This is a genomic window from Actinospineispora spinosispora DSM 44797, assembly GCF_000429025.1.
Classification (GTDB): Bacteria; Actinomycetota; Actinomycetes; order Mycobacteriales; family Pseudonocardiaceae; genus Pseudonocardia; species Pseudonocardia spinosispora.
Genome location: NZ_KE386833.1, coordinates 649110 through 705947 on the forward strand (window position 1 = coordinate 649110; position 56838 = coordinate 705947).

The 56838-nt window shown below is 70.3% G+C and carries 55 protein-coding genes (2 of these 55 running past the window's edge); 33 read left to right on the forward strand and 22 right to left on the reverse strand.

Translation table 11 applies throughout. The features are described from left to right. The 3 genes in view from G406_RS50155 to G406_RS0126670 are tightly spaced (each overlapping or abutting the next) and all read left to right on the forward strand, a layout consistent with a single transcriptional unit that may run on beyond the window. On the forward strand, nt 1-1048 hold the 3' portion of the coding sequence (locus tag G406_RS50155) for a cation:dicarboxylate symporter family transporter (RefSeq protein ID WP_084216396.1). Its footprint begins 290 nt before the window's first position; the window shows 1048 of its 1338 coding nt (coding positions 291-1338); the start codon falls outside the window, past its left edge; the stop codon is at nt 1046-1048. Beyond that, complete coding sequence (locus tag G406_RS0126665) at nt 1045-1941, forward strand: LysR family transcriptional regulator (RefSeq protein WP_028936118.1); 897 nt, start codon at nt 1045-1047, stop codon at nt 1939-1941. The genes G406_RS50155 and G406_RS0126665 overlap by 4 nt, the downstream gene beginning before the upstream one ends. After that, nucleotides 1938-3158 carry an alkaline phosphatase family protein gene (locus G406_RS0126670; RefSeq protein ID WP_028936119.1) on the forward strand — a complete coding sequence of 407 codons (1221 nt, stop codon included), beginning with the start codon at nt 1938-1940 and terminating at the stop codon, nt 3156-3158. Before G406_RS0126665 ends, G406_RS0126670 begins: the two co-directional genes overlap by 4 nt. Nucleotides 3159-3172: 14 nt before the next feature. Here G406_RS0126670 and G406_RS0126675 read toward each other — a convergent pair whose 3' ends face one another. Then, a complete protein-coding gene (locus G406_RS0126675; protein WP_084216398.1) occupies nt 3173-3802 on the reverse strand; it encodes a TetR/AcrR family transcriptional regulator in 630 nt (209 codons plus the stop codon). Nucleotides 3803-3888: 86 nt separating this feature from the next. Between G406_RS0126675 and G406_RS50160 the strand changes: the two genes are divergently transcribed. Together G406_RS50160 and G406_RS0126685 are read left to right on the forward strand one after the other, a co-directional pair. Continuing rightward, nucleotides 3889-4332 (forward strand): hypothetical protein, encoded by a 444-nt coding sequence (locus G406_RS50160; RefSeq protein ID WP_051342721.1) that lies wholly within the window; start codon nt 3889-3891, stop codon nt 4330-4332. Then, a complete protein-coding gene (locus G406_RS0126685; RefSeq protein ID WP_028936121.1) occupies nt 4325-5245 on the forward strand; it encodes an alpha/beta hydrolase in 921 nt (306 codons plus the stop codon). The genes G406_RS50160 and G406_RS0126685 overlap by 8 nt, the downstream gene beginning before the upstream one ends. Nucleotides 5246-5458: 213 nt before the next feature. On the opposite strand, the gene pqqE is transcribed toward G406_RS0126685, so the two are convergent. The 9 genes from pqqE to G406_RS0126730 form a co-directional block, all read right to left on the reverse strand. Continuing rightward, the gene (pqqE, locus tag G406_RS0126690; RefSeq protein WP_028936122.1) at nt 5459-6571 is read right to left on the reverse strand and encodes a pyrroloquinoline quinone biosynthesis protein PqqE; all 1113 of its coding nucleotides are present in this window, start codon (nt 6569-6571) and stop codon (nt 5459-5461) included. Beyond that, on the reverse strand, nt 6564-6869 hold the full coding sequence (pqqD, locus tag G406_RS0126695) for a pyrroloquinoline quinone biosynthesis peptide chaperone PqqD (protein ID WP_028936123.1): 306 nt from the start codon (nt 6867-6869) through the stop codon (nt 6564-6566). Before pqqD ends, pqqE begins: the two co-directional genes overlap by 8 nt. After that, nucleotides 6866-7549, reverse strand: a complete 684-nt coding sequence (gene pqqC, locus G406_RS0126700) for a pyrroloquinoline-quinone synthase PqqC (RefSeq protein ID WP_028936124.1) — start codon at nt 7547-7549, stop codon at nt 6866-6868. Before pqqC ends, pqqD begins: the two co-directional genes overlap by 4 nt. Nucleotides 7550-7551: 2 nt before the next feature. Next, complete coding sequence (gene pqqB / locus G406_RS0126705; RefSeq protein ID WP_028936125.1) at nt 7552-8439, reverse strand: pyrroloquinoline quinone biosynthesis protein PqqB; 888 nt, start codon at nt 8437-8439, stop codon at nt 7552-7554. Nucleotides 8440-8534: 95 nt separating this feature from the next. Beyond that, nucleotides 8535-8630: a pyrroloquinoline quinone precursor peptide PqqA gene (gene pqqA, locus G406_RS0126710; protein ID WP_028936126.1), complete on the reverse strand. Its 96-nt coding sequence runs from the start codon at nt 8628-8630 to the stop codon at nt 8535-8537. Between the two features lie 210 nt (nt 8631-8840). Continuing rightward, on the reverse strand, nt 8841-10526 hold the full coding sequence (locus G406_RS0126715; RefSeq protein WP_028936127.1) for a PQQ-dependent dehydrogenase, methanol/ethanol family: 1686 nt from the start codon (nt 10524-10526) through the stop codon (nt 8841-8843). Nucleotides 10527-10539: 13 nt separating this feature from the next. Continuing rightward, nucleotides 10540-11001, reverse strand: a complete 462-nt coding sequence (locus G406_RS0126720) for an MSMEG_3727 family PQQ-associated protein (protein WP_028936128.1) — start codon at nt 10999-11001, stop codon at nt 10540-10542. 333 nt (nt 11002-11334) lie between these two features. Then, the gene (gene katG, locus G406_RS50165; RefSeq protein WP_245607252.1) at nt 11335-13548 is read right to left on the reverse strand and encodes a catalase/peroxidase HPI; all 2214 of its coding nucleotides are present in this window, start codon (nt 13546-13548) and stop codon (nt 11335-11337) included. 128 nt (nt 13549-13676) lie between these two features. After that, the gene (locus tag G406_RS0126730; RefSeq protein WP_028936129.1) at nt 13677-15071 is read right to left on the reverse strand and encodes a DNA-binding protein; all 1395 of its coding nucleotides are present in this window, start codon (nt 15069-15071) and stop codon (nt 13677-13679) included. 456 nt (nt 15072-15527) lie between these two features. Between G406_RS0126730 and G406_RS0126740 the strand changes: the two genes are divergently transcribed. The 3 genes from G406_RS0126740 (at nt 15528) to G406_RS0126750 (ending at nt 19507) form a co-directional block, all read left to right on the forward strand. Then, complete coding sequence (locus tag G406_RS0126740) at nt 15528-16628, forward strand: phosphotransferase (RefSeq protein ID WP_211241260.1); 1101 nt, start codon at nt 15528-15530, stop codon at nt 16626-16628. A gap of 21 nt (nt 16629-16649) precedes the next feature. Then, the gene (locus G406_RS0126745) at nt 16650-17762 is read left to right on the forward strand and encodes an Rv3169 family protein (protein WP_028936131.1); all 1113 of its coding nucleotides are present in this window, start codon (nt 16650-16652) and stop codon (nt 17760-17762) included. Between the two features lie 95 nt (nt 17763-17857). Beyond that, nucleotides 17858-19507 (forward strand): GMC family oxidoreductase, encoded by a 1650-nt coding sequence (locus tag G406_RS0126750; RefSeq protein WP_028936132.1) that lies wholly within the window; start codon nt 17858-17860, stop codon nt 19505-19507. A gap of 11 nt (nt 19508-19518) precedes the next feature. Here G406_RS0126750 and G406_RS0126755 read toward each other — a convergent pair whose 3' ends face one another. Beyond that, complete coding sequence (locus G406_RS0126755) at nt 19519-20106, reverse strand: TetR/AcrR family transcriptional regulator (protein ID WP_028936133.1); 588 nt, start codon at nt 20104-20106, stop codon at nt 19519-19521. A 165-nt stretch (nt 20107-20271) separates the two neighbouring features. Here G406_RS0126755 and G406_RS0126760 point away from each other — a divergent pair, with 165 nt between their 5' ends. Genes G406_RS0126760 through G406_RS0126770 form a run of 3 tightly spaced genes read left to right on the forward strand, consistent with a single transcriptional unit; the run spans nt 20272 to nt 23841 of the window. Continuing rightward, nucleotides 20272-20724, forward strand: a complete 453-nt coding sequence (locus tag G406_RS0126760) for a (2Fe-2S)-binding protein (RefSeq protein WP_028936134.1) — start codon at nt 20272-20274, stop codon at nt 20722-20724. Continuing rightward, a complete protein-coding gene (locus G406_RS0126765; protein WP_028936135.1) occupies nt 20711-21670 on the forward strand; it encodes an FAD binding domain-containing protein in 960 nt (319 codons plus the stop codon). The genes G406_RS0126760 and G406_RS0126765 overlap by 14 nt, the downstream gene beginning before the upstream one ends. Further along, nucleotides 21670-23841, forward strand: coding sequence for a xanthine dehydrogenase family protein molybdopterin-binding subunit (locus G406_RS0126770; RefSeq protein WP_028936136.1), 2172 nt, complete (start codon nt 21670-21672; stop codon nt 23839-23841). Before G406_RS0126765 ends, G406_RS0126770 begins: the two co-directional genes overlap by 1 nt. A gap of 69 nt (nt 23842-23910) precedes the next feature. Here the strand turns inward: G406_RS0126770 and G406_RS0126775 are convergent, their stop codons facing one another. Beyond that, nucleotides 23911-24345, reverse strand: coding sequence for a nitroreductase family deazaflavin-dependent oxidoreductase (locus G406_RS0126775; RefSeq protein WP_028936137.1), 435 nt, complete (start codon nt 24343-24345; stop codon nt 23911-23913). Nucleotides 24346-24410: 65 nt separating this feature from the next. Next, complete coding sequence (locus G406_RS0126780) at nt 24411-24818, reverse strand: RidA family protein (RefSeq protein WP_028936138.1); 408 nt, start codon at nt 24816-24818, stop codon at nt 24411-24413. Between the two features lie 73 nt (nt 24819-24891). Between G406_RS0126780 and G406_RS0126785 the strand changes: the two genes are divergently transcribed. Further along, on the forward strand, nt 24892-25503 hold the full coding sequence (locus G406_RS0126785; RefSeq protein ID WP_028936139.1) for a TetR/AcrR family transcriptional regulator: 612 nt from the start codon (nt 24892-24894) through the stop codon (nt 25501-25503). Here G406_RS0126785 and G406_RS0126790 read toward each other — a convergent pair. Together G406_RS0126790 and G406_RS0126795 are read right to left on the reverse strand one after the other, a co-directional pair. Continuing rightward, nucleotides 25500-26627, reverse strand: a complete 1128-nt coding sequence (locus tag G406_RS0126790) for a carboxylesterase family protein (RefSeq protein WP_028936140.1) — start codon at nt 26625-26627, stop codon at nt 25500-25502. The genes G406_RS0126785 and G406_RS0126790 overlap by 4 nt on opposite strands. Next, nucleotides 26618-27514 carry an MBL fold metallo-hydrolase gene (locus tag G406_RS0126795; protein ID WP_028936141.1) on the reverse strand — a complete coding sequence of 299 codons (897 nt, stop codon included), beginning with the start codon at nt 27512-27514 and terminating at the stop codon, nt 26618-26620. Before G406_RS0126795 ends, G406_RS0126790 begins: the two co-directional genes overlap by 10 nt. Before the next feature lie 79 nt (nt 27515-27593). Here G406_RS0126795 and G406_RS0126800 point away from each other — a divergent pair, with 79 nt between their 5' ends. The 5 genes from G406_RS0126800 (at nt 27594) to larC (ending at nt 34126) form a co-directional block, all read left to right on the forward strand. Beyond that, a complete protein-coding gene (locus G406_RS0126800; RefSeq protein WP_037078999.1) occupies nt 27594-30170 on the forward strand; it encodes a helix-turn-helix transcriptional regulator in 2577 nt (858 codons plus the stop codon). A gap of 124 nt (nt 30171-30294) precedes the next feature. Further along, nucleotides 30295-31311, forward strand: a complete 1017-nt coding sequence (locus G406_RS0126805; RefSeq protein ID WP_028936143.1) for an LLM class flavin-dependent oxidoreductase — start codon at nt 30295-30297, stop codon at nt 31309-31311. A gap of 96 nt (nt 31312-31407) precedes the next feature. Further along, on the forward strand, nt 31408-32259 hold the full coding sequence (gene larE, locus G406_RS0126810; RefSeq protein ID WP_028936144.1) for an ATP-dependent sacrificial sulfur transferase LarE: 852 nt from the start codon (nt 31408-31410) through the stop codon (nt 32257-32259). After that, nucleotides 32256-32960 carry a nickel pincer cofactor biosynthesis protein LarB gene (gene larB, locus G406_RS0126815; protein ID WP_028936145.1) on the forward strand — a complete coding sequence of 235 codons (705 nt, stop codon included), beginning with the start codon at nt 32256-32258 and terminating at the stop codon, nt 32958-32960. Before larE ends, larB begins: the two co-directional genes overlap by 4 nt. Next, entirely contained in the window at nt 32957-34126 is a 1170-nt protein-coding gene (larC, locus tag G406_RS50170; protein WP_037078484.1) for a nickel pincer cofactor biosynthesis protein LarC, read from the forward strand. The genes larB and larC overlap by 4 nt, the downstream gene beginning before the upstream one ends. A gap of 141 nt (nt 34127-34267) precedes the next feature. On the opposite strand, the gene G406_RS54585 is transcribed toward larC, so the two are convergent. Next, nucleotides 34268-34666, reverse strand: a complete 399-nt coding sequence (locus G406_RS54585; protein ID WP_051342723.1) for an OsmC family protein — start codon at nt 34664-34666, stop codon at nt 34268-34270. A 113-nt stretch (nt 34667-34779) separates the two neighbouring features. On the opposite strand from G406_RS54585, the gene G406_RS0126830 reads away from it, so the two are divergent. The 11 genes from G406_RS0126830 (at nt 34780) to G406_RS54590 (ending at nt 44255) form a co-directional block, all read left to right on the forward strand. After that, nucleotides 34780-35166: a hypothetical protein gene (locus tag G406_RS0126830; RefSeq protein WP_156935184.1), complete on the forward strand. Its 387-nt coding sequence runs from the start codon at nt 34780-34782 to the stop codon at nt 35164-35166. An 11-nt stretch (nt 35167-35177) separates the two neighbouring features. Then, nucleotides 35178-35981, forward strand: coding sequence for a phosphosulfolactate synthase (locus G406_RS0126835; protein ID WP_028936147.1), 804 nt, complete (start codon nt 35178-35180; stop codon nt 35979-35981). Beyond that, complete coding sequence (locus G406_RS0126840) at nt 35978-36886, forward strand: XcbA family protein (protein ID WP_211241262.1); 909 nt, start codon at nt 35978-35980, stop codon at nt 36884-36886. Before G406_RS0126835 ends, G406_RS0126840 begins: the two co-directional genes overlap by 4 nt. Beyond that, nucleotides 36871-38226 carry a class-II fumarase/aspartase family protein gene (locus tag G406_RS0126845; RefSeq protein ID WP_028936149.1) on the forward strand — a complete coding sequence of 452 codons (1356 nt, stop codon included), beginning with the start codon at nt 36871-36873 and terminating at the stop codon, nt 38224-38226. Before G406_RS0126840 ends, G406_RS0126845 begins: the two co-directional genes overlap by 16 nt. After that, the gene (locus G406_RS0126850; RefSeq protein ID WP_028936150.1) at nt 38223-39194 is read left to right on the forward strand and encodes a 1-aminocyclopropane-1-carboxylate deaminase/D-cysteine desulfhydrase; all 972 of its coding nucleotides are present in this window, start codon (nt 38223-38225) and stop codon (nt 39192-39194) included. The genes G406_RS0126845 and G406_RS0126850 overlap by 4 nt, the downstream gene beginning before the upstream one ends. After that, nucleotides 39191-40723, forward strand: a complete 1533-nt coding sequence (gene argH / locus G406_RS50180; RefSeq protein ID WP_051342725.1) for an argininosuccinate lyase — start codon at nt 39191-39193, stop codon at nt 40721-40723. Before G406_RS0126850 ends, argH begins: the two co-directional genes overlap by 4 nt. 242 nt (nt 40724-40965) lie before the next feature. After that, nucleotides 40966-42306, forward strand: a complete 1341-nt coding sequence (locus tag G406_RS0126860; RefSeq protein ID WP_245607225.1) for an FAD-dependent oxidoreductase — start codon at nt 40966-40968, stop codon at nt 42304-42306. A gap of 3 nt (nt 42307-42309) precedes the next feature. Further along, nucleotides 42310-42573: a hypothetical protein gene (locus G406_RS0126865; RefSeq protein WP_028936152.1), complete on the forward strand. Its 264-nt coding sequence runs from the start codon at nt 42310-42312 to the stop codon at nt 42571-42573. A 36-nt stretch (nt 42574-42609) separates the two neighbouring features. Then, the gene (locus G406_RS0126870; protein WP_028936153.1) at nt 42610-43095 is read left to right on the forward strand and encodes an MSMEG_0572/Sll0783 family nitrogen starvation response protein; all 486 of its coding nucleotides are present in this window, start codon (nt 42610-42612) and stop codon (nt 43093-43095) included. A 12-nt stretch (nt 43096-43107) separates the two neighbouring features. Continuing rightward, nucleotides 43108-43737, forward strand: a complete 630-nt coding sequence (locus tag G406_RS0126875; protein WP_028936154.1) for a hypothetical protein — start codon at nt 43108-43110, stop codon at nt 43735-43737. Then, on the forward strand, nt 43734-44255 hold the full coding sequence (locus G406_RS54590; RefSeq protein ID WP_051342726.1) for an MSMEG_0567/Sll0786 family nitrogen starvation N-acetyltransferase: 522 nt from the start codon (nt 43734-43736) through the stop codon (nt 44253-44255). Before G406_RS0126875 ends, G406_RS54590 begins: the two co-directional genes overlap by 4 nt. A gap of 45 nt (nt 44256-44300) precedes the next feature. On the opposite strand, the gene G406_RS0126885 is transcribed toward G406_RS54590, so the two are convergent. Then, entirely contained in the window at nt 44301-47492 is a 3192-nt protein-coding gene (locus G406_RS0126885; RefSeq protein WP_028936155.1) for an ATP-binding protein, read from the reverse strand. 113 nt (nt 47493-47605) lie between these two features. On the opposite strand from G406_RS0126885, the gene G406_RS0126890 reads away from it, so the two are divergent. The 5 genes from G406_RS0126890 to G406_RS0126910 all read left to right on the forward strand — a co-directional run bounded on the left by G406_RS0126890 (nt 47606) and on the right by G406_RS0126910 (nt 53588). Continuing rightward, entirely contained in the window at nt 47606-48583 is a 978-nt protein-coding gene (locus G406_RS0126890; RefSeq protein ID WP_028936156.1) for a carbamate kinase, read from the forward strand. Next, entirely contained in the window at nt 48580-50172 is a 1593-nt protein-coding gene (locus G406_RS0126895; protein ID WP_245607226.1) for an AllF/FdrA family protein, read from the forward strand. Before G406_RS0126890 ends, G406_RS0126895 begins: the two co-directional genes overlap by 4 nt. After that, nucleotides 50169-51344, forward strand: a complete 1176-nt coding sequence (locus tag G406_RS50190; RefSeq protein ID WP_051342727.1) for an MSMEG_0565 family glycosyltransferase — start codon at nt 50169-50171, stop codon at nt 51342-51344. The genes G406_RS0126895 and G406_RS50190 overlap by 4 nt, the downstream gene beginning before the upstream one ends. 98 nt (nt 51345-51442) lie before the next feature. Then, nucleotides 51443-51862, forward strand: coding sequence for a DUF5709 domain-containing protein (locus G406_RS0126905; RefSeq protein WP_028936158.1), 420 nt, complete (start codon nt 51443-51445; stop codon nt 51860-51862). A gap of 838 nt (nt 51863-52700) precedes the next feature. Further along, the gene (locus tag G406_RS0126910; protein ID WP_211241263.1) at nt 52701-53588 is read left to right on the forward strand and encodes an amidohydrolase family protein; all 888 of its coding nucleotides are present in this window, start codon (nt 52701-52703) and stop codon (nt 53586-53588) included. Nucleotides 53589-53597: 9 nt separating this feature from the next. Here G406_RS0126910 and G406_RS0126915 read toward each other — a convergent pair whose 3' ends face one another. The 5 genes in view from G406_RS0126915 to G406_RS0126935 are tightly spaced (at most 19 nt apart) and all read right to left on the reverse strand, a layout consistent with a single transcriptional unit that may run on beyond the window. Continuing rightward, nucleotides 53598-53981 (reverse strand): nitrile hydratase accessory protein, encoded by a 384-nt coding sequence (locus tag G406_RS0126915; protein WP_051342728.1) that lies wholly within the window; start codon nt 53979-53981, stop codon nt 53598-53600. Further along, nucleotides 53978-54571: a nitrile hydratase subunit alpha gene (nthA, locus tag G406_RS0126920; protein WP_028936161.1), complete on the reverse strand. Its 594-nt coding sequence runs from the start codon at nt 54569-54571 to the stop codon at nt 53978-53980. The genes G406_RS0126915 and nthA overlap by 4 nt, the downstream gene beginning before the upstream one ends. Continuing rightward, nucleotides 54568-55236, reverse strand: coding sequence for a nitrile hydratase subunit beta (nthB, locus tag G406_RS0126925; protein ID WP_028936162.1), 669 nt, complete (start codon nt 55234-55236; stop codon nt 54568-54570). The genes nthA and nthB overlap by 4 nt, the downstream gene beginning before the upstream one ends. A 19-nt stretch (nt 55237-55255) precedes the next feature. Next, the gene (locus G406_RS54595; protein WP_028936163.1) at nt 55256-55951 is read right to left on the reverse strand and encodes an oxamate carbamoyltransferase subunit AllH family protein; all 696 of its coding nucleotides are present in this window, start codon (nt 55949-55951) and stop codon (nt 55256-55258) included. A gap of 9 nt (nt 55952-55960) precedes the next feature. Beyond that, nucleotides 55961-56838 carry the 3' portion of a YlbE family protein gene (locus G406_RS0126935; protein WP_028936164.1) on the reverse strand. It continues 529 nt past the right edge of the window, so 878 of the gene's 1407 nt are visible here — the last part of the coding sequence; its start codon lies off the right edge, out of view; it ends in the stop codon at nt 55961-55963.

Consider the following 56838-nt stretch of genomic DNA (forward strand, 5'->3'; position numbering starts at 1 on the left):
ACTCGGTCTCCTGGTCGTCAACGTGGTGCGGCCGGGCGAGGGAATGGGCGTGAACGCGGCCTCGCTGACCGTCAGCCACGAGGTCGCCGAGCGGACCGCGGCCGGTCAGTCGGTGAGGTGGACGCACTACTTCACGCAGCTCGTGCCGGCCAACATCGTCCACAGTTTCGCCGAGGGCGCCGTACTGCAGATCCTGTTCTTCGCCGTCCTGTTCGGGGTGGCGCTGGCGGTGATCGGTGAACCGGGACGCCCGATCACCCGGGGGATCGAACGGCTGTCGCACGTGCTGTTCACCATCGTCCGGTTCGTGACCTACGCCGCGCCGGTGGGTGTGTTCGGTGCGATGGCCTACACGACGGGCAACTTCGGCGCCGCGACGATCGGCGCCCTGCTGCGGCTCATCGGCACGTTCTACGCGACGTCCGCGGTGTTCGTGCTCGTGGTACTCGGATCGGTGCTGCTCCTGGTCGGTCTCAACCCGCTCAGGACCTTCCGCTACTTCCGCTCCGAGCTTCTCCTGGCCTTCGGTTCGTCCTCCTCCGAGGTCGCCGTTCCGGGCATCGTGCGCAAGCTGGAGAACCTGGGCGTGTCCAAGGGCACGGCCGGGATCAGCGTCAGCGCCGGGTACTCGTTCAATCTGGACGGGACGTGCATCTACCTCACGCTGTCGAGCATGTTCATCGCCCAGGCGTTGGGCATCGAGCTGTCGCTGGGCCAGCAGGTCCTGTTGCTGCTGGTCATGCTCCTGTCCTCGAAGGGGACGGCCGGTGTCACCGGTGGCGGTTTCGTGATGCTCACGACCACCGTGTCCTCGTTGTCGCTGATCCCGGTGTCCGGCGTGATGTTGGTGTTCGGCATCGACCGGTTCATGTCCGAGTGCCGAGCGGTGGTCAACACGCTGGGCAACGCGGTGGCCGGGCTGGTGATCGCCCGGTGGCAGCGAGAGACCACGGCCGACCAGATGACCGCGATCATGAGCGGACGTCGGGCGGGAGTGCTGGCCGAGCCCGACGCCGATCTCGCCGCGCCGGTCGCGGTTCGTTCGTGACCGGCCCGAGCCTGCGGCGGCTGCGGGTGTTCGTCACGGTCGTCGACACCGGTGGGATCACCGTCGCGGCCCGCTCACTGGACATGGCCCAGTCGACGGTGTCCGCGCACATCCGCCAGCTGGAGGCCGAGATGGGGGTGGGCCTGGTCAGCCGTGAGACGGGCGCACTGAAACCCACCGACGCGGGTGAGGTGCTGCTGGGCTACGCCCGCCGCGTGCTGTCGACCTACGCCGAAGCCGTGGACAGCCTGCACCGGCTGGGCAACGGGCCGGTGCGCGGCACGCTGTCGATCGGTGGTACCGCGACAGCGGGGGAAGGGGTCCTGCCTCGCCTGCTCGTGAGGTACTCCCGGCTCCACCCGCTGGTCGACCTGGACCTGCGCATCGACAACACCAGCGAGACACTCCGGCAGCTCGACGCGGGCGAGGTAGGCCTCGTGGTCGCCGCCGACGCCGGGGCGGCCCCGGCGTACGACAGCATTCTCATCGCCGAGGAACCCCAGGTCGTCATCGCCGCCGCGGACCATCCACTGGCCGGAGCCGCGGCCGACCCCGCGGTGTTGCGCGGCAGCACCGTCCTCGTCCGTGAACACGGCTCCACCACACGCTCCTACCAGCTCGAACTGCTCGAGCGCTGGGGGATACCCGGAGCGCGGGTGTGGACGATCAATAGCACCTCGGCGATCGTGCACGCCGTCGCGGAGGGCCTGGGCATCGCGTGCGTCACCAGGAGCGCCGCCGAGTCCGTCCTGCGGCTAGGCCGCGTCGCCGAGCTCGACCTGCGCCCGGCGCCCTCGACCCGTCCCGTTCACCTCATCCTCCGGCACGGCCGCTCGCTGAGCCGGTCCGAGGAGGAGTTCGTCGCGCTCGCCGGAGAGAGGACCGCCTCATGAACACGATCACGGTCAACGACCGGGAGTACCAGGTCCCGCGTGAGCCAACGGTGGTGTTCACCATCGACGGCGGCGACCCCGACTACCTCGACGATGCGCTGGCCCGGGGGATCATGCCGAGGTTGGCCGGGATGCTCGCGGGCGGCGGCCAGTATCGGATCGGCGCCTCGGAGATGCCGAGCCTGACCAATCCCAACAACCTGTCCATCGTCACCGGCGCCTCACCCGCGCTGCACGGCATCCCCGGCAACTACTGCCGGCTGGAGGACGGGACGCTCGAGCTGCTCAACGACCCCCGGTTCCTCCGCGCCCCCAGCATCCACGCCGTACTGGCCGAGCACGGCGTCCCGGCGCTCATGGTCACCACGAAGGAGAAGCTGCGCAGGCTCCTCGGCCGGGGCGGCGTGCCCAGTGTCAGCGTCGAGAAGGCCGCCGAGGCCGGTCTGCCCGAGTACGGCGTCCCGGACCTGGTGGAGCTCGTCGGCGAGGCGCCCGGCATCTACGACTGGAACGCCAGCCACTACGCGATGCGGCTCGGGCTCGCGGTCTACCGCGCCCATCGGGCCCTGCGTCTGCTCTACGTGTCGCTGACCGACCGTGTCCAGCATGCGGCCGGGCCGGGCGAGGAGCTGTCCGACCGGTTCTTCGTCGAGTTCGACGTGCTGCTCGGTGAGTACCTCGACGAGGGTTTCGTCGTGGGCATCACCGCTGATCACGGCATGAACGCCAAGCACACCGAGGATGGTGCGCCCAACGTCCACTACCTCACCGACCTGCTGGAGGAGGCCGGCGTCGAGGTCCACGACGTGGTTCTGCCGATCACCGACCCGTACGTCCGCCACCACGGCGCGCTCGGCTCCTTCGCCTGGCTCTACCTGCCCGAACGGGAGCGCGCCCGTGCCAGAGAGGTGCTCGGCGCGTTGCCCGGCATCGAGGAGGTGTGGGATCGCGCCGACGCGGCGACCATCTACGAGCACCCGATGGACCGCATCGGTGACCTGGCCGTCACCGCGTCCGCGCACGTCGCGCTCGGCGGTCGCGCCGCCGACCACGACCTGTCCGGTTTGCACGGTGCGCTCCGCTCACACGGCGGTCGTCACGAGCAGCCGGTGCCGCTGATCACCAGCCGACCGGTCGCGGGGCCACTCACGGCCCGCTTCCACGCGGGTGTCCTGCGCAGCCGTGACCTGCACGACCTGGTGCTGAACCACCTGTAGGCGGCGCCGGCCGGTCAGCGGAAGAGGCCGTGGCGCAGCAGGTCGCCCATCGCGTCGTCCCACCTGCGGAGCTGGTCCGGGGCCTGGAGGGGTTCGGGCAGGTGATGTTCCAACGGTTCACGCATCATCACCGTGCCGATCACCAGCACGAGGCTGTGCAGAGTCACCCAGGTCCGGTCGATCCCAGGCCGCAGGAGGTCCCGGTCGGCGAAGTCGGCCCATACCGAGTCGGTCAGGGCGACCAGCTGGTCGACGACGGTGACGGCGATCGGATCCCGGTCGATCACAGCCCGTCCGACGTAGCGCAGAACCTCGGGATGCGTCCCGAGCAGCGCGGTCACCCGGTGGCCGAACTCACGGAACGGGTCGGCGGGCGGTTTGGGCAGTGAGTCGGCGTCGATCGAGGTGCGGACGACCCGCAGCACGTGTTCGTCCACCGCGGCGCGCAGCCTGGCCTTGGTCGGGAAGTAGTGCTGGACCAGGCCGAGTGAGACACCGGCCTGCTCGGCGACGGCCCGCACCGAGGTGCCCGCGATGCCCTGGTCCGCGAACCCGTGCAGAGCGGCGGCTCGGATGCGCTCGAAGGTCGTGTCACCGGCGGGGTGATCCAGCGCGGATCCGGGGCTGGGACGGGGAGCGCTCACCCGGTGAAGATACCTCTTACCGACCTAGGCAATACAAATGTATGGTCACTCCAATACATCTGTATTCCTGATGGGTGGGAGGCACCATGGTGGAGACGAAGGAGATCACGTGGCGGAGATGGCGGCCGGGTCCGGCGGCTGTCGCCGACGCCGAGGTGGTGGTGAGCATGACCGACTACACCCCCTATCGATGGGGCGATCTGCCGCGCATCTTCTGGGACGCGACCATGCTGGCGCGTGGCTGGCCGTCGATGCCGGGCGCGGTGGGCGTCTGGCTGTGGAGCAAGCCGATGCAGCGACGGTCCGGCTCGGTGTCGGTGTGGCGTTCGCCGGAGGACCTGCGCGAGTTCGTCGGCAGCCCCCTGCACGTGGTGATCATGCGGCGCAACCGAGGGCGCGGGTTCCTGCGCTCGACGACCTGGACCGGGCCGTCGATGCCCGTCTCGGTCCTGTGGCGGCGAGCGGCGGACTGGCTGGCCGAAGCGGAGCGACCCGGTGACCGGGTCACCGGAGGTGCTCACCATGGCTGAGGTCGAGCGTGTGCAACGGGAGCAGGTGCGGTTCCGCAGCGGCGCGGACGAGTGCGCGGCATGGTTCTATCCCGGCTCCAACGGCGGGTGCGTGGTCATGGCCGGCGGGTTCGCCGTGCCGAAGGAGCCGGGCACGGACCTGTTCGCCGGCAGGTTCCACGAGGCGGGGTTCAGTGTGCTGGCCTTCGACTACCGAGGGCTCGGGGGCAGCGGGGGAACTCCGCACCTGGTGTTGCCCGTCCGGGACCAGCTCGCGGACTGGGACGCCGCGCTCGCGTTCGCCTCGGGTCTGCGCGGTGTCGATCCGGGCAAGCTGGCCGTGTGGGGGTTCTCCGCGAGCGCGGGCCACGTCTTGCGGGTCGCCACCGACCACCCCGAGCTCGCGGGCGCGATCGCACAGACCCCGCTGGTCGACGGGCCGACCGCGACCCTGCTCGCGGCGAAGCACCAGCGCCCCGGGGCGATGGCGCGGTTCACCGCGATGGGGATACTGGACGGACTCGCCGGGCTGGTCGGGCGGGAGCCGATCCTGCTGCCCCTGGCCGGCGAGCCCGGCGTCCCGGCGATGATCACCAGCCCGGACGGCCGGGACGCGGAGCGGGCACTCGATCCGGACGGCAGGCACGTGCACTGGCGCCGAGCCGCCGCCGCGCGCTCCTCGTTGGCGCTGGGCTTCTACCGTCCGGGCCGAGCAGCGGGTCGGGTGCGGTCACCGCTGCTGGTGCTGGTGTGTGACGACGATCAGGTGACCCCCGTCGGGTCCGCGCTGCGGGCCGCCGCGCGGGCCCCACGCGGGGAGCTGTTTCGCATCCCCGGTGGCCACTACGAGCCGTTCCTCGACGGCCACGACCGCGCGGTCGAGGCACAACTGTCCTTCCTCACCCGCCACCTACTGATCGACGGCCAACCTTGATCGCCGCCGAGCACTGACGTGTGGGCCGTGCTCGGGCTGGATAGTTCGCGCGGAGGCTTCGGGCACAAGCCACTCAACGTCAGTCTCACGAGCCCCTTCTGCTCTGCGAAGTCAGCTGCAGTTCAGCGCCATGGTCGACTGAGGAAGCACGGGGCTCCGGCCTCCCTGCGGCGTGCGCTCGGACTGCGAGAGCCGGTTTCTCACTCTCCGTGATCAGCCGGCGTGCGGGGAGGTTCCCGAGGCCAGTGCTCGGTGCGGGCGTGGGATCAGCGGCAGCTCGTCGGGACGGGTGTCCGCGTTGGCCGCGTCCACGACCTGGGTGACCAGGTCGTGGTCGGGGGACAGGTGACAGACCGGGTCGGTGCGGGCGGCGTCGCCGGTGAGCTGGAAGGCCTGGCAACGGCAGCCGCCGAAGTCCAGCTCCCGGCGATCGCAGCTCCGGCACGGGTCCGGCATCCAGTCCGTCCCCCGGAACGCGGTCATGACCGGCGAGTCGGTCCAGATCCGCTCCAGCGACGTGTCGCGCACGCTGGCTCTCGGCAGCGGCAACGACTGGGCCGCGGGACAGGGCAGGACGTCGCCGTTCGGTGTCACGGTCAGCTGGCGGGACGCCCACCCGCCCATGCACGGTTTCGGGTACTGGCTGTAGTAGTCGGGGATGACGTAGAGGACGTCCATGCGCTCGCGCAGCCGTTCCCGGGCTGCCCGGACGATGACCTCGGCCGCCTCCAGCTGCGCGCGGCTGGGCAGCAACGCGTCGCGGTTGCGCCAGGCCCAGCCGTAGTACTGGGTGTTGGCAAGCTCCACCCGGTCCGCGCCCACTTCCTCGGCCAGGGCCAGCACGTCGGCGACGCGGTCGATGTTCTGCCGGTGCAACACGACGTTCATGGTGAGCGGCCAGCCCAGCTCCTTGACCACGGCCATCGCCTCGATCTTGCGGCGGAAGGAGGGCGTGCCCGCGATCCGGTCGGACATGGCCGGGTCGTCGGCCTGGATGCTGACCTGCACGTGGTCGAGACCGGCGTCGCGCAGCTGTTCCGCCTTGCCGCGCGAGAGACCGATGGCGCTGGTCACGAGGTTGGTGTACAGGTCGAGCTCGTGCGCGCTCGCCACGATCTCGACCAGGTCGCGGCGCAGCAGCGGCTCCCCGCCGGACAGATGGCACTGCAGCACACCCAGGTCCCGGGCTCCGCCAAGTACACGCCGCCACTCCTCGGTGGTCAGCTCGTCGCGATAGTCGGCCATGTTGGTCGGGTTCGAGCAGTACGCGCAGGCCAGCGGGCAGCTGTAGGTGAGTTCGGCCAGCAGGCCGAAGGGGCTATCCATCGGAGATCTCCAGACAGCGACGGCCGGCAAGGCGGGTCAGGAACCGGTGCACCTCGTCGTCGACGACGGCCCGGTAGCGCGCGCTCAGCTCGTCCACGATCTCGCCAACGGTGTGCCGGCCGTCGCACAGGTCGAGGATGTCCGCCCCGGTGCCGTTCAGCACCACCACGGTCTCCGGGAGCATCAGGATGTGCCGCTTCCGGGTCCGGCAGAAGCTCATCCGGACGTGCCGGGCCAACCTGGGCCGGGCCGTGACGGCGAGGCGAGACCGGGTCGCGGCCGAATCCATCGCGGTCATTCCGGGTAGGCCTGGTCGATGGCGTCCATCATGCTCCACAGGACGTCGCACTTGAAGGAGAGCGCGTCCACCGCCTTGGCCTGGGACTCCACGGACAGGCAGTGTTCGGTCACCACCTCCAGCGCGTGTTCGCAGTCGCGCGGTGCCTGGTCCAGCCGTGCGCGGAAGTAGGCGAGCCCGTCCGCGTCGATCCACGGGTACCACCGCTCGAACGCCCCGATCCGCTCGGCCATCAGGTCGGGGGCGAACAGCTCGGTGAGCGACGACGCCACGGCCTCCACCCACGGGCGGGTGCGGGTGAAGTTGACGTACGCGTCGACGGCGAACCGGACCCCGGGCACGAGATGCCGGTGGTCGCGGATCTCCTCGCGGGTCAGCCCGGCGGCCTCACCGAGCCGCAGCCACGCCTCGATGCCGCCCTCGCCCCCGGCGGTGCCGTCGTGGTCGATGATGCGGCGGATCCAGCGCCTGCGGACCTCGAGGTCCGGGCAGTTGGCGAGGATTCCGGCGTCCTTGCGCGGGATGTTCTCCTGGTAGTAGAAGCGGTTCGCGATCCACCCCCGCAGCTGGTGCGGGCTCAGGCTGCCCGCGTTCATCCGCACGTGGAACGGGTGCTGGTCGTGGTAGCGCCGTGAGTGGGCGCGCAGGGTGTCGACGAAGCCGTCGGCGGTTGTCGTCATCTCTATACCTCCACCTCGAGGCCGTCCGCGGCCACTTCCATGCCGCTTCCCTCGACGATGCGCCGCTGCGGCGTGTCCGGGAGCAGGATCGGGTTGGTGTTGTTCATGTGGATGAAGATCGTTCGCCGGGCGCCGAGCTCCCGCAGCTGCGCCATGCTGCCGTCCGCGCCGTCGATCGGTATGTGCCCCATCTCCCGCGACGTCTTGCCGGCGAGCCCCAGCGTCACCAGCTCGTCGTCGCTCCAGCAGGTCCCGTCGATCAGCAGGCAGTCGCAGCCCGCGATCTGGGCGCGCAGCTCCGGCGTGAGCGCCTGCACCCCCGGCAGGTAGACGAGCGAGCGCCCGGTGAGTTCGTCGGTCATCCGGTAGCCGACGACCCGACCCTGGTCGGTCCCGGTGCCGAACCGGTCCCGCTTGGTGGTCGGTACGTCGAACGCCCGGCAGGACAGGCCGTCGGCCAGCGCGATGTCGGCGCCCGGGTCGACGGTCCGCCATTCGACCGGACAGTAACGCTCGAGCGTGCGCAGGACTCCCGAGCCGTCGCTCAGAACCTTGTGCATCGCGGAGGTCGCGTACAGGCGTATCTCGCGGGCTTCGCGCAGGAGTAACAGGCCGAGGGTGTGGTCCAGCTCGGCGTCGGTGAGCAGCACGGCCTCCACCGGGGTGGCCCTGCCCTCGCGGGTGTGCAGCCCGGGGAACGCCTCGATCTGGGCACGGATGTCGGGTGAGGCATTGATCAGGAACCACCGCAGGCCGTCGACGCTCACCGCCACCGAGGACTGGGTGCGCGGGGGCGCCTCACCTCGCCGGACAGCACCGCATACCGGGCAGCCGCAGTTCCACTGCGGCGAACCACCGCCCGCCGCCGAGCCGAGAACCCGCAGCCGCACCCTGGCACTCCATCCGTCGTAGTGGACGCACGTCGTCGTGGAAGGACATCGTCGGAGGGCGCCGGACCACGAAGGTCCGGCGCCTCCCCACGCTCCTAGTCCTCCAGCTGAGCGATGTACATGGTCACCTCAGGCGCGACTCCGATTTCCTCGAACTCGGGCGTCTCCCACACTGCGAGCTGAGACTCCATGGATCCACCTCCTCTCCGTTCTGCTGCACACCGGATGTGGCAGGGACTCTGTGCGGCGGCCACAAACGTTCACCGACCCTCGACGGCCCAGCTTCCCGCTGGCCGCACCGGCGACCGACCCGAGTACGCCCGGTACGAAGGTCGATCGCCGGCACGCCCAGCGGAAACCTGCATCCGCCGATGGTTCGGCGAACGTTCATGGCCACCGCACTATTCAGGGAGGGCGAACACGATCAGCGCACTTCCGTGCCCTGCTCCGAGCATGCCCGGCAGGAAGCCCTCGATCCAGCCACCCCACCCGACCGGCACAGCGACGTACTGCCTCCCGTCGACCATGTAGGTCACCGGGCTGCTGTGGTGGCCGCTGCCGCACTGGAACTGCCACAGCAGCTCGCCGTTGCGGGCGTCGATCGCGTTGAACTCACCGGACGGCTCGCCGGCGAACACCAGGTCACCCGCTGTGGTCAGCACCGACGCACACATCGGGTTCTTGGCCCGCCAGCGCCACTTCTCCTCACCGGTGGCGTCGAACGCGCTGATCGACCCGGTCATGTCCTCCGCGTCGACCTGCACACCGGCGCCCCAGTACGGGATGCCTTCCTTGAACTCGCGTCGCCGCCGGGTGGCGGTCGCGCCGACATCCTGAACGGGGACGTAGAACAGTCCGTGCTTCGGGCTGTACGCGGCGTGCGTCCACTCCTTGGCGCCGGCGGGGCCGGGGTAGAAGTGGACCGGGTCGCCTTCCTTGTCCGGGTACTTCTTCGGCGTGACCTTGCCGTCGCGGGTGATCGCACCCCAGTCGATGCGGTCCACGAAGGGCGTGACGCTGATCAGCGATCCGTCGGTGCGGTCGAGAATGAAGAAATAGCCGTTCTTGTCGAAGTGGCCGAGCAGCTTGCGCCCGTCCGACTCGAACAGGATGTTCTCCATCGTGCTGTCGTAGTCCCACACGTCGTGCGGGGTGCACTGGTAGTGCCAGCGAATCTGGCCGGCATCGACGTCCACCGCGACGACGCTGTCGGTGTAGAGGTTGTCGCCCTCGCGGACGGCGCCGTCGAAGTCGGGTGCCGGGTTGCCGGTGCCCACGTACAGCAGGTTGGTCTCCGGATCGAACGTGCTGGTGATCCACGGGTTCGCGCCACCGCGAGCCCAGGCGTCGCCGTCGGCGGGCCAGGTCTCGGAACCGGGCTCACCCGGCTTGGGCACCATGTAGCAGCGCCACTGGTGCTCGCCGCTCTCCAGGTCGAACGCGTCGAGGTGACCGCGCACCCCGAACTCGCCGCCCGCGCTGCCGACGATCAGCAGGTCCTTGACGACCAGCGGGGCGAGCGAGGCGCTCTCCCCGGCCCGCACGTCGCCGTAGGTCTTGTCCCAGATCTTCTTGCCGGTGGTGGCGTCGAGCGCGAGGACGTGCGCGTTCGGCGTGACCATGTAGACCTTGCCGTGCGCCACGGCGCAGCCCCGGTTGACGTTTCCGCAGCACAGCGAGACGTCGTAGGGGACGGCGTGCTTGTAGCGCCAGATCTCCTGACCGGTGACCGCGTCGAGTGCCCAGAGCCAGCCGTCCCAGCCGGTCAGGTACATGATCCCGTCGACGACGATCGGCGTAGCCTCGAAGGCGTAGGTCGACGCGCCCGCGATCATGCCGCTCGTCCCCGCCTGGAACATCCAGACCGGTCCGATGCGCTTGACGTTCTCCGTGTTGATCTGGTCCAGCAGGCTGTACCGCTGTCCGTCGTACGCGCCGTAGTAGGTGAGCCAGTTGTGCGACTCCGAACGGGCGTTGAGCAGGCGTTCGTAGTTGACACCGGCGACCACGGGCGGTGCGTTCCCGGTCTTGCCGCTCAGCGATCCCTGGTCGATGGCCTCGCCGGCGTCGACGTATTCGATGGTCATTTGCTGCTCCTTCCTACGGTCGCGGCTGGTCGGGACGGTCGAGGCGGGCCTCCGGGGGCACGTCGCCAAGCACCACGATGGCTCCGGTGAGGCCGCGGCCCTCGTCGTTGCCGGTCGGCGAGCTGTACCAGTAGTAGCCGGGGCCGTCCAGGTTGAGCGTTGCCCGGCCCTTCGAGTGGTTGACCAGCCAGATGAACTTCCGGTCACCGTTACTGGGCAGGAGCGCGCAGTGGGTGTTCAGGTCGTCGTTGATGAGCTCGAGCTCGAGATCACCTCCGTGCGGCATGACCAGGATCGTCGGATCCCAGCAAATCTCGTCGGGCCGGATCCTGACTGTCGCCGACATGCGGCCGTCCGGACCCTCCTCGACCTGTTCGATGTTCCCGGTACCGAGAACCCGACCGATCGTTGCCTTGTTCTGTACGGTCAACCCGATCTGGTCGAGCAGATCGAGTCGCTCCTCAGAGATCGTCATCGGGTTTCACCTCCACATCCCGAATCTCTACGAACCACGGATAAACTTGCGCAGGGCACAACAAACCACCGGTAGGCATAAGAAAAATGCCCCGGTCGATGAGAACTGATTCAGGAACGCACTTCCACATGAACTCCTTTGTTCAGTGTGATCACGCACTTATCTTCGGTGCCGCATCAATGCGTAATGGCATGCCGCATTATCGCGTCGGATCAATTGTGTGACCCGCGCCCGATCGCATAACTTTGATCAATAGGAACCCTACGCGGGGCCAATCAGAGGGACAAGGCTGAACTCGAATTCCGGCTCGCTGTGCCGTTCATGCGCCGGCAGCTACCGTTCGTACCCGGATGTGGCCGCGGTCACCGGCGGCCGCGCGAGGTCGAACCGGTCGAGGTCCATGACCTTGGCCCACGCGGCGACGAAATCACCCACGAACCGCTCCCGCGCATCGTCACTCGCATACACCTCCGCGAGCGCTCGCAGCTCGGAGTTCGAGCCGAACACGAGGTCGATCCGGCTCGCGACCCACCGCGGCTCGTCCGTGACACGATCCCGCCCCTCGAAGGTCGAACCGGTCCCGGACGTCCACCGCGTCCCCATGTCGAGCAGGTTCACGAAGAAGTCGTTGGTGAGCGTGCCGGGCCGCGAGGTGAGGACACCGGCACGGGACCGTCCCCGGTTCGCGCCGAGGACGCGGAGCCCACCCACCAGGACGGTCATCTCGGGGGCGCTGAGCCTCAGCAGGTTCGCCCGGTCGACGAGCAGGTACTCCGAGGGCAGCCGGTTGCCCGCGCCCCGGTAGTTGCGGAATCCGTCCGCGGTCGGTTCGAGTGGGGCGAACCAGTCGACGTCGGTCTGTTCCTGTGTCGCGTCCGTCCGGCCGGGCGTGAACGGGACCTCGACATCGTGCCCGCCGTCCCTGGCGGCCTGTTCGATCGCGGCGGCGCCGCCGAGGACGATGAGATCGGCCAGCGAGACCTTCCTGCCGTCGGTGCGGGAGTCGTTGAAGGTGTGCTGGACCTCTTCGAGTGTGGTGAGCACCCTAGCCAGTACCTCCGGCTCGTTGACCTCCCAGTGGCGCTGGGGTTCGAGGCGGATGCGTGCCCCGTTCGCCCCGCCGCGCCGGTCACTGGCCCGGAACGTCGAGGCCGAGGCCCATGCTGTGGTGACCAGCTCGGCGATCGACAGCCCCGAGGCGAGCAGCCGGCGTTTGAGGGTCGCTATGTCGTCAGCGTCGACGAGCTCGTGGTCCACCTCCGGCACCGGGTCCTGCCAGGGCAACGTCTCGCGGGGGACCAGCGGGCCCAGGTATCGCCGCACCGGGCCCATGTCCAGATGGGTCAGCTTGAACCACGCCCGGGCGAACGCGTCCGCGAGCTGGTCGGGGTTCTCCAGGAAACGGCGCGCGATCGGCTCGTAGACCGGGTCGAAGCGCAGCGCGAGGTCGGTCGTCAGGATCGTCGGGGCGTGCGTCTTCGTGGGGTCATGGGCGTCCGGGACCGTCCCGGCCCCGCCGCCGTCGCTGGGAACCCACTGCCACAGGCCCGCCGGGCTGAGCTCCAGGTCCCACTCGTAGTTGAACAGGGTCTCGAAGAAGCTGTTGTCCCACGTGGTCGGGGTCGGCGTCCAGGTACCTTCCAGACCGCTGGAGATGGCATCCGCGCCCATCCCGGTGCCGTAGCCACCGCGCCAGCCGAGCCCCTGCTCGTCCAGTGGCGCTGCTTCCGGCTCCGGCCCGAGGTGCTCGTCGGGGTCGGCGGCGCCGTGGGTCTTGCCGAACGTGTGCCCGCCCGCGATCAGCGCGACGGTCTCCTCGTCGTCGAACCCCATGCGGCGGAACGTGATCCGGATGTCCCGGGCCGAGGTGAACGGGTCAGGGACGGTGTTCGGGCCCTCCGGGTTCACATAGATGAGGCCCATCTGGTCGGCCGCCAGCGGTCGGTCGAGGTCCCGGACACCGCTGTGGCGTTCGTCGCCGAGCCAGCTGTCCTCCGGACCCCAGTACACGTCCTCGTCGGACTCCCAGACGTCGGTCCGGCCGCCACCGAAACCGAAGGTCGTGAACCCCATCGACTCCAACGCGCGGTTGCCCGCGAAGACCATGAGATCGGCCCACGAGAGGGCGCTGCCGTACTTGCGCTTCACCGGCCAGAGCACTCGACGGGCCTTGTCCAGGTTGCGGTTGTCCGGCCAGCTGTTGAGCGGGGCGAAGCGCTGCATACCCGCGGTCGCGCCGCCGCGACCGTCGCCGACGCGGTACGTACCCGCGCAGTGCCACACCATCCGGAGCACGAGCGGCCCGTAGTGCCCGAAGTCGGCGGGCCACCAGTCCTGTGAGTTCGTCAGCGCCTCGTCGATGTCCCGGGCCACCGCGTCGAGGTCGAGCGTCGCGAACCTGGCGGCGTAGTCGAAGTCCTCGCCCATGGGGTCGGTCGAGGCCGAGTGCTTGCTCAAGATCGCCAGGTTGAGGCGACGCGGCCACCAGTCGCGGTTGCTCGCGCCGCCGGCCGGGTGGGTACGCAACCTGGCGGCGCTCGCCGACAGGGGAGGTCGGGTGGGGCGGATGCCGAGCCCACCCTTGCCAAGGTCCCGCTCGATGCGCTGGTCGACAACAGCGTCGGTGGTGGTGTCGGACACGGCAGTCCCTCCCTGACGAGGTCGTCCTCACGACCTCAGATGTCCAGCGCCCTGCGCACGGCGGGGGCGTTCCGTCGTGACACCGGCACCATGGTGGCCGCCCGGTCGTCCATGACCAGGAAGAGTTCGCCCTTGAGCCCACGTTCGATCTCGCGGATGCGGCTGAGATTGACCACGTAGCGGCGGTGCACCCGAAGGAAGCCGGCATCGGACAGCTCGGTCTCGAGCTTGTCCAGACCGGGGGACGCGGCCCGCAGCCGCTCCTGGTCGGTGGACAGCCACACGTCGTTGCCCTCCGACTCGGCGAAGGAGACCTCCGAGAGCTGCAGCAGCACCATCCGGTTGTCCCGCATCGCGACCAGGCGGCGGGGCTGGGTGCGAGGCGAGGCGATCCCGTCCGCCCTCGGCAGCTGTTCGCCGTCGGAGGAGCCGAAGGAGACCAGGTTGCCGATCAGGTTCCCGGACACGAACACCGGGCGGAGGCTGATCGACGTCGGCTCGTCGGCGAGGTGGGTGAAGATCTGGGTCGAACCGACCCAGTCAGGGTTGCGGGAGGCCTGCTTGCTGGCGTATCTGGCGGCCGCGATGAACTCCGGCAGCCCCGGGTTCCAGCGGTGTGTGGGATCGACGGCGGGGGTGGAGGCGGGCACCCCGATGAGGACACTGGCCGTCTCGTCGGCGATGACCACCTTGCCGGACGTGTCGACGGCCGCGAGCGCCGTGCCGGAATGCGCCCGCGCCTGGCTGTAGGCGGACACGAGCTCGGCGCCGCTGTCCCTGGCGCGTCTGCGCAACAGACACTGTGTCTTGGCGACGGCGTTGGCCAGCCAGCTGCCCGAGGACGCGGGGAGCTGGTTGCGCCAGCACGAGATGTTCAGGACCGCGATCGGTTCTCGGGACACCACGTCCCGCACCGCGACACCCGCGCACACCCAGTTGTGGAACGCCTGGCACCAGTGCTCGGCGCCCCTGATCAGCACCGGGCCGTGCGCTTCGAGAGCCGTACCCATGCCGTTGGTGCCGGTCGCGCTCTCCGACCAGCAGAACCAGGGCGCAAGGTTCGACGCGGTGGCCCTGTTGAGAGTCGCCTGGTCACCCCACTCCGCGAGGATGCGGCCCGTGGCGTCGGCGATCGTGACGATGCCGCTGAGGTTGCTCACCTCGTGTGCGATCGACGCGGCACGGAACCCGAGCTCGGCAAGCACGACGTCGTGTTCGAGGGTGTGGTTGATCTCCGCGACGGCGACCGGTGCCGCCGACAGGTGCGGGTCCACCCGGTACTGCTCCCGGCAGCGATGCCAGGAGATCGCCACTTCGGCGCGGACCCCCGGAACCTGATCCTCGCCCCGCACGAACCGCTCCCAGGCCGCGAGCACCGTGCCTCTGCCGTGGCCCGCCGACACAGGTTCGAGCCGATGTGCACTGTTCATGGTGGAGAACCGCCCTTGGTCCATCCTCGGCCGCCGAGGGCAGTCGCCCGGGCGCTCGTCGTCCTTTTCTCACAATTGATTCACAGGTTCGCGCGGTGCACTCGGTCATTGAGTACACCGAATCGCTCTCGGCGGTGGCGCGCGCGTCAGAGTCCCTCGACGCCCCGACCGCGCTGGCCCGGCTGGTCCGGGAGAGGTACTGATCTCGAGGGTGGATGGAAATGATCGACCTGGCCGGCATCGATTTTCGACCACGCGCACCCCCTTGCATTTGCGGTGCGGTCGCTTGCTTCGTTGGCACTATTCGAATTCGAATTACCAATCACGCACCATACCTGCGCGCTGTGAGACCGGCCACTCGACCAGCTGAGTGTGGATCGACGTGGGATGCCGTGATCGATCATGACCAGTACGGTCACGGGGTATCGAATGCGAAGTCACAAGGAGGTGATCGCAGTGGATGTGTCGTCACGCCTGCCGGTCCCGCGAACGGCCGAGGACGCGAGCCCGGAGTGGTTCACCGAGGTCCTGCACGGTGCCGGGCTGCTGGAGCGCTCGGCGCGGGTGAGTTCGGTGCGGCACGCCTCGGTCGGCAACGGTCTCGTGTGCCAGAGCATCCGGTTCGAGCTGAGCTACGAGCCGGAGTCGGCGGGGACCGCTGCTCCCGGCAGCGTCGTGTGCAAGCTCCCCTCGCCCGACCGGACCTACCGGGCCGCCGCCGTCGCCGAGCTGGTCTACAGCCGGGAGCTCGGCTTCTACCGGGACCTCGTCGGCTCGGTCGCGCTGCGCGTGCCCCGGTGCCTCTACCAGGACCGGGACGAGAGCAACGACGACTTCGTGCTGGTGCTGGAGGACCTGTCCCCGGCCGTCGGGGGCGACCAGATCGCGGGCTGCTCGCTCGCCCAGGCCGAGACCGTGGTCACTGCGGCAGCGGGCCTGCACGCCCCGTTCTGGGGCAGCACCGAACTGGACGGCGCGTCGTGGAACGTCCGTTCGCTCTGGCTGCCGCGCATCGCCGCGTCCTACCCGGCTCTGTTCGGCCAGTTCTCCGCCTACTACGCCGACCACGTCTCCCCGGCCGACCTCTCGATCGGGGAGGCGTTCGCACCGGTCATCGGGCAGTGGTTCAGCGAGCAGCCGAGGCCGTGGACCGTCACGCACGGGGACTTCCGCCTGGACAACATGCTCTTCGACATCCAGGGCGGCGCCGAGCCGCTCGGCGTCCTCGACTGGCAGACGCTGCTGCCCGCGCCGGGTGCGGCGGACGTGTCGTACTTCCTCGGCGGCTGCCTGACCACCGAGATGCGCCGCGCGCACGAGCACGACCTGCTGCGCCGCTACCACTCCGCACTGGTTTCCCATGGCGTCACCGACTATTCGTTCGAGCAGTGCCTGCGCGACTACCGTTACTCCGCCTTCCTCGGGTACTTCATGGCGTCGTACGCCGCATGCCTGGTCCAGCACACCGAGCGCGGCGACCAGATGTTCGCCACCTGGTTTCGCCGCACCGCGGCGCAGATCCACGACCTCGACTGCCTGAGCCTCCTGCCCGTATGACCCTGTGAGGAGCAACCGCCCGTGCTGATCCCGTTCGACGACTATCCGGTGCACCAGACCTCCGAGCCGCTGGCCCACGCCGGTCAGGGGCACCCCGACCAGTACGACCGGTTCTGGTTCAACGGCTACACCGACGACTTCTACTTCGCGGTCGCGCTCGGTCTCTATCCCAACCGGGGAGTGATCGACGCGGGCTTCAGCGTCGTGCACGACGGGGTGCAGCGTTCGGTGTTCGCATCCGGCCGCATCCCGCTGGACCGGACCGAGACCCGGATCGGGCCGATCACGGTGCGGATCGTCGAGCCGATGCGGATCAACCAGGTGCTGGTGGACGCGCCCGAGCACGGCCTGCGCGCGGAGCTGACCTGCCGTGCGCGTACCGCCGCCTACGAAGAGGCCCGCACAGCACGCAACGCCGGTACCCGCCGGGCGTGGGACGCGACCCGGGCCACCCAGATGATCGGCTGGACCGGTGAGCTGTCGAGCGGTGGGGCCTCGATCGACCTCGCGGACCGCACGGTGTTCGGGACGAAGGACCGTTCATGGGGCATCCGCCCGGTCGGGGTCGCCCCGCAGCGCGCCCCCGAGCCGGGTGCCGACCAGCTGTTCTTCCTGTGGTCGCCGCTGAACTTCGACGACGTGTGTCTGCACTACATGGTCCACGAGGACGCCACCGGGACGCCGTGGGCGGAGACCGCGGCGATGCTGCCCGTGCTGGGTGAGGGCGACCCGGTCTTCGGACCGGACGACGGCGTGCGGCAGCTGCCCGGCCTGCGGCACGAGGTGCGGTGGGCGCCGGGGCTGCGGCGCGCGGAGTCCGCGACCCTGGTCCTTCCGGACGGTTCGGGGCTGGACCCGCGCGTCGAGCTGGAGCCGCTGTTCGCGTTCCGGATGAAGGGCGTCGGTTACTTCCACCCCGAGTGGGCGCACGGAACATGGCGCGACGAGCTCGTCGTCGGCGGCGAGGAGGCGACGACCCGCGAGCTGGACGTGCTGCGTCCGGACACCGCGCACCTGCAGCAGGTGGTGCGCGCCACCTGGGGTGACCGAACCGGACTCGGCGTGCTGGAACAGCTGGTCTTCGGTCCCTACGCCCCAGCGGGTTTCACCGACACCCTGGACGGCGCCCGCTAGCCCGAGGCTGACGTCACCCAGGTAGCCCCAGGCGCAGATCGTCCTGCCAGACGGTGGTGAGCGCGAGACTGTGGTGTGATCGGTGGGGAACAGGGGTGAGGGTGAACCACTACGACGTGATCATCGTGGGGGCGGGCTCTGCCGGTTGTGTGCTGGCGGCCCGGCTCAGCGAGGATCCGGACCGCACGGTGCTGCTGCTGGAAGCGGGGCCGGTGTACGGCTCGGTCGGAGAGTTCCCCGAGGAGATCCTGCGGGTGTCGTCGCTGTCGGCGATGTTGCCGGGATGCCCGCACAACTGGCCGTTCAGCGGCCATCTGACCGCCGAGCTCCCGTACTGCGTACCCCGGGGGAAGATCCTCGGTGGCTCCGCGGCGATGAACGGCGGGAACTTCGTGCGGGCCCCGAAGGCGGATCACGACGACTGGGTCGCGCTGGGCAACGATCGGTGGTCGTTCGAGGAGTGCCTGCCGTTCGCCAAGCGCGCGGAGCGGGACCTGGACTTCGTCGACCACATGCACGGCACCGACGGCCCGATACCGGTGCAGCGGGTGAGCGACGACCTGCTCAGCCCGCTGTCCTCGGCATTCATCGAAGGGTGCCTGTCGCTCGGACACCCCGAGGAGAAGGACAAGAACGGCGGCCAGGCTCCCGGCGTGGGTCTCATGCCGGGCAACTTCGCCGACGGCGTACGGGTCAACACCGCCATCTCCCATCTGCTGCCGCACCTGGACCGCCCGAACCTGACGGTGCGGGGGAACACCACGGTGCGCCGGGTGGTCATCGAGGGCGGTCGTGCCGTCGGTGTGGAAGTGGCCGAGGGCCGGCGGACCGAGGTCCTCCGGAGCGCCGAGACGGTGCTGTCCGCCGGCTCGGTGAAGTCGCCGCACCTGCTGATGTTGTCCGGCATCGGCCCGGCGGACAGGCTGCGCGCGGTGGGCGTCGAGGTGCGGGTCGACTCGCCGGGGGTCGGGCGGAACTGGTCCGATCACCCGGACGTCTACGTCGGGTTCACAGCGAAACAGGACGTGCCGTTCAACCCGGAGGCACCGGTCCCGCAGGCAGCGCTCAACCTGGACTCCGGTTCGGACCCGGCAGGTGATCTCGAGCTGCTGCTGTTCGCCATCCCGCTCGGCGCGATGATGACCGACTCGGGTAGCGGACGGACATCGCTGGTCAGGGGAGCGACGGATGTGCTGCGCCGGCCGGTGAAGACACTGTCCGCGCTGCGTGGGGTGTCGCTGCGCAGGCTCCCCACCCAGATGATCCGTCAGGGTGACCTCAACGCGATGGTCGCACTGCAGAGCAGCGAGAGCCGGGGCGACATGCAGCTGCGGTCCCCCGACCCGGAGGTCCACCCCGAGCTGCGGTTCAACTACCTGAGTACCGATTCCGACATGGCGCGCCTGCGGACCGGAATCCGGGCGTGCGTGGACATCATGAACACCGGACCGCTCGCCCCGTGGGTCGGGGCGATCACCACGCCGGACCCGCTGTCGATGCACGACGACGCCGCGTTGAACAGATGGATCCGTGCCTCGCTCAACTCCAACTTCCACCTGTCCGGCAGCGCGAGGATGGGACCCGAGTCCGACGCCGAGGCCGTGGTCGACCAGAACCTCGCCGTGCGGGGCGTCGCGGGGCTACGCGTGGTGGACACCTCGGTGCTGCCGGTGGTGCCCCGGCGCGGTCCCAACGCCACGGCGGTGATGCTCGGCGAGCGAGCCGCGACCTTCTTCGGCTCCTGAGGACACGGGCCTCAGCCGACCTCGTTCGATCGCTCCGCGCTCATACCCCGCCACAGCAGGTCGAGGAGACTCGCCGTCTGGCTTCGCCAGTCACCGTTCGGGTCGAGATAGAGCAGACCGCCCAGCCCACGCAGGACCGTCTCCGCGTCCAGGTCGGGCCGGATCGTCCCGGCGTCGGCGTTGGCCTTCAACAGCGTGGCCGCGGCGTCGACCAGTGCCTCGTAGGCACTCGCGGGCAGCTCGTCACCGGACGTGCTCGCCGTACGCAGCGCGTTGGCAAGGCCGCGCTTGGTCATCATGTAGCGGGCGAGGTGATCGGTCGTCCAGATCCGGAAGGCCTGCTGCGGAGGATGGGTGTCGAGCAGGTTCGGTACCACCTCGACGAGATGCTGCACCTCGCGCTGGTACACCGCCAGGATGAGCGCCGCCGCCGTGGGGAAGTGGCGGTACACCGTGCCGACGCCGACCTCGGCCTTCTTGGCGATCGCGTTGAACGAGACCTCACCACACGTGCTCAGTGACTCCGCGGCGACGGTGAGGATGCGTTCGTGGTTGCGCCGGGTGTCCGCGCGTCGGGGGCTGACCGATCCGGTCGTCATCGTCGCCTCCGTTGGCTCGTTGCGAAGCGGATAAACATCCGCTAGCCTCGATGGTGAAGCGGATGACTATCCGATTCTACCCGGCGACGCGCTCGGCGCAGCCAACCACCACAACGCACACCGGCAGGCCGTCCGTGATGGGACGGGCCGCGGGAAGAAGAGTCAGTGGACATCTCACTCCAGGTCAACGGCAGAACAGAACAGTTGAACGTCGATCCCGGCGTGACCCTGCTGGACGCGCTACGGGAGCGTCTCGACATCACCGGCCCGAAGAAGGGCTGCGACCGAGGGCAGTGCGGCGCGTGCACCGTGCACGTCGGCGGCAGGCCCGTGCTGTCCTGTCTCACGCTCGCCGCGACGGTGACGCAGCAGGTCACGACGGTGGAAGCGCTCGCCGAGGGTGACCAGCTGCATCCGGTTCAGCAGGCGTTCGTCGACCAGGACGCGCTGCAGTGCGGTTTCTGCACGTCCGGTCAGATCATGTCGGCGGTCGCCGCGGTCGAACAGGGCGTCGAGGACGTCCGCGAGTTCATGTCGGGCAACATCTGCCGGTGCGCCGCCTACCCGAACATCGTCGCGGCGATCGAGCAGGCGAGGCGGGCCGATGCGACCGTTTGAGCTCACCGCACCGGCTACCGTGGACGCGGCTCTCGCGTCACCCGGCGCATTCCTCGCCGGCGGGACCACCCTCGTCGACCTCATGAAGCTCGACGTCCTGACGCCTCGGCACGTGCTGGACATCAACCGGCTCCCGCTGCGCGGCATCGACAGCACCGACGGGCTGCGGATCGGCGCGCTGGAGCGGATGAGCGACGTCGCCCAGCACGCCGGCGTGTACCCGATGATCTCCCGCGCACTGCTGCTGAGTGCGTCCCAGCAGCTGCGCAACATGGCCAGCATGGGCGGCAACCTGCTGCAGCGCACCCGGTGCACGTACTTCCGTGACATCGCCATGCCGTGCAACAAACGGGAGCCCGGCAGCGGTTGTCCCGCGCTCTCCGGTGCCAACCGGATGCACGCGATCCTCGGCACGAGCGAGTCGTGCGTGGCCACCCACGCGAGCGACGTCGCCGTGGCCCTCGTCGCGCTCGACGCACGGTTGGAGCTGGTCGGCGAGAACGGCAGCCGTACCGTCGCGCTCACCGACTTCTACCGGCCGCCCGGTGACACACCGGAGGTGGAGAACGACCTGCGTCCCGGCGAGCTGATCGCCGAGATCGTGGTTCCCCGGCTCGACTGGGCCTGGAACTCCACCTACGTCAAGGTGCGTGACCGGCAGTCCTACGAGTTCGCGCTGTGCTCGGCCGCGGTCGCGCTGGACGTCCAGGACTCGCGCATCGTCGATGCCCGGGTCGCGGTGGGCGGAGTGGCGACCGTGCCGTGGCGCCTCACCGGGGTCGAGGCCGCTCTGCGCGGCGCCCCGGCCACACCGGAGACGTTCGAGGTGGCGGCATCGGCGGCCGCCGACGGTGCCCGGCCGTTGGCCGAGAACGGCTTCAAGACGTCGCTGGTGAAACGGACCGTGATCCGCGCACTGCACGAACTGACCGAGGGGAGCCACTGATGCCCAGCAGAATGGACGGGCCGCTCAAGGTCACCGGCCGGGCCCGGTACGGGGTGGACCACAACTTCCCCGGCATGGTCTACGGCTATCTGGTGCTCAGCACGATCGCCCACGGCGAGATCGCGGCCATGGACGTGACCGGGGCGAAGAGTGCTCCCGGAGTGCTGGGCATCTACTCGCCGTTCGATCCGCTCCCGCTGCGCACACCGAACAACACGATGCTCGGCGAGACCTGGGTGCCCCTGCAGAACAAGGAGGTCACCTACTACGGTCAGCCGATCGGCTTCGTGGTCGCGGAGACCTTCGAGCAGGCCAGGGACGCGGCGATGCTCATCCAGGTGTCCTACCACGCACGGCCCGCGCTCACCTCGATGGAAGAGGGACTGGCGACCGCCGAGGACGCACCGCCCGCGATGGACGGGTCGCCGCCCTCGCTGTCCGTGCTGGCCTCCGGTGTCGAGTCGATCGAGGACGCTCTGGCGGCGAGCCCGGTGGTCGTCGAGGGAACCTACTCGACCGCATCGCAGAACCATGCCGCGATGGAGCCGCACTCCGCCGTCGCGGTGTGGGAGTCCGGACTGCTCACCGTCTACAGCGGGAACCAGGGGTCGGACCTGCAGGCACTGGAGCTGTCCGCCGCGCTGGACGAGGACCTGGCGTCGGTGCACGCGGTGAACCCCTTCGTCGGCGGGGCGTTCGGCGGCAAGGGGCGTACGTCCGTGCCGGCGTTCCTGGCTGCGGCCGCCGCCAGGGCACTCGGTCGGCCGGTCAAGGCCGCGCTGAGCCGGGAGCAGGTGTTCACCGCGACCGCGAACCGCCCCGCGACCGTCCAGAAGATCGCGCTCGGCGCGGACACCGACGGCTCGCTCATCGCGATACGGCACGACTCGTGGTCCAGCACGCCGATGGACCGCTCGTTCGTCGAACCGACCTCGCACGGCACCTCGCGGGAGTGGTACTCGACCCAGAACGTCGCCATCAGCCAGAAGATGGTGCCGCTCAACATCCCGCCGACGACGTTCATGCGGGCACCGGGGGAGGCGCCGGGGTCGTTCGCGCTGGAGAGCGCGATCGACGAGCTGGCCGTCGCGCTGAACATGGACCCCATCGAGCTGCGTCAGCGGAACAACTCGGCGGCGCCGCCCGGCAAGGACCTGCAGTGGTCGAGCAAGCACCTCGACGAGTGTTTCCGCATCGGTGCGGCCCGCTTCGGGTGGGCGGAGCGCACGCCCGAGGGCAGGACGGACGGCGACTGGCTCGTCGGGCTCGGCACGGCGACCGCGATGTTCCCCGCCCTGCGGTTCCCCGCGACGGTCGAGATCACGTTGCGCGACGACGACACTGCCGTCGTGGCGACCAGTGGTGCCGATCCCGGCACCGGTCTGCTGACCGTGTTGTCCCTGCTCGGCGCCGAGTCGCTGGACATATCGCCGGACAAGGTCACGCCTCGCCTCGGTGACTCGTCGTATCCGGCGGGCGGAATGTCCGGCGGCTCGACCGCGACGGCGAGCGCGGGCACGGCCATCATGATCGCCGCGCCGAAGGTGATCGATGATCTGGTGAAGCTGGCCACCTCACCCGGTGCACCGTTCGAGGGTGTGGACGCCTCCTACGCCGACGGGCGGGTCCTGGCCGGCGGGCGTTCGATGACCTTCGGTGAGGTGCTGCGGGCCATGGGACGGGAGTCGATCTCCACCACGGGGTCGTCGGCGCCCGGCGAGGAGCTGACGAAGCACTCGTTCAGCTCGTTCGGCGCGCAGTTCTGCGAGGTCCGGGTGCATCGGCTCACGCGGGAGGTGCGGGTGTCACGCATGCTCGGGGTGTTCGACGCGGGCCGGATCATCAACGCGAAGGCGGCGCGCAGCCAGATCATCGGCGGCATGATCTGGGGAGTCTCGGCCGCATTGCACGAGGGGCTGGAGATCGAGGCCAGCGGCCGGTTCGCCAACGGCGACCTGGCCGGCTACCTGGTGCCGGTCAACGCGGACATCCAGGAGGTCGACGTCCACTTCGTGGAGTACCCCGACACCCTGCACAACAGTGTCGGCGCGCGTGGCCTCGGCGAGATCGGCACGGTGGGCATGGCTGCGGCGGTGGCGAACGCGGTCCACAACGCGACCGGGGTGAGGGTCCGCCACATCCCGATCACGATCGAGGACCTGCTGGACTGAAGGACCCGTGAGTGTTGTGGGCTGCCATGGCAGCCCACAACACTCACGGGTCTTTTCGCCCGTGGTGCGCTACGACTTCGGGTTCAGGACGAAGACGGGGATCTGGCGGTCCGTCTTCGTCTGGTACTCGGCGTAGGACGGGAACGCCTCGACCGCGCGCTCCCACCACTGCGCCCGCTCGTCGCCGTCGGCCTCGTGCGCGACGTAGTCCTTGGTGGTGGTTCCGTCCTGCAGCGCGAACTCGGGGTGCGCCTTGATGTTGTGGTACCAGACGGGGTGCTCGGGAGCACCGCCCTTCGAGGCGACGACGGCGTAGCTACCGTCGTGCTCCACGCGCATCACCGGCGTGTAGCGCAGCTTGCCGGACTTCGCGCCCCGCAGCGTGAGCAGCACGATCGGCGACCCGAGGATGTCGATGCCCTCCGTCGTACCGGTTTCGAGGATCGTCTTGGTCTGGTTCTGGACCCAGTCCGTCGGGCTGAATTCCGCGGTTTCGTTGGCCATGCCGCGGTTCAACGCGATCGGCCCCGCCGACATTCCGGCGGGGTGTGAATGTCAGTCGGTCGTGTTCAGTCGATCACCGCGGTGGCTTCGACCTCGACCAGGATGTCGGGTTCGGCAAGGGCCGCGACCCCGATCAGCGTGGCCGGTGGCACCGGGGTCATGCCCAGTCTCGCCGAGGCTCTACCGATTCCGTCCAGCAGCAGCGGCATCTTGTCGACCGTCCAACCGACGACGTAGACGGTCAGCTTCGCCAGGTCGTCGAAGGACGCGCCGACCCCGGACAGCGCGGTGGCCACGTTGAGATAGGCCTGTTCGACCTGGGCCGCGAGATCGCCTTCGCCGACCTTGTTCCCGTCGGCGTCGCGTGCGACCTGGCCGGCGACGAACACCAGCCGCGATCCGGTGGCGACGGACACCTGCCGGTAGACGTCGACCTCGGGTAGTCCTTCGGGGTTCACGAGCGTGATGGCCATGCTGACTCCTCACAGTGATCGCCCGGACGGGCACCTCTAACTATAGCAATGCAATGCTATGTAATCTGGCGCGATGGCCAGGACGAAGGACCCCGCGGTGCGGACCCTGCTGGTCGAGCGGGCGGCGCGGATGCTCCGCACGCGTGAGCCGATCACCCTGCGGTCACTCGTGGCAGGGACGGGTGTGTCGACGATGGCCGTCTACACCTACTTCGGCGGCATGGACGGCATGTGGAAGGCACTGCGCCAGGAGGGCTTCACCCGCCTGGCGGCCAGGTTCGCGGCCGTACCGACGTCGCGGGACCCGGTACGGGACCTCACGGCCCTGATCGCCGCCTACCTCGGCAACGCGCTGGACCATGCCGACCTGTACCGGGTCATGTTCGATGCGAACTTCGACCTGGAGGACCTCGCCGCGGCGGACGCGACCCTCGAGTACCTGGTGCGGGCGGCCGACCGGTCCAGGGCGGCGGGGCGGTTCCGGCCCGACGTCGATCCGCTGGAGCTGGCGACGCAGAGCTGGGCCGTCGCCCACGGGCTGGTGTCGCTCGTCGCCAACGGCCCGCTGGGGCCGGACACGCTCGCGGGCGGTGTCCCGCTGTTGACCGCACTGTTCACCAGCGTGGGAGACCAGCCCGAGAGGTGCCGCGGTTCTGTGGAGAGTGCCTGGACACAGCTCGACTAGGCGAAGACACGCTCTCCGCGCCAGCCCGGGTCACCGGTCCTGGCGAACTCGACCCACGCGCCGTGCATCTCCGACGCGAGTGAGGCCGGTACGTCCCGCCCGAGCAGGCCGTTGCCGGAACGGAGCGCGGGCAGCCCGGTGTTGTCGAACACGAACGGGAGCTCCGCGGTATGGCAGGCGCCGAGCGGGCCGCCCCGCCAGTCGAACCGATACGTGTTCGCCTTGTCGTGGAGCGACACCAGACGGTCCTGACCGTCGCGGAACATCGCATCGATCGCCGCGCTGCGCTCGGGAAGCTGGTAGAGCCGCGACTCCTGCGAGTTCGAGCCCGCCAGCAGATCCACCGGCTGCGCCGGAGGCACCTCGTCGAGCACGACACCGAACGGCGACAGCCGCGAACCCGCACCGGGAAGCTCCGCGAGCGCGGAGACGAGCCGTTCGTCGGGCACCTCGGCGAATGCGGGCACCGTCGCCGGAATGCCAAGAACGGCCGCCAGCGCCCGCGTCGTCTCCTGGGCCTGAGCGCTGGTCAGCGTGCTGAGCCCACCACTTTGGCTGATCGCCCGCCGGAACAGCCCGCCGGCCTGGGGCGTCACCGTCGCCGCGCTGACGATCATCGCACCCGCCGACTGGCCGAACAGCGTGACCTGGTCGGGGTCCCCGCCGAAGTCCCCGATGTGTCGCTGGACCCAGCCGAGCGCGGCGAGCACGTCCAGCAGGCCACGGTTGGGCGGCGCGCCGGGCAGATCCAGCCAGCCGGGGGCGCCCAGCCGGTAGTTGAGCGTGACCAGCACGACGCCGTCCCTGGCGAAGGACGTCCCGTCGTACACCGGGGCCTGGCCGGTGCCGGACTGGAACGCGCCGCCGTGCACGAACACCATCACCGGTGCGTGCCCGGTCCTCGTCGGCGTCCAGACGTTCAACGTCAGATAGTCGTCACCACGGACCCAACCCGGCCCGATGACCGGACTCAGATCGAGCGGGAACCGGCGGGCGGGCGCGGGAGCCGTCGGTCCCGGGCCGTCGAAGCCGTCCACGTCGTCCACCGGGGTCGGTGCGGCGAACCGAGCGGCGCCGGTCGGCGGCGCGGCGTAGGAGATGTTCCGGAAGACGCTCACCGCCATGTCGCCCACTCCTTGACCGCGAAGTTGCCGCCCTCGCGCCGGACCTCGGCCGCGCCGGGGCCGGCGAAATGAGCGGGGAACAGCAACGCGTTGTGGTCGGCGGTCCACTCCAGCATGCGGCGCCGCGCGACCCTGGCCTGCTCCTCGTCCTCGTCGAAGCACGGGCTGTGTTCCGGCTCGGCGATCTGCAACGGGCTGTGCAGCAGGTCGCCCGCGAACACCGCGCGATCCGTGCCCGAACGGAGCTGGACGATCGCGGAGCCCGGTGTGTGTCCCGGCGCCGCTTCGATGCGCAGGTTGGCGTCGACGTCGTAGTGGTCGCCGTCCCACAGCACGGTCAGACCCGCCTGGTGCACGGGCGCGACGCTGTCCTCGAACACGTTCTGCATGCGCGGGCCCGAGCGGGTCGGGTGCCCGTTCTCCGGGTTCCAGTAGTCGAAGTCCGCGCGCGAGATCACGTACTCGGCGTTGGGGAAGGTCGGTCGCCACTCGCGGTCGGACAGGTAGGTGTTCCAGCCGACGTGGTCGCCGTGCACGTGGGTGCAGATCACGACGTCGACGTCCTCGGGGCGGACCGACGCCGCGGCGAGCTCGCCCAGGTAGTCGGTGTCCAGGTGGGCGAAGAACGGCATGTACGGCCGCTCCCTGCCGTTGCCGATGCCGGTGTCGATGAGGATCGTGCGGCCCTCGCTGCGGATCAGCCAGGTCTGGATGGCGGTCCGAAGCTCGTCCGCCGCCGGGTCGAAGAACTCCGGGGCCAGCCAGTGTTCGTGTCGGCGCCAGTGCTCCACGTCGACGTCGGGAAAGATCAACTGTCGGGCCAGGCCTTTCGGGCCGAGTTCCACTATGCGGGTGATCTCGACGTCGCCGAGTGTGAGTGTGTCCATGGGTTCAGCATGCTGGCCACCGGCGACGCTCGGTATCAGTCAGGTGACTGCAGTCGGGGATACAGTCGGAGAAGTGACGATGGTGGGGCGGGACGCCGAGCGCGCCGCTGTGCTCGAGCTGAGCAGCGGCGTGTTGGTCGTGACGGGGGAGCCGGGCGCCGGCAAGAGCGCGCTGCTCGAGCTGGCCGCCGATGCGCACGCGGGCCGGGTGCTGCGGATGACCGGCAGCGAGAGCGAGCTGAACCTCCCGTTCGCCGGATTGCACCAGCTCCTGCGGCCGATCCTGGACGAGGCGGCCGAACTGCCGGTGCGACAGCGTTCGGCGCTTCTCGGCGCCGTCGGCCTCGACGATGCGGGAGCACCGGACCGCATGCTGATCGGGGTGGCGCTGCTCGCCCTGCTGTCCGACCTCGCGGCGCGGACCCCGGTCCTGGTGGTCGCCGACGATCTGCAGTGGATCGACGACGAGTCACGGGCTCTGCTCGTCTTCGTCGCGCGCCGCATCGGCGACGAGCCGCTCGCCGTACTCGGCGGGACGAGGGATGTCTCGCCGTTCCCGGGGTTCCCCACGGTCGAGCTGGGGCCTCTGGACGCACGCGCCGCGGGGGTCCTGCTGGACCGCTTGCCACGCCCACCCTCGGGCAGACGCCGGCTGCGCATCCTCGAGCAGGCGGCGGGCAATCCCCTGGCGCTGGCCGAGCTCGCCAGGGCCGACTGCGCCGAGGACGACCTGCTGCCGTTGACCGACCGGTTGATGCGGGTCTTCGCTACCGATCTCGACGCGTTCGACGACGACACCCGCCACGCGTTGCTCCTGGTCGCGGCGGACGAGCTCGCCGCGCCGTCGCAGGTCGACGCGTTGGCCCCGGCCGAGACCGCGGGTGTGGTGCGCAGCGTCGGCGGCCGGGTCCGCTTCCGGCACCCGCTGGTCAGGTCCGCGATCTACTACTCGGTTCCCCTGGCGCGGCGCCGAGAGGTCCATCGGGAGCTCGCCGCGTTGTTGACCGGCGAACCCGACCGGAGCGCGTGGCACCTGGCAGTCGGAGCGGAGGGCCCCGACGAGCGGATCGCCGCCGCGTTGGAGGCCACCGCGACCAGGGCCCGGGAGCGAGGTGGCCACACCGGCGCCGCGACCGCTCTGGAACGTGCCGCCGAGCTGAGCCCCAGCCGCCAGGACCGCGCGCGACGACTCGTCGCGGCGGCACGGGCGGCCGTCTACACCGGGCAACCCCGCTGGGTCGAGCAGCTCGCCGACAAGGCCGCCGTGACCACCGACGACCCGGCACTGGCCGCGGAGGCGTCACTTCGGCTCGGGCAGGTGCTGGCGCTGACCGCCGAGCACGACACGGCACTGTCGTCCCTGATGCGCGCGGCGGATGAGCCAGGACTGAGCCGAATAGCGATCGCGTCGGCGTCGGTCGCGGCGTTCTACTCCGGCGACGAGGACCATCGGCGGGCGGTACGCGCCCGCGCGGGCGACGACCCGTGGACGCTCGCGGTGACCGACCCGCACCAGCGACGGGCCGACCTGGCCGCCACGCTCCCGGTTCTGGTCGATCGGGCGGGAGGAGATCCCGGTGTGCTCACCTCGCTCGGCGCGATGGCCTGGCTGCTCGACGAGACCGCGCTGGCGGTGCGCATCTTCGACGACGCGCTGCACCGGTGGCGGCTGAGCGGCGCACTCCCGAACGGCCTTGGCTGCTCCGCGGGCTGGGCCTACCTCGACCACGGCCTCTGGGCCCAGGCCCGGCTTGCGGTCGTGAACGCCACCTCGGCGGGCTCCGGCCTGGCGCACCTCGACGCCGCGGTCCGCTCGCTGGACGCGGCGGCGCTCGCGCTGACCGGGGACACCGCCAACGCCCGTGCCGTCGCCTCCGCCGGTCTGGCACTGGTGGATCCCCATCGCAGTCGTGCGGTCACCATCCGCACCCGATGGGCGCTGGGCATGGCCGCCGTGGCCGACGGCGACCGGACGACCGCCTACGACCAGTTCCGGCTGATGTTCACTGCCGACGGCGGCCCGGTTCACTACGCCTGCTCGTACGCCGGTGTGGCCGAACTGGCCGCGGCAGCCTCGAGCACCGGGCACCAGGCGGAGGCGTCGACCATCGTCGCGAGCGTCGCCGATCGCCTGGCCGGAAACCTCTCACCCCGCATGGACGCCCTGCTCAACCGCGCGCGTGCCCTGCTCGACCCGGACTCGGCCGAGCGGCATTTCGACCAGGCGCTGACGGACCCCGATGGCGATCAATGGCCGTTCGAACGAGCCCAGACCAGGCTGGACTACGGCGAATGGCTGCGCCGCCGTCGCCGCATCGTCGAAGCCCGCGCTCAGCTGAACGCCGCGATGGAGGTCTTCCACCGGCTGGGCGCCCACCCGTGGATCGATCGCACGCAGGGAGAGCTGCGGGCGGCCGGCGTCGACACCGAGCCCGCCGAGCCGAACGCACTGACCGAGCTGACCCCGCAACAACAGCACATCATCCGTCTGGCAGCGCGGGGGCTGAGCAACCGCGAGATAGGCGAGCGCCTGTTCCTCTCGCCCCGGACGGTCGGCTCGCACCTCTACCGGAGCTTCCCCAAACTGGGCGTCACCGCACGATCCCAGCTCCGCGACCTGATCGAGCCACGAACCCCCGGCGCACATGTCCCATGACGTCGAAGTCGCCCCAGGACCCCGCCAGACCTGAGCGCTGCATCAGCCCCGCGATCTCTGTACAAGAGAGCGCGCGAGGGCAGCGGCCAGTAGCGTCGGCACCAGGCGGCGAAGGAGTCCTGTTGTGAAACTCGGTACGTCGGTGCGGTTCGTCTTCCCCAGTTCGGCGGAGACCTACACGCAGTTCAAGACGATGCTCGATGCGCTACCGCCCGGCGGGTTCATCGAGCGGCCGATGGGCGCGATGGACACCGCGACACAGGCGAAGAACCTGCTGGAGGTCGCCGCCGCGGCGCGGTCCGCCGGTCTCGACCGGTTGCTGGTCGGAGATCACCATGCGGTCCCGCCCGGGTACGCCAACGCGTTCGCCCCGTTTCCCACCCTGTCCCGGCTCATGGCGACGACCGGTCCGATGTCGGTCGGTGCCGTCCTGCTGGCGCCGTTCTACAACCCGGTGCTGCTCGCCGAGCAGATCGGCACCGTGGCCGCCTTCGCGGACGCTCCACTGGTCGTGACGCTGGCCGTCGGGGCGAACCCCCGGCAGTTCGGTGCCTTCGGGATGGATCAGCGGAGCCGCGCGGGCCGGCTGGAAGAGCTGGTCGGCGCGCTACGGCCGCTGCTCGCGGGGGAGCAGGCGACCGTCGCCGGGCGCTATCACCGGCTGGACGGGGTGTCGGCCGGCCCCACACCCCGGGTTCCCGTGTCGTTGTGGCTCGCTGGCACGGTGGCGGCCGCCGTCGAACGCGCCGGCCGGATCGGTGACGGGTGGCTGACCGGGCAGAACGTGAGCCGCGCGGATCTCGTAGAGCAGCTCGACATCTACCGGGACAGCGCCGCGAAGCACGGCCGTCCGGCGCTTCCGGTCCTGCGCCGCGACATCTACGTCGGGGACACCGATGCCGAGGCCGAACGAGTCGTGCGGCAGATCCTCGAGGAGGGTTATCGAGGTGGCGGGATGGACCGCCTGCTGGTCGGGGCGCCGGAGACCATCGTCGAGCAGCTCGAGGACTACCGCGCACTCGGTTTCGACGAGGTGCTGGTCAGGCACGTGGTCGGCGACCACGGGCAGATGCTCGACTCGTTCGCGCGCATCGGCGAGGGGGTCATACCGAAGCTCCACGCGATGCCGGCGGCGAACTGACGTACGCCTCGCACGGTCCTAGGTCCACGACCCCATTTCCACTAAAGTAAACGTTCACGCTCGCACAACCACGTCGATCGCTGTGGAGGATCACTGGTGACACAGACCGTGACGGATGCGCCGGCCCAGCTGGCCGCTCTGCGGGACCGGTTGCGGCAGCGCCGACGGCTACTGGTGGCGTTCTCCGGCGGTGTGGACTCGGCGTTGGTCGCGGTCGTCGCGGCCCAGGTCCTCGGTTCTGCCTCGGTCGCGGTGACGGCCGTCTCGGCGAGTCTTCCCGGGGCCGAGCGCGCGGCGGCGCGCCGGTTCGCGGCCGACCACGGGCTCGCTCACGTCGAGGTGTGTACCGACGAGCTGGATCGGCCCGAGTACCGGGCGAACGACGGGGATCGCTGCTTCCACTGCAAGAGCGCGTTGCTCGACGCGCTGCAGCCGTTGGCGGAGCAGTCCGGAGCTCTCATCGCGCTGGGTACCAACCTCGACGATCTGGGCGACCACCGGCCGGGCCAGCGCGCGGCGGCGGCCCGAGGCGCGATCGCTCCGCTCGTCGAGGCCGGACTCGGTAAGGACGCGGTCCGTGCGGTCAGTGCCCTGCTCGGTCTGGACACCTCGGTCAAACCGGCCGCCGCCTGTCTGTCGTCCCGGGTCGCCTACGGCGATCCGGTGACGCGAGAGGTACTGAGCCGGATCGAACGAGCCGAGGCGGCGCTCCACGCGCTCGGCTTCCCGGTGTGCCGGGTACGCGCGCACGCCCGGGGTACCGTCGCGCGCGTGGAACTACCGACGGAGGAGCTGGTCCGGGCCAGTGAGGTGGGGACGAGGATCGACGCGGCGGTCCGCGCGGCGGGCTTCCAGTTCTGTGCGATGGATCTGCAGGGCTTCCGGAGCGGACGGATGAACGTACTGCTGGGCCTCCCGGAGCTCGGCACCCCGGTAGCGGGTTCGTGAGCTCGACCGACGGTTTCGACGACCTCGGCTGGGCACGTCCGGACACCGACCGGGAACGCAGGATCGGCCTGCCCGAGGTCGTCTACGCACCGGGTAAGACGGTCGAGCAGGTGGTCGGCGTGGTCCGCCGACTGCTCGCTGCCAACACAGGTCCTGTGCTGGTCAGCCGGGTGGAGCCGGACATGGCGGCACGGGTCGCCGAGCAGGTGCCCGGGGCCCGGCACGACCCGGAGGCGCGCCTGCTCCACTGGCGCCCGGCCGCGCGGGTCGGCTTCGAGGTGGCGGTCGTCTCGGCCGGTACATCGGACGGCCCGGTGGCGGCAGAGGCGAGCGCGGTCGCGGCCGCGGTGGGACTGACCGTGCACCGGGTGACCGATGTGGGTGTCGCCGGTCTGCACCGGTTGCTCGCCGAACGGGATCGGCTGGCCTCCTCCGACGCCGTCATCTGCATCGCGGGGATGGAGGGTGCACTGCCCAGCGTGGTCGGCGGCTTGGTCGGCTGCCCGGTCATCGCGGTGCCGACCTCGGTCGGTTACGGAGCCAGCCTGGGTGGGGTGACCGCGTTGCTGGCCATGGTGTCGTCCTGCGCGCCGGGTGTCGTGGTGGTCAACATCGACTCCGGCTTCGGTGCCGCGATGGCGGCGTTCCGCATGTCCGGCCGTACCCGGCGGGCGGTCGACGTGGTGGAGGATCGACGGTGATCCTCTGGCTGAACCCGGTCAGTGGCATCTCCGGAGACATGCTGCTCGGCGCGCTGCTCGGACTGGGTGCTCCGGTGGAGACGGTCCTGGACGCGGTGCGCTCCACCGGTCTCGACGGCTGGTCGCTGGAGCGCACCGAGGTGGTCCGGGGCGGCCTGAGCGCGACCCGCGCGCTCGTGAGCACCGAGGAGGACGGTGTGACCGAGCGCCATGCGACCGAGCTGATGGAGATCGTGGCTCGCGCACGGCCGGCCCCGGTCGCGGCGCTCGCGCACGCGGCGGTGACCGCGCTGGCGCAGGTCGAGTCCGGTCTGCACGGTGTGCCGCTGGATCGGGTGCACCTGCACGAGCTGGGCGGCATCGACACCGTGGTCGACACGGTCGGGGTGGCCGCCGCGCTGTACGCACTCGACGTCACCGCCGTCCACTGCGGCCCGCTCGCGCTCGGCGCGGGAACGGTCCGGACAGCGCACGGGATCCTGCCGGTCCCCGCTCCGGCCACCGCGGCGCTGATCGCTCGGATGCACGCGCCGGTGGTCCCGGCCGGAGTGGACGGCGAGACCGTCACGCCGACCGGTGCCGCGCTGTTGCTGGCCGCCGGTGCCCGGTTCGGCCCGCTTCCGGCCATGACCGTCGACGCGGTCGGCTACGGGGCGGGTGCGCGCGAGGTGGAGGCGAGGCCCAACGTGTTGCAGGCGCTGCTGGGTGGAGTCCCTGGCTCGGCCGGTGACACACAGGAGCTGGTGCAGATCGAGACGAACGTCGACGACGTCACCGGCGAACTGCTCGGTCACCTGATCGGCAGGCTGCTCGTCGAGGGCGCCGCGGACGCCTGGGTGAGCCCGATCGTCATGAAGAAGGGCAGACCGGCGCACACCGTGCACGTGCTGGCCGCGCCCGAGCGTGCCGAGCACTGCGAGCGCGTGCTGCTGCGCGAGACCGGCAGCCTTGGCGCCCGGCGACGCCCGGTACTGCGGACGGCCCTTCCCCGTAGCGGCCGGACGGTCGAGGTCGGTGGTCAGCCGATCCGGGTCAAGGACGGCCCGTGGGGAAGCAAGCCCGAGTACGAGGACGTGGCGGCGGCGGCCGAGACGCTCGGGCTGCCACTGCGCGAGGTCGCTGGGCAGGTCACACGGCAGCTGGGCGGCCCGGAGACCGAACGCTAGGCTCGATCTCGTTGGTCACATCTGCATCGCTTCGCAGAGCCTGGTGTCGCCTCGCAGGTGTTGCGGCGTCTGCGACGCGACATCGAGGTCTGCGAGGTCGTACGACGGACCGCCCCGGGCCCTGAGCCTCCGCCGGAGGGACTACTCCGTAGCGATCTCGATCGTCGGGGATGCGGCCAGGGTCCGGGTCACGTAGCAGACCCGCTTCGCCGACTCGGCCAGCTTGGCCAGCTCGTCGCCCGTCGGGGAGCTGGCCTTCACCGTGATCCGGAACGAGGAGAACTGCGGTCCGTCGTACTGGCCGACCACGTCGACCTCGACGTCGGCCAGCTCGATGTCCCGTTTACGCGCGCTGTAGGCGAGAGAGATCGTGAAGCAGGACGCGATCGAGGCCAGCAACAGCTCGGTGGGCTGGGGACCGGTCCCGGTACCGCCGACCGACTCGGGTTCGTCGGCGACCACCTCGAAGTCCCCGGCCTGTACGACGGCGCGCAGGCCGCCGGTCCACCGGGCGTGCACCGCTCGTTCGGTCGCACTCATTCGTCCTCCTCAACTAGGGCGGTACGTGCTGGTGACTGGACTGCAACACCCGTGCAACCGCGCAGGTGCAACGTGTCCCGGATCACCGGTTGCAATCTCACTCGGGAGCTGTGATGACTACGGCCCACGTGCACCATCGTTTCGCCACGTGTCACGGTCAGTGTGCCGTGGCCGCCCGATACCCGGAGCACCACGATCGGCTGCTGGCCGTCGACACCGACGCCGATGCCGTGCTCGAGCTGTTCGAGATGGCGGTGACCTGGCACGAGCTCGACTACTCCGAATCCGAGGTCGCCGGGCCGGGCGACTGGCTGACGTTCGCCGACGAACACCGGTGGAGCTGCGCGGAACGGGCACAGCGGGTGTTCAGCCTGGCCGTCGACATCGTCGGACGCGGGGCGGTGCCGCCCGCGACGGACTCGGGCGCGCAGCTCGCCGACGTCATCGAACTGGCCAGGGGGCGGAGCGGGGCATATCGCCAAGTATCCGATAGTAGGTGAGAATCCACTATATGAACGGTTGTGATGGTGCTCCCGAACCGTCGTTCCTCGAGCTGCCGGACCGGTCGGCGAAGCCGCGCACGACGGGGTTGACGCACGTCCTGGATCCGGGTGCCGGTGTTGCGGCGACCGCTGACCTGCTCGCCTCCGCCGACCGGCACATCGACATCTGGAAGGTCGGCTGGGGCACCGGCTACGTCGATCGCGCGCTGCAGGCGAAGCTCGCTCTGCTGGCGGAGCACGGGGTCGCCGCGTGCCTCGGCGGCACCCTGCTGGAGATCGCGTTCGCGCAGGGCGTCGCGATGGACTGCCTGGCCTGGGCGCGCGAGGCGGGTTTCGGCTACGTCGAGGTCTCCCGGGGCACCGTGGACATGACCATCCCGGACAAGCGTGCGCTCATCCGGATGGCGAGTCGCGACTTCGTCGTGCTCGCCGAGGTCGGCGCGAAGTCGCCGGGGGAGAGGCACGCGGCGCGGTACTGGCCGTCGGAATGCCTGTCCGACCTGGATGCGGGCGCGCAACTGGTGGTCACCGAGGGCAGGCAGAGCGGCACGGTCGGCACGTTCGACGAAGCGGGCAGGGTGCGTCCCGAGGTGGTCGAGGCCGTGGTCAGCGCGGTGGGCGTGGAGCGGGTGATCTTCGAGGCGCCGAGGGCCGCACAGCAGGCATGGTTCATCCGCCGTTTCGGCGCTGAGGTCAACCTGGGGAACGTGGCGCTGAGCGACGTGCTGTCGGTCGAGACGCTCCGGCTCGGGCTGCGGTCGGACACCGCCGACGTGACCCGTCGTGCGCACTCCGAGGCCGACACCGCGTGACCGAGACCGAGCTGGGCCCGAACTTCATCCCCAACCGCTACCGGGGCGTCTCGGTCGCGCCGATCCCGGACGACGTCGAGCTCACGGAGCCGGCGATGCGCGGGTATCTGCTCGGCAGGCCCGCGTACCGGCGGACCAGGTTCGTCGTGGCGAGACGGCCTGGTGCGACCGCGATCGTGCGGGTCACCCGGAGCTCGGACACAGAGCTGTTCTCCCCGGTCGTCGCGGTGGACCTCATCGCGGGCCCGGACGAGTGCGCCTATCTCGTCGATCCCGAGGCGGACACCGGCATCCCGTCGGTGCTGGCCGAGCTGGCACTGCGGCGCGCGCCCGGGGCGCGGGCCGTCGTGGTGCAGGGCCGGTACGCGCACGTCAACTTCATCGTCGAGCCGCGTCCGTTGCGGATCGTGGTACGCGAGGTGGTGCCACCCGAGCCCGCCAAGCTCCTCGACCAGGCACGGCGCATCCTCGCGGTCAGCGAGTCGCTGCCGCCGATCGAGCTGGTCGGAGAGCTGACCCGGCTGGAGGAGCTGGCCGCCCGTCGACCGGACGAGCACTACCTGCTGCCCTGCCGCGGTTCCGGCGGAGAGGTGCCGGGAGCGACGGTCTCCTACCTCGACGAGCACCCGGAACGCGGGGACTGGACGTTGCTCGGCTGCGCGCGGTCCCGGCAGATCCATCGCTGGTTCTACGGCGAGGAACCGCCCACCGTCGACTTCTGCCCCAAGCAGGCGGATCGAACGGGTGTGACCGACCTGCTGCTCACCAAGTGCTGCCTGCAGGAGGAGCACGTGGAGTCCGGGCCGGGCTGGGTGTCGGTGCCCTGGGGCGCATCGCTCGACCACGTGCGCGAGGCACTGTCGACGCTCGTGGCCCAGGAGGTGCCCGCATGGGTACCCGCCTGAGCTCGTCGCGGATCTACTCGCACCTGTGGGGCACCCCGGAGCTGGACGCCGTGTTCGACGAGCCGGCCATGGTGCAGACCTGGCTGGACATCCTGGTCGCGCTGGCGAGGGCGCAGGCCTCGCTCGGCATGATCCCGGCCGAGTCGGCCGACGCGATCGCGGCCGGGGCGCGCGTCGAGGCGCTCGACCTCGACTACGTCGCCGAACAGACCCGCCTCACGTCGCACTCGACCCTGGGGCTGATCCGGGGTCTCCTCAGGGTCCTTCCGGAGCAGGTCAGGGAGCACGTCTACCTCGGCGCGACCGTGCAGGACATCAGTGACACCTGGTTCGGTGTCGTGATGCGCGACGTCGGCGGGATCGTCTGGCGGGACGTGCGTGCGCTGGAGGAAAGACTGCTGCGGCTCGCCGCCGAACATCGGGACACGGTCATGGCGGGTCGGACCCACGGACAGCCGGGTGCACCGATCACGTTCGGCTTCAAGGTCGCCTCGTGGGCCGACGAGTTGCGCCGTCACCTGGACCGGCTGCGTGAGGGCCGGTCGCGGTGGGTGGTCGGCCAGCTGGCGGGGGCGGTGGGCGCGCTCGGCTTCTTCGGCGATCGCGGTCCGGTGCTGCGTGCCCGGTTCTGCGCCGAGCTGGGGCTGGGCGACCCGGGTATTTCGTGGCTGACGTCGCGCGACCGGGTCGCGGAGTTCGGCACGGTGCTGGCGATGGTGTGCGGAACGCTGGGCCGGATCGGTGGCGAGGTCTACGAGCTGTCGCGACCGGAGCTCGGCGAGCTCGCTGAGGCCGCCCCCGCCGGTGCGGTCAGCAGCATCACGATGCCGCACAAGCGCAACCCCGAGACCAGCGAACACCTCGACACGCTCGCCCGGCTGGCCCGGTCGTCCTCGGCGGTGCTGGTGGAGGGCATGGTCGCGGGCCATGAACGTGACGGCAGGTCCTGGAAGGCGGAATGGCTGGCGCTGCCCGAGGTGTGCCAGCTGACCGGCTCGGCACTGCGGCTGGCGCTGGGTCTGCTGGACGGCCTGGAGGTCCACCCGGAGGCGATGGCGGCGACCGTCGAGCGGTACGCGGCCGACCTGGGCTCCGAGCAGGTACTGGCCGGGTTGACCGGACGGTTGGGCAAGCACCGCGCTCAGCAGATGCTGCACGAGGTGCTGCGTGAGGAGCGGGGTGCGTCCAGCTCCGGGCTCGTCGCACGGGGTGTGGCCAGCGTGGACGATGTGCGCGGGTGGGAACGGTCGCCGGGCGTGCTGGCGGCAGCCGCGATGGTCGACCAGGTGTGTCGCCGGGCCGCCGAGGCCCGGGCGGCCGAGCCGGAGCGGTGGGGATGACGGTCGAGCTGCCGAGGGTCGCTCTCGGGGTCTTCCCGACCCCGCTGGTACGTGCGCATCGGCTGGAGTCCGCACTCGGTCGTGGCTCGCTGCTGCTCAAGCGGGACGATCTGGCCGGCTTCGGGCTGGCCGGGAACAAGACCCGGCCGCTGGAGTTCCTGCTCGGCGAGGCGCGGGCGCGAGGCGCCGAGGTGTTCGTGACCGGCGGTGGCCCCGGTTCCAACTTCTGTCCCGCCGCCGCGATGGCCGCGCGCGCGGCCGGTCTGGACTGTGAGCTGGTCGTGTGGGGAGATCCGCACAGTCCCAACCTGTCACTCGCCACGGCCGTGGGTGCGCGGCTGGTCCCGACCGGCAACGCCGACCGCGAGGCCGTCGACGAGCTGGTCCTGCGGCGCGCGGACGAGCTGGCCGAGGCCGGCCGACCGGCGTTCGCGGTGCCCAGGGGCGGCTCGACGGCACTCGGTGCGGTCGGGTTCGCCGTCGCCGCCGTCGAGGTCGCGGAGCAGCTCGCCGCGACCGGGGTGACGCCGGCGTTGATCGTCCTCGCGGTGGGTTCCGGAGGCAGCTGCGCCGGGCTTCTCGCCGGACTGGCGACCGTCGGGCTCTCGGTGCCCGTCCTCGGCGTCTCGGTGAGCCGGCCGCCCGACCAGATCGGTCCTCGCGTGCTCGAACTGGCCGAGGGCTGCGCCCGGCTGCTGGGCAGTGCCGCGCCGAGCGCGGAACAGCTTGAGCTGCTCGACGCCCGCGGTCCGGGTTTCGGGACCGCCTCGCCGCTGGAGCGGGAACGGGCCGCACTGGTGCTGCGCACCGAAGGCCTGCTGCTCGATCACACCTACGGCGCCGAGGCTTTCTCGGCGGCGATCGACCGGCTGTCCGGCGATATGTCAGGTCCGGTGCTGCTCTGGCACACCGGCGGCCTGGTACCGGCACTGAGTGCGCTTCCACGCGCGGGAAGGGACGCCGCATGACGTCCACCGACCAGAACACGACCAACGGGACGGCGTGGGACCGCCAGGGCGGACCACCGAGGGGCGGGCCGGCGCCCGAGCTCATCGAGTCCGGGTTCGCGCTGGAGAACGCCGACGCCAGCTTCCTGCACCGCGGGCTCAACCTCGCGGACATCGCGCACGTGCTGGACCTGGGCAGGCGGGCCATCGTGCCGCCCGAGGCGCAGCGCGAACTGCTGGCCCTGCTGCTGGAAGTGACCGACGTGCCGGCCGAGGAGTTCCCGTACGACCCGAGCCACGGCGAGCCGTACAACTCCCGGGAGCACTACTTCGTGTCCCGGATCGGTGACGTGGCCGGCTGGCTGCACGCCGGACGGCCGCGACGGGAAGCGGCCAGGGTGGCGCTGCGGCTGCACCTTCGTCGTCAGCTCACCGAGCTCGTCGCCGAATCGGTGCGGTTCGCCGAACAGACCGTGGACCGGGCCGAGGAACACGCGCACACCCTGCTGCCCGACCAGACGTACCTGCAGCAGGCTCAGCCGTCCACCTTCGGCCACTACCTGCTGTCCTTCGTGTACTCCGCCGTGCGTGACGCCCGCAGGCTGCTCGACGAGCTGGACTGGGTGGACACCAGCCCCGGCGGCGCCGGATGTGTGAACGGCACCCGGCTGCTCGAGGACCGGGAGCCGATCGCCGCCGCACTGGGCTTCGACGGCGTCATCCCGCACACCCGCGACGCGATGTGGCAGGTCGACGGCCTGATCCACATACTGGCGACGGCGGCCAGCCTGTTGTCGAACCTGTCCAAGCTCGCCGAGGACCTGGAGATCTTCTCGTCGAGCGAGTTCGACTTCGTCGATCTGGCCGACGCGTTCACCCGCTCCAGCATCCTCATGCCGAACAAGCGCAACCCCTACTCACTGGCGATCGTGCGCGGCGCCTCCGGGGTACTCATCGGCCGGCTCACCGGGTTCCTCGCGGTCACCAAGAGCCCGTCGGCGCGCAGTGACAACCTGATCTTCGCCTACGGCGAGGTACCCAGAGCCCTGGAGCTGTCGACCCGGATCGCCCGGCTGATGGCGGGAGTGGTGCGCACCTTGCGGGTGAACCCGGTGCGGATGCGCGAGGAGCTCGACCGCGGCTACACGCAGGCGACCGACCTCGCCGAGTACCTGGTGGGGCTGCGCGGCGTCGACTACCGGACCGCGTACGTCGTGGTCGGCAACACGGTGCGCGCCGCCGCCCGGGCAGGCATCCCGGGCGCCGGGATCACCGGTCGCATGATCGACGAGGCGGCACTCGCCCACACCGGCTCCAGCTGGGGGCTGGCGGAGGAGGACCTGTCCTCGGTGCTCGACCCGTGGCAGATCGTCGAGTCGCGTCAGGCGCAGGGCGGCGCCGCGCCTGCCGCACTGGCCAGGATGGTCGCCGACCTGCGCACCGACCTGGGCGACCTGGCGTCCGAGGCGTCCCGGCGCAACGCAACCTTCGACCAGGCGGAGCAGTCACTCCTGTCCCTGGCCCGCCACACGGTCACCGACCCCGCCTAGCCCGCCGTACCGGCCCGCACGCGGCTTGACTTCGCAGAGCTTCGTGTCGCGTCGCAGACACTGCTGCGTCTGCGACGCGACACGGGCCTCTGCGAGATGGCGCCGGGGGACTCCTTCGGGGCGGGGCGTTGACACTGGGTGGGCGTTGAGTATCGTAAACAGTCTAGATCGCATAGTTAATGGACGCGGGGGATCCGCAGCATAGTGCTGAAAGGCGGGTGGACGTGCCCCGAAGGACAGTGGTGATCGGTGGGGGAGCCGCGGGACTGGGCTCGGCCGGGGGAGTGAAGGCGTCCGACCCCACCGCCGAGGTGGTCGTCTACACGCAGTTCGAGGACGTCGCGTATAGCCCGTGCGGCATTCCGTATGTGCACGGCGGCGAGATCGAGAGCTTCGACAAGCTGATATTGGCTGGTAAGCAGGCCTACGTCGACGCGGGTATCGACGTGCACTACGAGACCGAGGTCAGCGCGATCGACACGGCCGCGAAGACCGTGACGGTCAGCGGCGAGGGCGTGATCAAGTACGACAACCTGATCATCGCCACCGGCTTCGACTACGCCGACCCCGGCGTGCCGGGTACCGAGCTCAGCGGCCTGTACTACGTCAAGAACATCCGGCGTGCCGCCGAGTGGGACAAGGTCATCTCGGAGACCAAACGCGCCGTCGTCATCGAGGCGTCGCCACTCGGGCTGGAGATGGTCACCGCACTCGCGCACCGGGGCGTGGAAACCCACGTGGTCGATCCCAATCCCTACGCGCTGGCCATGATGGCCGATCCGGACATCATGGCGCCGGTGCAGGACTCCTGGGTCGAGATGGGTGCTCACCTGCACTTCAACACGACCCTGGAAGCGTTCCTCGGCGACGAGAACGGCAAGCTGCGCGCGATCCGGACATCCGGTCCCGACGGCTCGGTCGAGCTCCCGGTCGAGCTGGCCGTGGTCGCCACCCACAAGACGCCCAACAACACCCTCGCCGAGGCGGCCGGGATCAAGCTCGGCTCGACCGGCGGCATCATCGTCGACGAGCGGATGAAGACCTCGGCCCCGAACGTCTGGGCGGCGGGCGACGCCACCGAGATCCCGCACGGGCTGACCGGGGTGCCGCTGCAGGGACTGACCGGATCCCACGCCTACGCGCAGGGCAAGGTGGCGGGCGCCAACGCGGGCGGCGGCGACCGTTCCTACCGCGCGGTCTACGTGCCGTGGGGTACCCCGGCCGGCAAGTGGGTGATCGGCGGGGCGTCGTTCGGTGAGACGACCGCGACGGCTCTGGGCATCCCCTACGTGCTGGGGGTCGGTGAGGGCATCTCCCGCGCCCGCTACTACCCGGGCGTGCAGAAGATCAAGATCAAGCTGCTCGCCGAACCCAAGACCCTGCGGCTGATCGGCGCCCAGATGGTCGGCGGTGGTGAGGGGATCAAGGAACGGGCCGACTTCCTCGCCACCGCGATCAAGTTCGGGCTCACCCTGCGCGACCTGGCCGCGATGGAGAACGTCTACTCACCCGCGATCGGTGCGCTGAACGAGCCGATCGCCACCGCCGCGACCAACGGCGTGGCGAACGCCGAGAAGGGCTGAGCCGTGAGCGGCGGTCTGTCCGGGTGGCTGCGGCACAACGCCGAGCACTACCTGCTGGTCGATGCGCATCGCCGGGTCGCCGCGCGACACGGCACCCCCGCGCCCCGGCCACCGAAAGGGGCGAAGGAGATCTTCTGGCTGAAGATCTTCGCGCCCGTCTACGCCGTCATCCCATGGCCGATCCGGCACCGGATCATGCGTGCGATGCCCGGCAGTCACCGGAAGACGTGGGCACCGCCACCCGCTCCGCGCGGGCCGGCGGTCTGACCCTCGACCACCACATCGAAGAGAAGGAGATGCACTGTGGCGCAGATCGTTGGTGAGCGGGCCCACGCGGGCGACGCGATCGTCGACTACGACGAGAAACTGTTCGAGGACATCCAGGCGAACGAGGGCGAGAAGGCCTACATCTTCATGCACACCGTGCCCTACGAGGGTTCGGTCGGTCTGGTCAACATGCTCACCTGTACCCGGATCAACCGCAAGGGCTTCGACACCAGCCTGGTGCTCTACGGCCCCGGCGTGTTGATGGCGTCGGCCACCCGTGGCTTCCCGACGGTGGGCGCCGAAGCCTTCCCCGGGCACCTGGCGTACAACAACCAGCTGCAGACCTTCATGAAGGAGGGCGGGCACGTCTACGCCTGCCGTTTCGCGATGGCCGCGCTCTACGGCATGCGCGAGACCGACCTGATCGAGGGCGTGATCCCGATGCACCCGCTCGACGTGCTGGACGCGACCCTCACCGCTCGCCGGGAGGGCGCCCTGGTCATGCAGACCTGGACGCTCTAGGCACCCCGGGTCATGGACTCGACCAGGGGTCCGTTCGACCCCTCGGTGGCCGGTCCTCGGGCGCGCTGGCGCGCGGCCGAGGACCGGCTCTACCCGACATTGATCACCAATCCGGCGAACTACCAGCGGGCACTGACCCAGGTCCAGGCCGTGGTCGAGGAGCTGCGGCGGCGCGGTGACGACGTGGCCGTGCTGCTGGCCGCTGAGACCGAGCCCGACCAGGTGCTCGCCGCGGCGTGCCCGGAGGGCGTCGGTCTGCCCGTCGACCTGCTCATGGGGGTCGCCTGCGGGATGCGGGACCGGGAGCTCACCGCCCATCGGGAGCGGGTGAGGGTGTCCCGGGTCGTGGTCGACGCGAGAGCCTCGCACGCCGAGTGGGCGACGCTGCGTGGCCCGGCGACGCCCGCCGAACTGGCCGACGGCAGCGCGTCGGTGTTGCACCTGGAGTCCGGGACGGTACTGACGGCCACCGTCGACCCGTGGTCGGGCGATCCACCGTTCGCGCTGGAGATCGCCGCGGCCGACGGTGCCGCGACCCAGCGCACGTTCACCGACCGCGCCGAATGGCTGGCCGAGTACGAGAGGTGGCGGGCCGACCCGGTCGCCGCGCTGTCCGAGACGGTGCGAATGAGGACCACATGACGACCTCGATCATCCGGTCCTCCCACTCGGTGCGCGCCGGTCACGACCTGCACTGTCAGCTGGTCGACACCACGGCGGACCTCCACGCGCACCTGGCGGTCCGGCGCGCGGTGTTCGTCGCCGAGCAGAGCGTGTTCGCCGAGTCCGACACCGACTCCCACGACGTCGACCCGGCGACGATCCACGTGCTGGGCCTGGTCGACGGTGTGCCGGCGGGCGCCGTACGGCTGTTCCCACTCGATCCGACGGAGCCCCGAGCAGGCTGGCAGGGCGACCGGCTGGCCGTGCTCCCGGAGTTCCGGACCAGCGGGCTCGGCGCACCGCTGGTGCGGTTCGCGGTGGCCACGGCCGGTGCGCTGGGCGGCCGAACCATGCTCGCCCACATCCAGCCGGCCAACCGCACGTTCTTCCGCCGACTCGGCTGGACCCAGCTGGGCGGCACCGAGATCTACGTGGGCCTGCCCCACCTGCTCATGGAGATCGACCTGCACACCCACCCCGACGACCAGAACCCGTGAGTGGCGAGTGGTCCCCTGAGACCACTCGCCACTCACGGGTTCTCGTCAGCTGGTCCGTGGGGTGGGGGTGATGAGGCGCCCTCCGGCCATGAACGACGTGCGCAGCCGGTGGGGGAGAGCCGCGGCTATCCGGGATATCGCCGCCTGATGCTCGGCCGGTGTGCCCAGCTGGGCCATCAGCAGGTCGGAACCGGTCGTGGCGGCCACCGCGCGGGCCTCCTCCGGGCGCCCGAGGGCGCGCAGCGCGAGCGCCTCGTACTTGCGTGAGGAGTAGCGGCGGGCGTCGTCGCGCAGTGCCTCGGCAAGGCTCGGGTCCCAGCGCGAGCGCATCTCCAGCAGCCGCATCGCCGCCCTCGGCCGGAACGGCAGCGGGCGCTCCAGCATCGGCGCCGCGGCGTCGACCGCCGCCGCGGCCGACTCCTCCCGGCCGAGCAGCAGATCGCAGTCAGCGACCGCCAGCAGCGCGTGCAGCTCCTGCTCCAGCTCCAGGGCACCGCCGCCGCGGCGGGCCAGCTCGACCGCATGCTCGGCGTGCTCCCTGGCCCGGTCGACCTGGCCGATCTCCTGCAGGATCCACGAGGTCGTCGTCTCGATGCCGGCCCGGTAGAAGCCGACCTTCTCCGCGTCGATCAGGCGTCTGGCGTTCTCCAGAGACCGCAGTGCGCCGGCGAAGTCACCGATGTCGCCTCGGGTCAGCGCGGTGAAGAACAACGTCTGCAGCATCGGGCGGAACTCACCGGTGCGCCGACACAGCACCGCCGCTCTGGCCAGCACGGCGCGGGCTTCGGCGAACCGGTCCTGGTGCTGCAGCAAGGCGCCGCGGTACGCCAGCGCCAACCCGGTGGTCGTCTCGTCCGGTTCCGCGGCCAGTACCCGGTTGTAGGCCGCTTCGGCGCCGGCGTACTCGCCGTCCCAGTGCCGGACCCGGCCGAGCAGCAGCGTCGCGCTGGGCAGCGCACCGGGCGCGGCGGCGGCGGACTCGGCCAGTGACGTCGCCTGCTCGGCGAAGTCCACCGCGTGCATCGCATCCCTCGCGTACAGGGCGGTCCAGCCGAGCTGCTCGAGCGCCTTCGCCTCCAGCTGCGAGTCGCTCTCGTCGCGCGCCAGCTCCAGCGCCGTCTCGTGATCTGCTCGGGCGGCGTCCGGGCGGCCGAGATCGGTGTATGCCCGACCGCGCCGCAGCAGCACCTCGATGAGCAGTCGGGCGTCGCGCGCGGTGGTCGCCGCGTCGACCGCCTGGTCGAGCAGCTCGACGGCCTCGGAGTTGGCGAACGCCAGATGTGCGGTGTGCGCGGCGGTCATCCACGCCTGGGCCGCCGCCGGCCAGTCACCGGCCGCCGCGTGCTGCCGGGCGGCGGCCTCCGGGCGGTCGGCCAGCAGACGGGACGCCCGCCGGTGGCGGCTCACCCGCACCGGCTCCGGTGCCGCGTCGTAGGCCACCTGCCGGACGATGTCGTTGGCGAACCGGAAGCTGTCGCCCCTGGTCACCAGCAACCCGGCGCGCAGAGCTCGGCCGGCCCGCCGGGCACAGTCCTCGACGTCGAGGTTGCTCAGCGCCGCCACGTCGTCGAGGGAGAACCCGGCGCCGAGCACCGCGCCCTGGGCGAGCAGCTCGGCGGTCGCCTCACCCGCGTGGGCGATCCTCTCCTCGACCGCCTCATGCAGTGACCCCGGCACCACCATCTGCTCACCGGGCGCGGAGCTCGGTGAGGGATGGCGCAACAGCTCGGTGACGAACAGTGGGGAGCCGCCGGTCCACGAGTACAGCTTGGACACGTCGTAGCCCAGCCCGGTGCGTTCCACGAGGGTCGCCACGTCCTCGATGGTCAACGGGCCCAGCTCTAGCCAGCCGGCGGCCACATCGCGCAGGCCCGAGGCCACCGGCTCGTCCTCGGAGGTCCGCTCGGTGACCACGACCATCAGCCTGCTGCCCGCCCACTGGCCGGTGAGCAGGTGCAACGCCTCGAGCGTCGAGCGACCGGCGTGGTGGATGTCCTCGACGATCAGCAGCACCGGGCGTCGAGCACTGAGCCGGGTGAAGAAGCCGGCGAGCGCGTCGAGACCTCGGCCGTGCTCCAGTTCGGGCCCGGCGCGTTCGTAGTCGACCGTGCCGACCACGTCGGTCAGCTCGGGGACCAGCTGGGTCAGTGTCCCGAGCCGGGACCCGGCCAGCTCGCGGACCTCCGAGGGCCGGATTCGCCGCACGATGGTGCGGACCGCATGCACCAGGGGCTGCAGATACATCGAGCGCTCGGCCTCGAAACAGCCGACGGACACGACGAGTGCGCCCGTGCGGCGCGGTTCGTCGGCGAACCGGTCGACCAGCGCGCTCTTGCCGATGCCCGCTTCGCCCGTGACCACGGTCAGCGCGGGCTCACCGGCGGCCGCGCCTGCCCACAGCTCGCCCAGCGCGGCCAGCTGGGTGGACCTACCGACGAGACGCTCCCGCGCTCGCGGTGCGACACCGCCGCTCGGCCTGCTGGTGGAGCGCGGGTTCTCCGCCCGCAGGATCGACACGTACACCGCCTGGGTGGCCGGCGAGGGGTCGCTGCCCAGCTGCTCGGACATGGCCAGCTGCAGCTGGCGGTAGGTGACCAGTGCGCTACCGGAACGTCCGGAGCGCTGGTGTGCGGACATGACCGCCCTGGCGGCCTCTTCGTCGAGCGGGTCGGCACGCAGCGCGGCCCCTGCTGCTTCCGCCGCGACGTCCGGGGTGCCCAGCTCCAGTGCGGCACTGCTCCAGCAGATCCGGGCCCTGCGCAGCCAGCGCGCCACGGTCCGGCGCAGCTGCGTCACCCAGGGATCGTCGCGTTCGCCGGCCAGTGCGGTGTCGGTGGCGAGCAGTTTCGCGGCCTGCTCCGCGCTGGTCGAGGCCAGCGCGACGTTGCCATAGCGCAGTTCACGCTCGGCGGTCTCGATGAGCTCGATGGCTTCGGCCAGGTCGACGGTCACGCCATCGGTCACCAGCCGGTATCCGGTGGGGCTGCCGTCGATGCGGTCGCGCCCCAACGCGCGGCGCAGGCGACTGATCAGCGCGGCGATGTTGCGGTCAGCACGTTCCGGTGGCTCAGCGTCCCACAGCGCTTCGACCAGAGTCCCGACCGGAATGAACTCGCCCACCCGTTCGGCGAGCACGGCGAGCAGCCGGCGGGCTTTGCCGACCGGCAGCGGCGCGGCCAGCTCGCCCTCCACGGTGAATCGGCCGAGGAGTCGGAACCGCAGGTTGTCCTGGGTCACCCCGGGAACTGTACCGGGGGCGTGACCGTCCACCGAGAATCAACTATAGTAATCGCTGAATCTCCGATGGTGTATGACTGTGGGGTTCGTCGTCCGGAGGGGACAGCAGGTTCATGGGCAAGACCGTGGTTGTGGCACTCGGCGGCAACGCCATCACACGCAGTGGCCAGGCCGGCACCTACGCCGAGCAGGCCGAGAACGCGCTGGGAATGGCCGACGCGGTATGTCGGTTGCGAGCGGCCGGATGGACCGTGGTGCTGGTGCACGGCAACGGCCCGCAGGTCGGGAACCTGGCCGTGCAGCAGCAGGAGAGCACCGGGAAGGTGCCCGAACAGCCGCTGCACGTCCTGGGCGCGATGACCGAGGGACAGCTGGGGAGCCTGCTCACGCTGGCGCTGCTGCGGGTCTGCGGCTCCACCCTGTCCGGGGTCGCGACTGTGGTGACGCACGTGGTCGTCGATCCGGACGATCCGGGATTCAGTCGGCCCACCAAACCGATCGGACCGTTCCTCAGCGAGGCCGAGGCCCGCCGGCACGCGGACGAGCAGGGCTGGACGGTGGGGGAGGACGCCGGCCGCGGCTATCGCAGGCTGGTCGCCTCCCCGGCGCCGTTGCGCATCGTGGAGCTGGACGCACTCCGGGCACTGGTCGACCGGGGTGTCGTGGTCATCGCGGCCGGGGGCGGCGGCGTGCCGGTGGTGCGGGACGAGGTCGGGTACCGGGGTGTCGACGCGGTCATCGACAAGGACCTCGCGGCTCAGCGGCTGGCGACCGAGCTGGGTGCCGAGGCACTGGTCCTGGTCACCGACGTACCCCAGGTGATGATCGACTACGGGACTCCGAACGCTCACCCGATCGACCGGATGACCGTCAGCGAAGCCCAGGCGCACGCCGACGACCACCAGTTCCCCGAGGGCAGCATGGGGCCCAAGATGCGCGGCGCGATCCAGTTCCTCCGCGCGGGCGGCAGGCTCGCCGTGATCACGAACGCCGAGCGGGCCTGCGCTTCGCTGGACCCGAACGCCAGCCCGGAGGCCGATCTGGGCACCCGAATCGTCGCCGCCGACCTGCATCTGGGAGCCGCTCCGTGAGCCCTGTCGCGTCATCCACCGTCAGTTCCTCGCCCGCGCACGTCGCTCAGGCGATCCACCGGGTCACCGTCCACCAGGACACCTACGTCGACTCGGTGGTCCAGCTGTCCGGCACCCGGGCCATGCGTCAGGTCGACGGTGTCGACTGGGCCGCCGCCGCCATGGCGACGCCTGCCAACCTGCAGACCCTGGTGCAGGAGGGGTTCGAGCTGACCGAAGTGGCATCGGCGGGGGCGAACGACCTGTTCCTCGCGGTGCGGGCCGACTCGGAGGAGTCGGTGACCGCCGCCAGGGAGGCCGCCGAGGCCGCGATGTTCACCCCGCGCCAGGGTGGGACGAACGAGCGCGCGGCGCGCGCCGCGCGGACACTGGCAGAGGCCCTGGACCGTGCGCCGGACAGCAACGTCGCGGTGATCTCGGTACCGGGCGACTACGCGGCGCTGGAGGCACACAAGGCGCTCTCCTCAGGCCTGGACGTCCTGCTTTTCAGTGACAACGTGTCGGTCGAGGACGAGATCGAGCTGAAGGACCGGGCAACCGAGCTGGGCAGGTTGGTGATGGGACCCGGGGCCGGGACCGCGATGCTCGGACACACGTGCCTGGGGTTCGCCAACGTGGTCCGCCCGGGGCGCGTCGCGGTGGTCGCCGCCGCCGGCACGGGCGCTCAGGAGGCCGCGAGCCTCGTCGACCGCTGGGGAATCGGTGTCTCCCACGTCATCGGGCTGGGCGGGCGCGACCTGACCGCCGCGATCGGGGGCCGGATGGCGCTGTCCGCCGTGCGTGGGCTGGTCGACGACGACAACACCGACGTCATCCTCCTGGTGTCCAAGCCGCCTTCGCCCGAGGTGGCGCGCGCCGTGCTGGCGGCCGCCGAGGGTAAGCAGCTGGTGGCCGCGCTGATCGGTGTCGCGCCGGACTTCGAGGCGCCCGACGGGGTCACCGTGACCCGGACACTGGAAGCCGGTGCGGTGGCCGCGGTACGAGCGTCGGGCGGCGCCGCGCCGACGGTGACCGACGGCCTCGTGGACCGGGTACGCGAGCTGGCCGCCGAGCTGCCCGCCGAACGCACCCTGGTGCGCGGGCTGTTCTCCGGCGGGACGCTCTGCTACGAGTCACTGGTCATCCTGGCCGACGTGCTCGGACCGGTGCACTCCAACACCCCGATCGACAAGTCGCTGGGGCTGCCGGTGCCCGACGGGGCGCACAGCTGCCTCGATCTCGGCGAGGAGGAGTACACGAAGGGCAGGCCACACCCGATGATCGATCCGGAGGCCCGCATCGAGATGCTGCGGGAGCAGGGCGCCGACCCGGCCGTCGCGGTGATCATCCTGGACGTCGTGCTCGGGTACGGCGCGCACCCCGATCCGGCGGCCGAGCTGGCCCCGATCTGCGCGAAGATCATCGAAGGTGGTGGGCCCCGGATCGTCACCTACGTGCTGGGGACCGAGCGTGACCCGCAGGGCTACGCGGCTCAGAAACGGGCGTTCGAGGAAGCGGGCTGTCTGGTCACCGAGACGGCGGCCCGCGCGTCGCTGGCGGCCGCGGCGCTGGCCGGCCGCAAGCCCGAGCTGGCCGGGCACGCGCTGTGAGCGCCTCGCCCGGGGGCCTGGCGCTCGTCTCCCATTCCACGAAGCCACGCGGCGGCCTGGTGCACACCCTGAGCCTGGCCGAAGAGCTGCACCGTCAGGGTGTCGACGTGCACCTGGTCGCGCTGGGGGACCCGTCGGTCGGGCTGTTCCGGCCGACCGAGGTGCCGCACACCGTGCTGCCGGGGCCGACCAAGGCCGGCAGCACGTTGGAGCAGAGGGTGTTCGCCTCGATCGACACCCTGGCCGGCGGCCTGGCAGGGCTGGCCGACCGTTTCGACCTGATCCACGCCCAGGACTGCATCGCGGCCAGGGCCGCGGTCCGGGTCCGTGATGCGGGGTCCCGCGCGACGGTCGTCCGCACCGTGCACCACGTGGACGACTTCACCACCCAGGCGTTGATCGACTGCCAGCGCCAGGCCATCGCGGAGCCGGACCGGGTCCTCGTGGTGAGCGAACAGTGGCGCGGCATCCTGCGCGACGAGTACGGGCGGGCCAGCGACGTGGTGCCCAACGGCGTCGATCTCGACCGCTTCCCCGAGCCGCCGCCGGAGGTACTAGCTCGGCTGCGCGCGCGAGTCGGAGCGGACCGGCCCGGCCGGTTCGTCTTCCTCGCGGTCGGCGGGGTGGAACCCCGGAAAGGCAGCGTGCACGCCTTCCGCGCTCTGGCGAGGCTCAAGAAGGACGGCATCGACGCGGTGCTCGCGGTGGTCGGCGGCCACTCGTTCCAGGACTACACGGCCTACCGGGACGCCTCGTTGGCGCTGCTACCCGAGCTGGGGCTGACGCTCGGCGAGGACGTCGTGCTGCTCGGCACGGTCAGCGAACAGGAGCTCGGCGGCTGGTACCACGCGGCTGACGCACTCGCGTTCCCCTCGGTCAAAGAGGGTTGGGGGCTGGCGGTGCTGGAGGCGATGAGCGCCGGCCTCCCGGTGATCGCGACGGACCTGCCGGTGTTCCGCGAGTACCTGGTCCACGCCGAGTCGGCGCTGCTCCCCTCGGTCGCCGACGACGTGGCCCTCGCCGGGGCGATGCGCACGATGGTCCTGGACGCGGGCCTGCGCCAACGCCTGATCACGGGAGGTACGGCGCTGCTGCCGCGGTTCAGCTGGGCGGCCAGCGCGCGGCGGCACCGGGAGATCTACGCCGACGTCCGGGCTCTCGTGGCCGGGTGACCTCCATCCGGGTGCGCCGACGGTTCGTATCGGTGCCAGCCGGGCATACTCGGCCACCGACCGGTCGGTTCGGCCGGGGCGGACCGAAGGAGGAACCGATGGACCCCGATGAGGTCGACGACGACGTCTTCGAGCAGCTGGACGGCCTGGACACTCTGGACGGGCGGGGCACCAACGACCCGCTGGACGAGGGCTACTCGCCGCCGGAGAAGCCGTGGGCCGTCGAGGACTGGGGCACCACCGCGCGCGAGGAGGCCGAAGGTGAGGATCTCGACCATCGGCTGGCGCGTGAGCAGCCGGAGTCCTGGGCGAACGAGGATCCGGATGACGACGGTCTCGGGGACGAGTCCGACACCGACGGTGAGCTGCGTGACTTCGAGGTCGGTGACGTCCGGTCCGGTCGGTTGACGGCCTCCGATTCCGGTGACCACGAGCCTTACGCGGAGGACGTGGGGATCGACGGAGCAGCGGCGTCGGCCGAGGAGGCCGCTGTGCACGTGGTTCCGGATCCTGAGTAGCCCATCACCGGCATCCCCGCTGGTCCCGGGTCGGAGTGCACTCGTATCCCCGCTGGCTTTTCAGTGTGCTTGGCGTGGCCGCCCGCTCTCAACCCCCGGCTGACGCCGGCCTCGCGCAGATTCCTGGTTGCGCTGCCTCGGGGGCGAGGTTTCAGGGTTGACAGCGGGCGGCCAGGCCAAGTGCTTAGCCAGGATCGCGGGGGAAGGGGAGCTCTGCGGCGCTTGTGTTGGTCACGGCTGCGTCGCGCCCCACCAGTCACAACAGCCCCATCGCGGCCGACTTTGCGCGTCTACGTGTTGCGTCGCACACGTCCGGACATGTGCGACGCAACACGTGGGTGTGCAAAGCCAGCGGTGGCGCCCCGCCAGTCACACGCGTAACGCGCTGGGCGACTTCGCAGAGGCTCACGCCGCGTCGCAGACACTGCAGCATCTGCGAGGCGACACGACGCTCTGCGAGGCGTGACCAAAGCGACCACAGAGACTCCTGGGACTACGTGCTCGCGCGAGGGCGCAGCCCGATGCGCAAAGAAAGCGCCATCGGTCCGCCACCCCGCACGACGTGCGCGCACACCACCCCCATCCCCGCGATCCTGGCTAAGCACTTGGCGTGGCCGCCCGCTGTCAACCCTGAAACCTCGCCCCCGAGCCCGCGCAACCAGGAACCCGCGCGAGGCCGGCGTCAGCCGGGGGTTGATAGCGGGCGGCCACGCCAAGACAATCCGAGCCAGCGGGGACGACGGCCCCAACGAACCGGGACGCAACCAAAACATCTAGCCAGTTGCTCAGATGTGCAGTCATTGCTACATTCACTATAGGAAATGAGAGCTCTCCTATCGTGAGCGACGGAGGCGGTTCGGTGGCATCGGCGGAGAAGGTGCGCGGTCAGGTGATCGACGCGCACAGTCACATCGGCACGATGGATGCGTGGCAGTTCTACGACCTCAAGGAGCCGGTCAAGCCGACGGTGTACGAGTTCGCCGACGCCAAGCAGTACCTACGGCACCTCGACGGGGTGGGGGTCGAGCGCGGCCTGGTGCTTCCCAACTACGGGATCCCGGTACAGGGGCACGCGTTCTCGCTCAACGACCTCGTTCTGGAGTCGGTCGCCAACAACGATCGGCTGGTCGGCGGGCTGTGGGTGTCGATCCTGCCGCAGAACGAGGAGCTCACCCTCAAGACCCTCGAACACGCCGGTGAGTACGGCATCGTCGCGCTCAAGACCACGTTCCTGCTCGGCGGCAACCCGGACCCGAACACGTGGGACGCCAAGACCCGGGAGCTGGCCGAGGCGTGTTTCGACGCCGCCGAACGGCACAACCTGGTGTTCCACTTCCACACCAGCGCCGGCGGTAGCTCGGACATCAACAACTTCATCCCGCTCGTCGAGGAGTTCGGCAAGCGGGTCAAGATCTATCTCGTGCACTTCGGTGGCGGCGTGAGCGGCCACATCAAGCTGGTTCCCCGGTTCCTGGACTGGGTCGAGCAGGGTTACAAGGTGTACTGCGACACCACGTGGACGATCGGCTTCGGCGCCCGCTGGCTGATGACCGAGATCGAGAAACGGGGCGTCGGCGCCGACCGGGTGCTGTTCGCTTCGGACGAACCGTGGAGCGATTTCTGGGGCGAGTACTGGAAGATCAACGGCGCCCCGGTCAGCGACGAGCTCAAGCAGCGGATCCTCTACCGCAACTACGAGGAGCTGTATGGCAACAACAAGTCCTGACCGAAGCGGTCAGTGGCCATGGCCGTGGCCGTGCCCGTCCCGATGGTCGTGCCCTGCCGGACGGTGGGCCAGCGTCCCGGCCCGGTCGCCGATCTCCTCGACGGTGACGATGCCCCGGACGGCGAGCACGTCCTCCAGGGCGCCGAGCCAGTGCTGGTAGTAGCTCCAGCAACTACCGGCGGGCGGTGCCGCCTCCCATGCGGCGATCCGGGCGATCAGAGCGGCCTGGAAGTCCGGCCAGCGGAACACCCCGGCGTCGTAGAGGGTGACGGCCATGCCGAACGCCCGGCTCTCCCACGGCTCGGCGAACACCAGCTCGCCGTTGGACCGCGGTGGGGCCCCGGGGCCTTCGACCTCCAGCGGAGCGGTCCGGTCGTCGAGTCGAGCGGTCACGGTGCCATCACCTTCGCCACGCCGACCATCGCGTCGCGGGTCACCAGTGGGACCAGGTCCTCCTCGCCCAGGGACTCGGTGCCGGCCGGACGCTCCGGGAGAACGAGCCAGCGGACCTCGCTGCTGGAGTCCCGGACGGTGATCCGGACGTCCTCGGCGAGGTCGAGACCCATCTCGGACAGCACCTTGCGGGGCTCCTTGACGACCCGGGCGCGATAGGCGGGGTCCTTGTACCAGGACGGCGGGAGGCCGAGCACCGGCCACGGGTAGCAGGAGCACAGTGTGCACACCACGACGTTGTGCGTGGTCTCGGTGTTCTCCACGACCACGATGTGCTCGCCCTGCGGCCCGGCGAACCCGAGCTCCTTGATGGCGGCCGTCCCGTCGGAGAGGAGGCGTTGTCGGTAGTCCGGGTCCGTCCACGCCTTGGCGACCACCTTGGCGCCGTTGAGCGGGCCGACGTTGGTCTCGTAGTTGGTGATGAACTTGTCCATCACCGTCGGGTCGACCAGTCCGCGCTCGGTGAGTAGCTGTTCCAGTGCCTCGGTGCGCAGCGCTGCGGGAAGGCGTTCGGTGTCCTCGGTGCTCATGCGGCGTTCTCCAGGTAGGTCTCGAACAGTTCGATGGTCAGTGCGAACGGCTCGGCGTTCGCGCCCCACAGCTCGCCGGACTCGAACCGCACCGAGTAGACGTGCTGCGGGTTCTCGCCCTGGAAGTGGGCGTGTGTGTCGGGAAGCAGCGCTGCCGGTTGGATCACCTCGACGACGCCCGTATGGCCACGCACGTAGGCAGGCAGCCTGGTGTGTCCCTCGGGCGACATGTCCTTGGCCCGCACTCGCTGGCCGACCGCGAAGGCGGGGGTCTCCTCGACCGTGCGCAGCGAACCGGGCCCGGTCGGCGAGTAGTCCGGCTTGTGCGGCTCGGGCACCGCGGGTTCGTCGACCTGCTCACCGCGCAGCACCCTGGCTCGGGCGTCGACGGCGCCGGGAGCCAGGATCGCGCTGTCGACCAGCATCAGTTCCGACGCGTTGAGCCAGCGACCGTAGTAGCCGTCCTCGAGGTAGGACGTGGGGTCGAGGCGTTCGAGAGCGTGCCGGAACGCGTCCAGATTCTGTCCGGACACCCTCCCCATGGACAGCAGCGTCAGCGCGAACGCCCTGCCCTGCCAGCTCTCGGCGAACACGGGCTCGTCCGGGCGCGGTGGATGCACCGGCCCCCAGCCGTCCGTGCCGCCCATATCGGCGATCCCGTCCATGGCGCCACCTCTCGTGGTTTCACGATGAAAGATGAGAATTTACTATAGTAGATAGATCGGGAATTGCGCCGCCGAGCCCGATCCTGATTCCGGACAGCAGCGCCCTGCCCGAGCTCGCCCCGATGTCGGTGAGTCGGGCGCACTCCGGGACGTCCGCGTCGGCGCCGTGCTCGGCGAGCGCGAGCACCACGTCGTGCGCGGGCGAGATGCACTGCCCGCGCGCGGCCCAGTACAGGAACGCGGCGGCGATCTCGGTGGTGCGGACCGACGCGGCGATCGCGGCCGGCACCTCGCATGCGTGCGTCGACGCGAGGACCAGGAACAGCCCGGCCAGGAGGTCGTCACCGGCCGGGGTGAGGCCCGGTCCTCGGCCGCCGAACCGATCCGCGTAGTCGGCCAGCTGGTCCGTCGTGATCGCCGGGGTCAGGCCGGAGGGCAGCGAGCCGACCCAGGTCGGAGCGTCGAGCGGCAGGCTCCAGGTGCGGCCGGACACGGTTCGGGAGTCGGTCCGGACCTGCTCGCCGGGCCGGCACGGTGGCAGCTGCGCGCACCGAGCATGGAGCGGCCCGGCGGGCACGGACGCGGTGGTGAGTGCGCACAGTCCTCCCGGCATCGCCAGATAGGCCGCCCGGCGGTAGCAGGCGAGCACCCGGCCGACCCCCGGCCGGCGTAGCGCGGCGGAGGCGCCGAGTCCGAGGTCCAGCACCGGGCTCATCTCCGATGCTCAGGTCACCCGGTCGGCCAGGTCGAGCAGCGCGGCGACGAAGCAGTCCTTCGGTGCGGTGGCGACACCCGCGCCCACCTGGCCGATGCCCGAGCTGGCGTGCAGGATTCCGGTGGTGACCTTCGGTGTGATGCCCAGCTCGACCACACGGCGTACATCCACACCGAGCGGAGTGCCGCTGAAGTCCATCGGCGGCAGGGTGAACCGGCTGCTGGTACCGGCACAGACGGCTCGGAAGCTGAGGGTGGCCTCCGCGGCGTCCGCCATCGTTCCACCGAGGAACGCCGCGACGGCCGCCGAACCACCCGCCGCCGGCCCGCCCATCCCGGTGAGCTCCAGTACCGCGCTGTCGCCGATGTCTCGTGCGCTGGTCTCCGGGCCGTAGCCCGAGTAGTAGAGCGCGTCGTTCACCGGCGGCGCGTCGGTGAGGTGCCAGGTCGGCGACCCGGCCAGCTTGATGCCGAACGTCGTGCCGTTGCGCGACATGGTCGTCACGATGCTCGACCCGGTGACCTGCTCGGCCCACAGCTGCAGCGACTTGGCCGCCGCCATCGCGATGTTCAGGAAGAACAGGTGGTTGCCCGACAGGTACTCGCCGAACGGCACGCGTGCACCGTCCGGCAGGCCGGTGATCCAAGGCAGCCAGGTGCGGGTCAGCAGGTTCGTCGCGGCCTGGGTGCGCATGTGCAGGTCGTCGCCCATCGTGATGCCCTGCGCGGCGATGGCCAGTACGTCCAGCGGTCCAGCGTGCTCGAGGATCTGTCGGACGGCGGGGCCGGCGACCTCGGCGAGGAAGCGCAGCCGGGCGATGGCCTCGTCGGTGTCGCGGCCGAACCACGCCACATTGCCGGGACCCTGGTTGATGCCGGAGAACGCGC

Bases quoted from the DNA above. Each gene is read 5' to 3' on its own strand.
- G406_RS0126670 (WP_028936119.1), top strand. From the start codon at position 1,938: ATGAACACGATCACGGTCAACGACCGGGAGTACCAGGTCCCGCGTGAG.
- G406_RS50160 (WP_051342721.1), top strand. From the start codon at position 3,889: ATGGTGGAGACGAAGGAGATCACGTGGCGGAGATGGCGGCCGGGTCCG.
- G406_RS0126685 (WP_028936121.1), top strand. From the start codon at position 4,325: ATGGCTGAGGTCGAGCGTGTGCAACGGGAGCAGGTGCGGTTCCGCAGC.
- pqqE (WP_028936122.1), bottom strand. From the start codon at position 6,571: ATGGATAGCCCCTTCGGCCTGCTGGCCGAACTCACCTACAGCTGCCCG.
- pqqD (WP_028936123.1), bottom strand. From the start codon at position 6,869: ATGACCGCGATGGATTCGGCCGCGACCCGGTCTCGCCTCGCCGTCACG.
- pqqC (WP_028936124.1), bottom strand. From the start codon at position 7,549: ATGACGACAACCGCCGACGGCTTCGTCGACACCCTGCGCGCCCACTCA.
- pqqA (WP_028936126.1), bottom strand. From the start codon at position 8,630: ATGGAGTCTCAGCTCGCAGTGTGGGAGACGCCCGAGTTCGAGGAAATC.
- G406_RS0126715 (WP_028936127.1), bottom strand. From the start codon at position 10,526: ATGACCATCGAATACGTCGACGCCGGCGAGGCCATCGACCAGGGATCG.
- G406_RS0126720 (WP_028936128.1), bottom strand. From the start codon at position 11,001: ATGACGATCTCTGAGGAGCGACTCGATCTGCTCGACCAGATCGGGTTG.
- G406_RS0126730 (WP_028936129.1), bottom strand. From the start codon at position 15,071: ATGAACAGTGCACATCGGCTCGAACCTGTGTCGGCGGGCCACGGCAGA.
- G406_RS0126755 (WP_028936133.1), bottom strand. From the start codon at position 20,106: ATGACGACCGGATCGGTCAGCCCCCGACGCGCGGACACCCGGCGCAAC.
- G406_RS0126765 (WP_028936135.1), top strand. From the start codon at position 20,711: ATGCGACCGTTTGAGCTCACCGCACCGGCTACCGTGGACGCGGCTCTC.
- G406_RS0126770 (WP_028936136.1), top strand. From the start codon at position 21,670: ATGCCCAGCAGAATGGACGGGCCGCTCAAGGTCACCGGCCGGGCCCGG.
- G406_RS0126775 (WP_028936137.1), bottom strand. From the start codon at position 24,345: ATGGCCAACGAAACCGCGGAATTCAGCCCGACGGACTGGGTCCAGAAC.
- G406_RS0126780 (WP_028936138.1), bottom strand. From the start codon at position 24,818: ATGGCCATCACGCTCGTGAACCCCGAAGGACTACCCGAGGTCGACGTC.
- G406_RS0126785 (WP_028936139.1), top strand. From the start codon at position 24,892: ATGGCCAGGACGAAGGACCCCGCGGTGCGGACCCTGCTGGTCGAGCGG.
- G406_RS0126790 (WP_028936140.1), bottom strand. From the start codon at position 26,627: ATGGCGGTGAGCGTCTTCCGGAACATCTCCTACGCCGCGCCGCCGACC.
- G406_RS0126795 (WP_028936141.1), bottom strand. From the start codon at position 27,514: ATGGACACACTCACACTCGGCGACGTCGAGATCACCCGCATAGTGGAA.
- G406_RS0126800 (WP_037078999.1), top strand. From the start codon at position 27,594: ATGGTGGGGCGGGACGCCGAGCGCGCCGCTGTGCTCGAGCTGAGCAGC.
- G406_RS54585 (WP_051342723.1), bottom strand. From the start codon at position 34,666: ATGAGTGCGACCGAACGAGCGGTGCACGCCCGGTGGACCGGCGGCCTG.
- G406_RS0126830 (WP_156935184.1), top strand. From the start codon at position 34,780: ATGACTACGGCCCACGTGCACCATCGTTTCGCCACGTGTCACGGTCAG.
- G406_RS0126835 (WP_028936147.1), top strand. From the start codon at position 35,178: ATGAACGGTTGTGATGGTGCTCCCGAACCGTCGTTCCTCGAGCTGCCG.
- G406_RS0126845 (WP_028936149.1), top strand. From the start codon at position 36,871: ATGGGTACCCGCCTGAGCTCGTCGCGGATCTACTCGCACCTGTGGGGC.
- G406_RS0126850 (WP_028936150.1), top strand. From the start codon at position 38,223: ATGACGGTCGAGCTGCCGAGGGTCGCTCTCGGGGTCTTCCCGACCCCG.
- argH (WP_051342725.1), top strand. From the start codon at position 39,191: ATGACGTCCACCGACCAGAACACGACCAACGGGACGGCGTGGGACCGC.
- G406_RS0126875 (WP_028936154.1), top strand. From the start codon at position 43,108: ATGGACTCGACCAGGGGTCCGTTCGACCCCTCGGTGGCCGGTCCTCGG.
- G406_RS54590 (WP_051342726.1), top strand. From the start codon at position 43,734: ATGACGACCTCGATCATCCGGTCCTCCCACTCGGTGCGCGCCGGTCAC.
- G406_RS0126890 (WP_028936156.1), top strand. From the start codon at position 47,606: ATGGGCAAGACCGTGGTTGTGGCACTCGGCGGCAACGCCATCACACGC.
- G406_RS0126905 (WP_028936158.1), top strand. From the start codon at position 51,443: ATGGACCCCGATGAGGTCGACGACGACGTCTTCGAGCAGCTGGACGGC.
- nthA (WP_028936161.1), bottom strand. From the start codon at position 54,571: ATGAGCACCGAGGACACCGAACGCCTTCCCGCAGCGCTGCGCACCGAG.
- nthB (WP_028936162.1), bottom strand. From the start codon at position 55,236: ATGGACGGGATCGCCGATATGGGCGGCACGGACGGCTGGGGGCCGGTG.
- G406_RS54595 (WP_028936163.1), bottom strand. From the start codon at position 55,951: ATGAGCCCGGTGCTGGACCTCGGACTCGGCGCCTCCGCCGCGCTACGC.